Origin of the sequence: Embleya sp. NPDC020630, assembly GCF_044334985.1 — a bacterium.
Classification (GTDB): domain Bacteria; phylum Actinomycetota; class Actinomycetes; order Streptomycetales; family Streptomycetaceae; genus Embleya.
The window spans coordinates 1-43018 of record NZ_JBIRUB010000039.1 but is presented as its reverse complement, the minus strand read 5'-3'; the positions used below and the strand labels follow the sequence as shown (position 1 = coordinate 43018).

The 43018-nt window shown below is 72.0% G+C and carries 41 protein-coding genes and 1 tRNA gene; 22 read left to right on the top strand and 20 right to left on the bottom strand.

Going from position 1 to position 43018, the window contains the following annotated elements; all coding sequences use genetic code 11:
• Positions 1 to 709: 709 nt before the first annotated feature.
• The 4 genes from ACH4XV_RS46755 to ACH4XV_RS46740 all read left to right on the top strand — a co-directional run bounded on the left by ACH4XV_RS46755 (position 710) and on the right by ACH4XV_RS46740 (position 3624).
• Positions 710 to 967, top strand: a complete 258-nt coding sequence (locus ACH4XV_RS46755) for a hypothetical protein (RefSeq protein WP_380003164.1) — start codon at positions 710 to 712, stop codon at positions 965 to 967.
• Positions 968 to 1068: 101 nt separating this feature from the next.
• Positions 1069 to 1521 (top strand): hypothetical protein, encoded by a 453-nt coding sequence (locus ACH4XV_RS46750; RefSeq protein ID WP_126640126.1) that lies wholly within the window; start codon positions 1069 to 1071, stop codon positions 1519 to 1521.
• A gap of 130 nt (positions 1522 to 1651) precedes the next feature.
• Complete coding sequence (locus ACH4XV_RS46745; protein WP_395800438.1) at positions 1652 to 2701, top strand: 5'/3'-nucleotidase SurE; 1050 nt, start codon at positions 1652 to 1654, stop codon at positions 2699 to 2701.
• 53 nt (positions 2702 to 2754) lie between these two features.
• Complete coding sequence (locus ACH4XV_RS46740; RefSeq protein WP_395800436.1) at positions 2755 to 3624, top strand: spermidine synthase; 870 nt, start codon at positions 2755 to 2757, stop codon at positions 3622 to 3624.
• Between the two features lie 22 nt (positions 3625 to 3646).
• Here ACH4XV_RS46740 and ACH4XV_RS46735 read toward each other — a convergent pair whose 3' ends face one another.
• From ACH4XV_RS46735 to ACH4XV_RS46700, 8 genes are all read right to left on the bottom strand, one after another.
• Positions 3647 to 4456, bottom strand: a complete 810-nt coding sequence (locus ACH4XV_RS46735; protein ID WP_126640128.1) for an ABC transporter permease — start codon at positions 4454 to 4456, stop codon at positions 3647 to 3649.
• Positions 4437 to 5351 (bottom strand): 2-aminoethylphosphonate ABC transporter permease subunit, encoded by a 915-nt coding sequence (locus ACH4XV_RS46730; protein ID WP_395800433.1) that lies wholly within the window; start codon positions 5349 to 5351, stop codon positions 4437 to 4439. Before ACH4XV_RS46730 ends, ACH4XV_RS46735 begins: the two co-directional genes overlap by 20 nt.
• A complete protein-coding gene (locus ACH4XV_RS46725; RefSeq protein WP_395800431.1) occupies positions 5348 to 6493 on the bottom strand; it encodes an ABC transporter ATP-binding protein in 1146 nt (381 codons plus the stop codon). Before ACH4XV_RS46725 ends, ACH4XV_RS46730 begins: the two co-directional genes overlap by 4 nt.
• Before the next feature lie 50 nt (positions 6494 to 6543).
• A complete protein-coding gene (locus ACH4XV_RS46720; RefSeq protein WP_395800429.1) occupies positions 6544 to 7632 on the bottom strand; it encodes a 2-aminoethylphosphonate ABC transporter substrate-binding protein in 1089 nt (362 codons plus the stop codon).
• A gap of 27 nt (positions 7633 to 7659) precedes the next feature.
• Positions 7660 to 8337, bottom strand: a complete 678-nt coding sequence (locus ACH4XV_RS46715; protein WP_395800427.1) for a phosphonatase-like hydrolase — start codon at positions 8335 to 8337, stop codon at positions 7660 to 7662.
• A 55-nt stretch (positions 8338 to 8392) separates the two neighbouring features.
• Positions 8393 to 9517, bottom strand: a complete 1125-nt coding sequence (locus ACH4XV_RS46710) for a TIGR03364 family FAD-dependent oxidoreductase (protein ID WP_395800425.1) — start codon at positions 9515 to 9517, stop codon at positions 8393 to 8395.
• A gap of 140 nt (positions 9518 to 9657) precedes the next feature.
• Positions 9658 to 10335 carry a GntR family transcriptional regulator gene (locus ACH4XV_RS46705; RefSeq protein WP_380003526.1) on the bottom strand — a complete coding sequence of 226 codons (678 nt, stop codon included), beginning with the start codon at positions 10333 to 10335 and terminating at the stop codon, positions 9658 to 9660.
• 87 nt (positions 10336 to 10422) lie between these two features.
• A complete protein-coding gene (locus tag ACH4XV_RS46700; RefSeq protein ID WP_395800440.1) occupies positions 10423 to 11589 on the bottom strand; it encodes a glycosyltransferase in 1167 nt (388 codons plus the stop codon).
• A 168-nt stretch (positions 11590 to 11757) separates the two neighbouring features.
• On the opposite strand from ACH4XV_RS46700, the gene ACH4XV_RS46695 reads away from it, so the two are divergent.
• The 4 genes from ACH4XV_RS46695 to ACH4XV_RS46680 all read left to right on the top strand — a co-directional run bounded on the left by ACH4XV_RS46695 (position 11758) and on the right by ACH4XV_RS46680 (position 14047).
• Positions 11758 to 12006 (top strand): hypothetical protein, encoded by a 249-nt coding sequence (locus tag ACH4XV_RS46695; RefSeq protein WP_395800423.1) that lies wholly within the window; start codon positions 11758 to 11760, stop codon positions 12004 to 12006.
• Between the two features lie 213 nt (positions 12007 to 12219).
• Positions 12220 to 13128: a TIGR03619 family F420-dependent LLM class oxidoreductase gene (locus ACH4XV_RS46690; protein ID WP_395800421.1), complete on the top strand. Its 909-nt coding sequence runs from the start codon at positions 12220 to 12222 to the stop codon at positions 13126 to 13128.
• Positions 13129 to 13175: 47 nt separating this feature from the next.
• Complete coding sequence (locus tag ACH4XV_RS46685) at positions 13176 to 13478, top strand: NIPSNAP family protein (protein ID WP_395800419.1); 303 nt, start codon at positions 13176 to 13178, stop codon at positions 13476 to 13478.
• Positions 13475 to 14047: a Dabb family protein gene (locus ACH4XV_RS46680; RefSeq protein ID WP_395800417.1), complete on the top strand. Its 573-nt coding sequence runs from the start codon at positions 13475 to 13477 to the stop codon at positions 14045 to 14047. The genes ACH4XV_RS46685 and ACH4XV_RS46680 overlap by 4 nt, the downstream gene beginning before the upstream one ends.
• A gap of 12 nt (positions 14048 to 14059) precedes the next feature.
• Here the strand turns inward: ACH4XV_RS46680 and ACH4XV_RS46675 are convergent, their stop codons facing one another.
• Positions 14060 to 14266 carry a DUF397 domain-containing protein gene (locus ACH4XV_RS46675; protein WP_395800415.1) on the bottom strand — a complete coding sequence of 69 codons (207 nt, stop codon included), beginning with the start codon at positions 14264 to 14266 and terminating at the stop codon, positions 14060 to 14062.
• A gap of 281 nt (positions 14267 to 14547) precedes the next feature.
• On the opposite strand from ACH4XV_RS46675, the gene ACH4XV_RS46670 reads away from it, so the two are divergent.
• Positions 14548 to 14985 (top strand): ATP-binding protein, encoded by a 438-nt coding sequence (locus tag ACH4XV_RS46670; RefSeq protein WP_395800413.1) that lies wholly within the window; start codon positions 14548 to 14550, stop codon positions 14983 to 14985.
• Between the two features lie 12 nt (positions 14986 to 14997).
• Here the strand turns inward: ACH4XV_RS46670 and ACH4XV_RS46665 are convergent, their stop codons facing one another.
• Both ACH4XV_RS46665 and ACH4XV_RS46660 read right to left on the bottom strand, forming a co-directional pair.
• Entirely contained in the window at positions 14998 to 18495 is a 3498-nt protein-coding gene (locus ACH4XV_RS46665) for an AAA family ATPase (RefSeq protein WP_395800411.1), read from the bottom strand.
• A complete protein-coding gene (locus ACH4XV_RS46660; protein ID WP_395800409.1) occupies positions 18492 to 19745 on the bottom strand; it encodes an exonuclease SbcCD subunit D in 1254 nt (417 codons plus the stop codon). Before ACH4XV_RS46660 ends, ACH4XV_RS46665 begins: the two co-directional genes overlap by 4 nt.
• 203 nt (positions 19746 to 19948) lie before the next feature.
• Here ACH4XV_RS46660 and ACH4XV_RS46655 point away from each other — a divergent pair, with 203 nt between their 5' ends.
• Together ACH4XV_RS46655 and ACH4XV_RS46650 are read left to right on the top strand one after the other, a co-directional pair.
• On the top strand, positions 19949 to 20296 hold the full coding sequence (locus ACH4XV_RS46655) for a hypothetical protein (RefSeq protein WP_395800407.1): 348 nt from the start codon (positions 19949 to 19951) through the stop codon (positions 20294 to 20296).
• A gap of 43 nt (positions 20297 to 20339) precedes the next feature.
• A tRNA-Val gene (locus ACH4XV_RS46650) sits at positions 20340 to 20411 on the top strand.
• A gap of 4 nt (positions 20412 to 20415) precedes the next feature.
• On the opposite strand, the gene ACH4XV_RS46645 is transcribed toward ACH4XV_RS46650, so the two are convergent.
• From ACH4XV_RS46645 to ACH4XV_RS46635, 3 genes are all read right to left on the bottom strand, one after another.
• Positions 20416 to 20964: a transglycosylase family protein gene (locus ACH4XV_RS46645; RefSeq protein WP_395800405.1), complete on the bottom strand. Its 549-nt coding sequence runs from the start codon at positions 20962 to 20964 to the stop codon at positions 20416 to 20418.
• 181 nt (positions 20965 to 21145) lie between these two features.
• Entirely contained in the window at positions 21146 to 21433 is a 288-nt protein-coding gene (locus ACH4XV_RS46640) for a hypothetical protein (RefSeq protein ID WP_395800403.1), read from the bottom strand.
• A gap of 208 nt (positions 21434 to 21641) precedes the next feature.
• The gene (locus tag ACH4XV_RS46635; protein ID WP_395800401.1) at positions 21642 to 22217 is read right to left on the bottom strand and encodes a GNAT family N-acetyltransferase; all 576 of its coding nucleotides are present in this window, start codon (positions 22215 to 22217) and stop codon (positions 21642 to 21644) included.
• 227 nt (positions 22218 to 22444) lie between these two features.
• On the opposite strand from ACH4XV_RS46635, the gene ACH4XV_RS46630 reads away from it, so the two are divergent.
• The 3 genes from ACH4XV_RS46630 to ACH4XV_RS46620 all read left to right on the top strand — a co-directional run bounded on the left by ACH4XV_RS46630 (position 22445) and on the right by ACH4XV_RS46620 (position 27403).
• A complete protein-coding gene (locus ACH4XV_RS46630) occupies positions 22445 to 24595 on the top strand; it encodes a bifunctional glycosyltransferase 87/phosphatase PAP2 family protein (protein WP_395800399.1) in 2151 nt (716 codons plus the stop codon).
• Positions 24596 to 24722: 127 nt separating this feature from the next.
• Positions 24723 to 25154, top strand: coding sequence for an ATP-binding protein (locus ACH4XV_RS46625; protein WP_395800397.1), 432 nt, complete (start codon positions 24723 to 24725; stop codon positions 25152 to 25154).
• A gap of 284 nt (positions 25155 to 25438) precedes the next feature.
• Complete coding sequence (locus ACH4XV_RS46620; protein ID WP_395800395.1) at positions 25439 to 27403, top strand: phosphatidylglycerol lysyltransferase domain-containing protein; 1965 nt, start codon at positions 25439 to 25441, stop codon at positions 27401 to 27403.
• Positions 27404 to 27500: 97 nt separating this feature from the next.
• On the opposite strand, the gene ACH4XV_RS46615 is transcribed toward ACH4XV_RS46620, so the two are convergent.
• The gene (locus tag ACH4XV_RS46615) at positions 27501 to 28931 is read right to left on the bottom strand and encodes a PQQ-binding-like beta-propeller repeat protein (protein ID WP_395800393.1); all 1431 of its coding nucleotides are present in this window, start codon (positions 28929 to 28931) and stop codon (positions 27501 to 27503) included.
• Positions 28932 to 29358: 427 nt separating this feature from the next.
• Between ACH4XV_RS46615 and ACH4XV_RS46610 the strand changes: the two genes are divergently transcribed.
• Positions 29359 to 30537: an MBL fold metallo-hydrolase gene (locus ACH4XV_RS46610; RefSeq protein ID WP_395800391.1), complete on the top strand. Its 1179-nt coding sequence runs from the start codon at positions 29359 to 29361 to the stop codon at positions 30535 to 30537.
• Positions 30538 to 30591: 54 nt separating this feature from the next.
• Here ACH4XV_RS46610 and ACH4XV_RS46605 read toward each other — a convergent pair whose 3' ends face one another.
• From ACH4XV_RS46605 to ACH4XV_RS46590, 4 genes are all read right to left on the bottom strand, one after another.
• Entirely contained in the window at positions 30592 to 31521 is a 930-nt protein-coding gene (locus tag ACH4XV_RS46605; protein ID WP_395800389.1) for a universal stress protein, read from the bottom strand.
• The gene (locus ACH4XV_RS46600) at positions 31518 to 32969 is read right to left on the bottom strand and encodes an amino acid permease (RefSeq protein ID WP_395800387.1); all 1452 of its coding nucleotides are present in this window, start codon (positions 32967 to 32969) and stop codon (positions 31518 to 31520) included. The genes ACH4XV_RS46605 and ACH4XV_RS46600 overlap by 4 nt, the downstream gene beginning before the upstream one ends.
• A gap of 133 nt (positions 32970 to 33102) precedes the next feature.
• Positions 33103 to 34089: a GlxA family transcriptional regulator gene (locus ACH4XV_RS46595; protein WP_395800385.1), complete on the bottom strand. Its 987-nt coding sequence runs from the start codon at positions 34087 to 34089 to the stop codon at positions 33103 to 33105.
• A 570-nt stretch (positions 34090 to 34659) separates the two neighbouring features.
• Positions 34660 to 35205: a nuclear transport factor 2 family protein gene (locus ACH4XV_RS46590; RefSeq protein ID WP_395800383.1), complete on the bottom strand. Its 546-nt coding sequence runs from the start codon at positions 35203 to 35205 to the stop codon at positions 34660 to 34662.
• Positions 35206 to 35348: 143 nt separating this feature from the next.
• Here ACH4XV_RS46590 and ACH4XV_RS46585 point away from each other — a divergent pair, with 143 nt between their 5' ends.
• A complete protein-coding gene (locus ACH4XV_RS46585) occupies positions 35349 to 36134 on the top strand; it encodes an SDR family NAD(P)-dependent oxidoreductase (RefSeq protein WP_395800381.1) in 786 nt (261 codons plus the stop codon).
• 39 nt (positions 36135 to 36173) lie between these two features.
• Here the strand turns inward: ACH4XV_RS46585 and ACH4XV_RS46580 are convergent, their stop codons facing one another.
• Positions 36174 to 36779 (bottom strand): DUF4291 domain-containing protein, encoded by a 606-nt coding sequence (locus tag ACH4XV_RS46580; RefSeq protein ID WP_395800379.1) that lies wholly within the window; start codon positions 36777 to 36779, stop codon positions 36174 to 36176.
• Positions 36780 to 37025: 246 nt separating this feature from the next.
• Between ACH4XV_RS46580 and ACH4XV_RS46575 the strand changes: the two genes are divergently transcribed.
• From ACH4XV_RS46575 to ACH4XV_RS46550, 6 genes are all read left to right on the top strand, one after another.
• The gene (locus ACH4XV_RS46575; RefSeq protein ID WP_380003204.1) at positions 37026 to 38207 is read left to right on the top strand and encodes an acyl-CoA dehydrogenase family protein; all 1182 of its coding nucleotides are present in this window, start codon (positions 37026 to 37028) and stop codon (positions 38205 to 38207) included.
• Between the two features lie 8 nt (positions 38208 to 38215).
• Positions 38216 to 39187, top strand: a complete 972-nt coding sequence (locus tag ACH4XV_RS46570; protein WP_395800377.1) for a bifunctional MaoC family dehydratase N-terminal/OB-fold nucleic acid binding domain-containing protein — start codon at positions 38216 to 38218, stop codon at positions 39185 to 39187.
• Positions 39187 to 40314 (top strand): acyl-CoA dehydrogenase family protein, encoded by a 1128-nt coding sequence (locus ACH4XV_RS46565; protein WP_395800375.1) that lies wholly within the window; start codon positions 39187 to 39189, stop codon positions 40312 to 40314. Before ACH4XV_RS46570 ends, ACH4XV_RS46565 begins: the two co-directional genes overlap by 1 nt.
• The gene (locus ACH4XV_RS46560) at positions 40311 to 40760 is read left to right on the top strand and encodes a MaoC family dehydratase (RefSeq protein WP_395800373.1); all 450 of its coding nucleotides are present in this window, start codon (positions 40311 to 40313) and stop codon (positions 40758 to 40760) included. Before ACH4XV_RS46565 ends, ACH4XV_RS46560 begins: the two co-directional genes overlap by 4 nt.
• Positions 40757 to 41938, top strand: coding sequence for a lipid-transfer protein (locus ACH4XV_RS46555; RefSeq protein WP_395800371.1), 1182 nt, complete (start codon positions 40757 to 40759; stop codon positions 41936 to 41938). Before ACH4XV_RS46560 ends, ACH4XV_RS46555 begins: the two co-directional genes overlap by 4 nt.
• Before the next feature lie 126 nt (positions 41939 to 42064).
• Positions 42065 to 42871 (top strand): DUF1906 domain-containing protein, encoded by an 807-nt coding sequence (locus ACH4XV_RS46550; protein ID WP_395800369.1) that lies wholly within the window; start codon positions 42065 to 42067, stop codon positions 42869 to 42871.
• Positions 42872 to 43018: the final 147 nt, after the last annotated feature.

The following is a 43018-nucleotide window of genomic DNA, read 5'->3' as shown; positions in this document are numbered from 1 at the left end:
CTTTGGCGTTGACTTTTGGCACGCTGTTGAGTTCTCAAGGAACGGACGCTTCCTTCGGTGCGGAATCAACCGCGCCCTCCGGGCGTTTGACGTTCGGTTTGTGCTGCTTTGTGTTTCTCTTGTTTCGCTTTCGCGTCTCCAGCTTAGCACACCGTTTCGGCCGCTTCGCTTTCCTCGCTTTCGGCGTCCGGCGCGTTCCCGCGCTTTCCGCCTTTCAGACTCTAGCAGATCTTCCGACCCGCTTTTCGTCCGTTTGCTTTCCGCCTCGAAACTCTCGTTCCTTCGGCTTCCGGCCCTTCGAGCCTAGCAGGTCTTCCGACCCGCTTCGCTCATTGCTTCGGCTTCGGAAATTTGTTCTTCCCGCTGCTTTCCGCGACCCCCGAACATTAGCGGATCGCATTTCCCACCGTCTAATCGGTGGCAATTCGCGTTCCGGCAATCTGCGGGGACACCCGAGCACGGAACTACGCGTGCGATGCGCAGGGCGCAGCACACTTCGTTCGAATGATCGGATTCGCCGCCCCGGGACCAGCCAGCACAAGCACCTAGGCTCGTGTCTGTCTCAGGTCTCCCTGTCGGGCAACTTGGAGGACCTTACCGGTGCCCGGTCCCGACCGCAAACCGGCGCGGACAGGCTCCGTTTCGGCTGTTCGAACGCGAGCAGACTCCCGGCATGGTGACCTCCCGAGCACGACGAGCGAACCCGATCGTGACCGTCATACGCGCCGTGGTCACAGTGATCGTGGTCATCATCGTCCTGCACATCGTTCTGTTCGTCTTCGAGGCCAATCCCGCCAACGACGCGGTGGACACGATCGCCGACTGGTCGGACTGGCTCACCCGCTGGGCGAAGGACTTCTTCACCCCCGACAACCCCAAGGTCCGGGTCACGGTGAACTGCGGCCTGGCCGTTCTCGTGTACCTCGGGGCCGCCGCACTGCTGGAGCGCCTGGCCCGCCGGGTCTGAGCGCGATCACGATCGGCTCGATACTTCCGTACGGTGGCGGCGCACCAGTCGCGATGATGGGTGCAAGGACCGCATCGCACCGCCACCGACCGGAGGGCCCCATGTCGCTGCTCACCCCGGACAGCCTGGGCGACCTCCTGGGCTTGTTCGACTTCGGGAACGGGTGTGTCACCCGCGTCCACATCGAGGATCCGTTCAGTCCGAACGGCGCCACCGCCCGCGTCCTGGTCGATGCCAGGGATCGGGAACACGGCTGGCCGTGGATTCCCGTGGAGTTCACTCTTACGGGGCTTCGGGACTATCGGGTCGAACACGGCAAGGGTTTCTCCGGAATGCTCTATTTCGACCCGGTGCTCTCGCGATTCACCGACGAGACCTACGGCGATCTGTTCTATCTGGACTTCGATCCGGTCGACGGGCCCGGAGCCTACGAGCCGGTCGACGCAGGCGATGTCGTCGGTCGGTCGCAGTGCTTCTTCGCCGCGGAGAGCTGTTCGTGGCAGGCCCTGCCGCCCGCGGAGAGCCCTCGACTGAAGCTCATCGGTAACGTTTAGATCTCAAACCTTTCACTCACTAGGTTCAGCTTCTACGTTCACTCGCACCCGAATCGGTGGCGAGTGTTCGAGTCGTGAACACTCGCCGACCGATTCCTCCGCATTCGGTACGAAGTCGAGTCGAGGACCCATGAAGCTCCAGCGGAAGCGCATCGCCGCCCTGCCCGCCGCCCTCGGCGCGGGCGCCCTCCTCCTGGCCCTGACCGGGAGCGCCGACGCCGCCCCGAAGCACGGTGACCACCGCCCCTCCGTGGCCGGCATGCGGATCCTGCTGAGCAACGACGACTCGATGCAGAACGCCAAGCCGGACGGCGCCGACGGCCGTGGGATCTACGAGGTACGCCGGGCGCTGTGTACCGCCGGGGCCGACGTCGTGGTGATGGCACCGTGGCAGTACATGAGCGGTTTCGGTACCGCGGCCACCGGCGGCGGCGCGCTCACCGTGTCCAGGCGCACCGCGCTGCCGGCCGGCTTCGAGGGCGACTGTGCCGGGGCGCCGAGCAAGGGAGCCGTCTTCGGCGTGTGCAAGGGCAGCGCCCCGTGCGGCCCGACGACCCCGAGCGCGACACCGGTGGACACCGTACGACTGGCCCTGCGCGGCGGCCTCGCCGCCAAGGTCGGCTGGCACGACGGTCCCGACCTGGTGCTCACCGGCATCAACTCCGGGCCCAACGTCGCCTCGGTCACCAACGATTCGGGCACGCTGGGCGCCGCCATCGCCGCGAACGACAACGGCAAACCGGCCATCGCGCTCAGCGGCGGCTTCGACATGGAGACGTTCAAGGTGACCCCGGCCACCTACCGGGCGTTCGCCGACTTCCTGCCCTCGTACGTGGCACAGCTGAAGGACCGCAACGTGCTGTCGGACCGGTACGTGGTCAACATCAACCACCCGAACGTGGTGCCGGGCGAGCGGATCGGCCGACCGGTCTGGACCGAGATCGGCACCGAGACCGTGGTCGCGATCCGCTACACGGCCGCGGTCGACGGCGACACGTTCGCGATCGGCCAGGGCGACTGCGCGTCGCCCGGCACCTTCTGCCGTCCGGAGACCAAGCGGCGGGCCGACTGGACCGAACTGAACAAGGGGAACATCACCGTCTCCGCCGTGACCGGCGACCGGACGCTGCGCGGCGGCGAGGACGATCGCCTGGAGCGGTTCGTCACCACCGGCCGCTGACGCCGGCCGACCTGCCGCGGGGGTGGGGCACACGGCGGCTCGATACTGGAGCGATGGCAGACAAGCAGCGTCGACGCGGTCGCGCCCCCGAGCCGGTCCGGGCCGAGGTGGCGTCCGGCAGTGTCGAGCTCGAACCCGATCCGGATCGGGCCGGGGCCTGGACGCTGCGGCTGCACGGTTCGCCGCAGTCGCACGTGGATCTGGACGACCCGACCTGGCTGGAGTTCGAATACGTCCGCCGGCTCGGCCACCTGGTCGACCTGATCGCGGACGCCGGCAAGCCGCTGCGGGTCCTGCACCTCGGCGGCGGCGGGCTGACCCTGCCCCGCTACGTGGCCGCCACCCGGCCGCGTTCGCGGCAGCAGGTAGTGGAGTTGGACGGGGAACTCGTCGAGTTCGTCCGGCGCGCGTTGCCGTGGGATCGCACCTGGCAGATCCGGGTGCGCACCGGTGACGCCCGCGAGGTGGCCGCCCGGGCGCCGGACGCCGCGTTCGACCTGGCCGTGGTGGACGTGTTCGCCGACTCGCGGGTGCCCGCGCATCTGACCTCGGCCGAGTTCGTCGGCGAGGTGGCCCGGACGTTGGCCCCCGGCGGGGTGTACGCGGTGAATCTGGCCGACGGCGGGCCGCTCTCCTTCGTTCGCACGCAGGTGGCCACGATGCGGTCGGTCTTCCCGAACCTGCTGCTCGTCGCCGATCCGGCGGTGTTGCGCGGGCGGCGGTTCGGCAATGTCGTGCTGGTCGCCTCGCACGGCGAACTGCCGATCGCCGAGTTGGCCCGGCGCACCGCCGCCGATCCGTTTCCCGGCCGGGTCGAGCACGGTCCGGCGCTGGGCGACTTCACCGGGGGCGCCGCCGTGGTCCACGACGCCACGGCGGTCGCGTCGCCGGCCCCGCCCGCGCGTACGTTCGGCAAGAACTGAGCGGTGGGCCGGCCGGGACCCGCTACCGTCGCCGCCGGCGCTCCTCCACCCGGCCCTTCAACAGGCCGACGACCATGAGCACGACCAGGGTCGCGACCAGCAGCACGACGGTGACCGCGGAGCCGAGGAGCACCTTGCCCCGGTCGGTGAGGGTGAAGATCGACACCGGCAGGGTGCGCCACTCGGCCGGGTAGACCATGATCGTCGCGCCCACCTCGCCCATGGACAGGGCGATCGCCAGGCTCGCTGCCGCGGTGATCGAGGGCAGCAACATCGGCAGTCGCACCCGCAGCAGCACCCGCGCCGGGCTCGCCCCGAGCGAGGCGGCGACCTCGGCGAAGGCCGCGTCGGTGCGGTCCAGGCCCGCCGACACCGTCGAGTAGGCGAAGGTCACCACGAGCACCGCGTGCGCCGCGATGACGATCCACTTCGTGCCGTTGAGCAGGATCGGACCGTCGCTGAAGGCCACCAGCATGCCGAGGCCCACCACCACCGAGGGCACCGCGACCGGCAGGTGGAACACCGCGTCGGTGAGCCGGCGTACGAAGCGCGGCGCACCGCGCGCGGCGATCGCCGCCCACGTGCCAACCACGATCGCGATCAGCGAGGCGCCGAGCGCGGTCTCGATGCTCACCACGAGGCTGTCGTAGTTGGTGCCCGCGGTGGCCTCGCGGATGTTCTCGCTCGTCCAGGACGCCGGCAGCACGCTGTTCCAGTCGCCGGCGAAGGCGGCGATGCCCAGGATCGCCAGCGGGGCGAGCACGAGGGGGGCGAAGACGAGTGCGAACAGCGCCCAGACGAGGGCGCGTCCGCTACGCGACCAGACCAGCACGGCCGGCTCCTGTCCGGGAGAAGACGAATCGGTACACGGTGTAGAGCGTCAGCGACAGCGCGACCTCGACCACCGCGACCACACACGCGCCCGGGTAGTCGAAGGTGACCGCGCCCTTGGCGTGCACCAGCATCGGGAGCGTGGTGACGTCCTTGGCGCCGATGAACAGCACGATCCCGAACTCGTTGAGGGTGAGCAGCAGGGTCAGGCTGCCGCCGGCCGCGAGCGCAGGCCAGGCCTCGGGCAGCAGCACCTGCCGGATCACCCGCAGCGGGCCCGCGCCGAGCGAGGCCGCGACGTCGAGGCGCTCCCGGGGCACCAGCGCGAAGGCCGCGAGCAGCGGGCGCATCACGAACGGGGTGTAGAAGGTGATCTCGGCCAGCACCACGCACCACGGCGAGTACAGGAAGCCGACCAGCGGCTCGCCCAGGCCGAGCTTGTCCGCCGCCGCGTTGACCACGCCCGCCGTGCCGTACAGGAAGGTGAAGGCGAGCGCGATCAGGAAGGACGGGAAGGCCAGCACGGTGTCCACGATCCTGCTCACCGCGCGCGAGCCGGGGAAGGGCACGAAGGACAACACCAGGGCCAGGAAGAAGCCCACCGCCAGGCAGCCGAGCGTGGACAACACGGCGATCTTGACCGTGTTCCACAGCGCGTCGCCGAACGAGGGCGAGTTCAGTACGTCGCGCCACACGTCGAGGCCGACGTTCTCGTTCTTGTCGACGAAGGACTGCTTGACCACGAGCGCGAGCGGATAGAGGAAGAATCCGGCGGCGAGCACGAGCGGCGGGAGCACCCACAACGCGCGGGTCGCACCACCGCGGCCCCGCCGCTCGCGGACCGGGGCCGGGGCCGGCTTCGTCGCGATCGGCGGCTCGGTCAGCGTCGCGGTCATCCGCCCGCTCCCGCCGGGACCAGCACGCACGGCTCGGCGGGCAGCGCGACGCCCAACCGCTCGCCGAGCGCGGGCACCGCGGCCAGGTCGGTGACGTCGATCCGGATCTCCCGCTCGGCGTCGCCTTCCAACACGCAGGTCAGCCGGTAGTCGGCGCCGCGCCACTGGGTCGCGATCAGTCGCGCGGGCAGCGTGTCCGCCCGGTCGGCCTCGGTCACCCCCAGGGTGTGCGGGCGGGCCACGAGCAGCGCCCGCGCGCCCTCGGCGAACGCCCCGGTCGGGTCGGCCGCGACGGTCAGCCCGCCCACCGCCACCCGCACCGCGTCGTCCCCGGCCGTGCAATCCGCCAGCACCCGCGCGTCGAGCAGGTTGGCCGCGCCCAGGAAGGACGCGGTGAACTCGCTCGGCGGCCGGCGGTACAGCCGATCCGTCGCGTCGAGGTCGACCAGGCGCGCGTCCCGCATCACCGCGATCCGGTCGGCGAGCGCCAGCGCCTCGGTCTGGTCGTGCGTCACGTACATGATCGCCACGTCGGGCAACTCGCCTCGCAGCCGCTGCAGTTCGCCGAGCAGGTCGGCGCGCAGCGTGGCGTCGAGCGCGGACAGCGGCTCGTCGAGCAGCAGTACGGGCGGCCGGATGGCCAACGCCCGTGCGATCGCCACCCGTTGCTGCTGACCGCCGGACAACTCGCGGGGATAGCGCCGGGCGTAGCCGGCCATCCCCACCATGTCCAGCGCCTCGGTGACCCGGCGGCCCACCTCGGCGCGCGAGACCCGGCGGGCCCTGAGCCCGAACGCCACGTTGTCGGCGACGCGCATGTGCGGGAACAGCGCGTAGTTCTGCACCACGACGCCGATGCCGCGCTTGTTCGGCGGCTCGTACGTGACGTCGCGGCCGACCAGGGTGATCCGGCCCGAGGCGGGCCGGAGAAAACCCGCGACCGCCTTGAGCGCGGTGGACTTGCCCGAGCCTGAGGGCCCGAGCAGGGCCACCGTCTCGCCTCGGGCGACCTCCAGGCTCAGCCCCTCCAGGGCCGTGACGGATCCGTAACGGACCGTCAGATCCTGGATGCCGATCGCCGATTCGGTCGGCGCGGCACTCGCGACGGCGGACGCGGTGCGCTCGATGGCTGGTGCGGTCATGCGGGTTCCCTCCCTGTCCGCGGTTGATTCCGGACGTGTGCGCCGGCGGTTCAGCGACCGACGGCCTTGTTGTAGGCGGCCAGGTCGGCGTCCAGGTCCTTGAGGACGGTGTCCCACTCCGGCGCCCAGATCTCCACGCCCTCCAGGGCCTTGGTGATCTCGGCGGCGTTCGCGTCGGTCGGCTTGACGTCCTCGCGGACCGGCAGGCCGAGCGCGTCGGCGGAGACCGAGGCCTGCGCCTCGGTGGAGAGCAGGTAGTCCATCAGCTTGCGGCCGTTGTCGGCGTGCGGGGCACCCGAGGACAGGCCCATGAAGTAGGGCAGCGCGAACGTCGAGGGCTTGCCCGCGTCGTCGGCCGGGAACCAGACCTTGAAGTTGGACTTGTCGTTGTGGATCGACGCCAGGTTCATCTGCAAGTCGCCGTTGGCCACGCTGAGTTCGCCCTTGCCGACCTTGGGCTGGAGCTTGCCGGTGGACGAGGACGGGCCGACGTTGTTGGATTCGAGCCGCTTGAGGTAGTCGAGCGCACCCTGCTTGCCGTACAGGTGCTGGAGCTGGATCAGTACCGCGGTGCCGTCGCCCGCCTGGCCGGGCGTGGAGTACTGGAGCTTGGACTTGAACCGGCCGTCGGTCAGCTCCGCCCACTTCGTCGGCGCGGGCTTGGCGGTGTCCGGGTTGTAGATCCAGGAGGCGTAGTTGTTCACCACGGCGGTGAACCGGCCCTGGGCGTCCTTGCCGGTGGCGGGCACCTTGTCGGAGCCGGCCGGGGTGTAGGCGGTGAGCAGGTTGGCCTGGGCGGCGCGCTGGATGAACGGCGGCAGCGTGATCGCCACGTCGGCCTGCGGGTTGCCCTTCTCCTTCTCCATGCGCGTGACCACCTCGCCGGAGCCGGACTCGACCAGGTTGACCTTGACCCCGGTCTTCTTCTCGAAGTCCGCGAAACGCTTGGTGTACCAGTCGGCGAGGCCGTCCACCGAGTAGACGGTGACGCTGCCGGAGCCCTTCGCGGGCGCGCCGCCGGGGGCGGCGTTGGCGGCCGGCTTGGTGTCGTCCGAGCCGCTCCCGCCGGTCCCGCCGCAGGCGCTCGCGCCGAGCACGACCACGGTGGCGGCGGCGGTGAGGCCGAGGATGCGTCGCATGGGGAATCGCCCTTTCGAGACGTCGAATCAGCCCTGGAGCAGGGCGGGAAGATCGCGGATGGAGCCGAGTACGTGGGTGGCGCCGGCCGCTTCGAGCGCGGCGCGGTCGTGTGCGCCGGTGAGCACACCGGCGGCGATGGAGGCACCGGAGCGCAGTCCGGTGAGTACGTCGAACGCGGTGTCGCCGACCACGGCGACCGCGCGCAGGTCGTCCACGCCCAGGCGCAGCACCGCGGTGAGCACCATGTCGGGGTGGGGTCGCCCGCGGCCGGCCTCGGCCGGGCACAGGGTGAGGTCGGCGAGGTCGGCCCAGCCGAGCGCGGCCAGGATCGCGTCCTGGGTGGGGCGGCCGAAGCCGGTGGTCAGCGCGACCTTGACGCCGGCCGCGCGCAGGGCGCGGATGGTGTCCTCGGCGCCCTCGATCGGCGCGCAGCGGCCCTGGGCGACCAGGTCGGCGTAGGCGCCCTCGAATGCGAGGTTGGCCGCCCGGGCGCGCTCCTCGTCGCCGTCGAGCAGGGCCCGGAAGACGGTGATCTTGCTTTCGCCCATGGTGTCGTGGACGTAGCCGAGCTTGCGCTCGAAGTCGGCCGTGCCGGGCTCGACGCCGACCGCGCCGATCGCTCGGGTGAACGCCTCGACCACGAGGCCGTCGTCCGCGACGGTGGTGCCGGCCATGTCCAGGACGGCGAGCTGATAGTTCGTCATGAGTGGTGCTCCGGGGGGCTTTGGGCAACGAGTGGGGCGGGAAGGGGCGGCCGGGTCACAGGCCGACGGTGTCGGCGGTGCGTTCCGCGATCGCGGGCGAGCAGGTCATCCCGCGCCCGCCTGGGCCGGTCACCAGCCAGGTCCCGGGGGCGACCTGTTCGCGGTGCACGACGCGGGTGGTGTCGACGGTCTGCGCGTACACCCCGGCCCAGCGGCGGCGCACGGCCGGCAGCGGTCGGCCGAGCAGGGCCTCGGCCACCTCGACCAGGTGCGTGTAGGGCGCGGAGTCGACGTCGAAGGTGAACGGCTCGTCGTACTCGTGGGTGTCGCCGATGGTCAGCCCGCCGTCGAGGCGCTGGACCATCAGCAGCTGCATGCGGTGCTCGGTGGGCACCGGCGCCTGCGGGCGGGCGGCGCGCAGCGCCTCGAGGGCGGTGCCGGCGTAGGCCGGGTAGTAGCGGAAGCTGTCGCCGTCGGCGACCGAGGTGGTCAGCGCCTCGTCGAGCGGGTCGGTCTGCATCATCTGCAGGCGCACCCGGCGCACCGGCAGTTCCGGGGCCAGCTCGCGGACCAGGCCGCTCAGCCACGCGCCGGTGCACAGCACCACCAGGTCGCCCTCGTGTGTGTGCCCGTGGTCGTCGCGGACCCCGGTGCCGGCGGGGAGCAGGTCGCGCACCTCACGGCCGGGCAGCCAGGTGTACCGGCCGGATTCGGCCATCCGCCCGCGCAGCGCGGGCAGCGCGACGCGGGACTCGACCGCGCCGTCGCGCTCGCACCACAGCGCGGCGTCGAAGGCACCGCGCAGGGCCGGGTTGTGGCCGCGCGCCTCCTCCGGGGTGAGCAGCTTCAGCCCGCGTTCGGCGGCGTCCGGCAGGGCGAGTGCCGCCTCGGCGACCGCGACCTCCTCGGCGCCGCGGCACACGGTGAGCGAGCCGTTGGGGCGAAAGCCGATGCCGGGCACGTCGGCGCCGATGCGCTCCCACATCTCGCGGGCCCGCAGCGCGGTGTCGAGTTCGTCGCCGCCGGCGCGGCCACCGATCCACACCAGGCCGAAGTTGCGCACCGACGCACCGCGCGCCTCGCGCTCGCGCTCGATGTGCACGACCTCGTGACCTCGCTCGATGGCCTGCCAGGCGTGCATGGTGCCCAGCACGCCACCTCCGACGACAATGACTCGCACCGGCTTCCTCCGTGTTCTCGGGGGCGAATGCGACCAGCTTGGGAGTGGCCGATGCCGAGCACACGGAGGCGGTATGTCGTCCGGGTGAACAGTCCGTTAAGGTCCGAACCTGTTACCTCTTCGTTATCAAAGTCGCCCGGTCAGGCCCGCATGCGTGTCGCGAATCCCATCCGATCACCACGAAACAGCGCCCGCACCCGCTCGATGGGCACTCCCTGCGGGTCGTAGGAGGTGCGCATGACCAGCAACATCGGCAGCGCCGGGTTGGTCTCCAGAAGCAGCGCCTCGCGCGGCGCGGCCAGGACGGTCTCCACCGTCTCGTGCATCTCCGCGAAGACCACGCCCAAGTCGTCCTGCAGGCACTTGTACAACGACCCCTCCGGGCGCAGCACGTCCAGGATCGTGGGGAACCGGTCCAGCGGCAGGTAGGTGCTCTCCAGGCCGATCGGCTCGTCGTCGGCGAGCAGCACCCGCTCCACGTGCACGGTCAGGTCGCCGGCCCGAATCCGCAGCCGTTCGGCCAGGTCGGGCTTGGCGACGTGGTGTTCGAGGGTGACCACACGTCGGCTGGGGGTCAGCCCCATCGCGCGCACCGCCTCGGTGTAGCTGCCCATGCTCACCGGCTGCATCAGCTTCGGCGGCGCGACGTAGGTGCCGCGCCCGCGCGCCGAGCGCAGTCGGCCCTCCATCACCAACTCGCCGATCGCCGCGCGCAGCGTGGAGCGGGCGACGCCGTAGTCGGCGGCGAGTTCGCGTTCGGAGGGCAGCAGGGCGTCCTCGCCCAACTCGTCCATGAGTTGGAGCAGGCGCATCTTCACCGTGTGCGACTTGGGCACGCGGCCGTGTTCGGGAACGCCGTCGCGATAGGGACGGGCTGTGGAGTCCGGTCTGGGCACGAAGGGAGCCTATTCGGCCGGCGCCGGGTACGTTCGACCCTTCCACGCCGCACCGCGCCCACGCGCGTGCCGCACCGCCGAGTGCACGGTCATCCCCAGGTAGAGCGTGGCCGCCGCCGGCAACAACACCGCCTCCGCCGCGGGTCGTCCGTAATAGCGCACCATCGGCACATAGGTCGCGGTCATCAGCGCCCACACCGCGAGCCCGAGCAGCGCGAGCGGCACATCGCCGCCGACGAGCCCGGCGACCAGCGCGACCGGCGCGGCCAGATAGACCAGCGCCAGACCCACCACGGTGCCGGCGAGCAGCAGCCACGAGTGCCGGAGCTGGGCGAACGCGCTGCGCGCGACCATGTTCCACAGGTCGGCCAGCCCCGGATAGGGCCGCACGCTGTCCACATGCCGCGCCGGACCGTCCGCGAGCACCAGCCGGATCCGGCCGCCGGAGCGCTTGAGCGCCGTGCCGAGCGACACGTCGTCGATCACCGCGTCCCGGATCGCCGCCACCCCGCCGGCACGCTCCAGCGAGGTGCGCCGCACCAGCACACATCCCCCGGCGGCGGCGGCCACCCGGGATGTCGGCCGGTTCACCCGGCGGAACGGGAAGAGCTTGCCGAAGAAGTACACGAAGGCCGGCACGATCAACTTCTCCCACCGAGTGTGGGTACGCAGCCGGGCCATCACCGACAGCAGGTCGAGCCGGTCCCGCTCGGCCTCGCCGACCAGCCGGGCCAGCGAATCGGGCGCGTGCGCGATGTCCGCGTCGGTGAACAGGATCCAGTCCACCTCGCCGACCGACTCCACGCCGTGCCGCAGCGCCCACAACTTGCCGGTCCAGCCCGAGGGCGGCTCCCCGGGCGAGGTCACCGTCAGCGGCACCCGGGCATCGGCCCCCAGCCGGCGGGCCACCTCGGCGGTCGTGTCGGTACTGCCGTCGTCGACCAGCACCACCCGCGCCCGGCCGGGGAAGTCCTGCGCGAGCAGCGTGGGCAGGCTCTCCCCGAGCACCGCGGCCTCGTCGCGCGCGGGCACGATCACCGCCACCGAGGCACTGCCCGAGGGTGGCACGGCGGGCCGCGCCAGGCGCACGTCGGTGCGCCAGAACCAGCCGTGAAACAGCGTCAGATAGACCCAGGCGAGACCGGAGACCGCGGTGATCCACAACAAGACGTCCACATCGGAAGCCTGCCGGCTCCGTCGCGCCACCCGGACGCTCCTTCCGGGTGAAGTCCGCGCGCGAACGGAGTGCTCCGGTCAAGCGGGCGAGCGCCGGGGCCGATATCGGGTAGGGGGGCTGTCTCGACAGTCGAGGAACTACCCATCGGCAGAAGGGCGGTGCCCGTCATGGGCGACGCGACGACGAAAGATCGGGAGCAGATTCACAAAGGCGGGGCGACCCGTTGGCAGGGATTCGAGGTCGGCACCCGGGTACGGGTGCAGGTGGGCCTGAGCACCGGGCACATCGGCGAGGTCTGCGAGGTGTTCGCGGACGCGCACCGGCCGCCACTGTCCCCATATCAGTGGTATTCGGTGCGTTTCGCGGACGGCCTGCGCCCGCTGTACCGCCACGACGAGCTGGTCGAGCTTTCGTAGGTCGCCTCCCGCCCGTCCCCCGGCTCCGGCCGGCCCGCCCGCGGTCACCGCGTGCGCCCGCACCCCGACGGCGGGCGCGCGCGGTGCGGCGGGCCGCGCACATACCGCCCGGACGACCCCTCGGCCGCGTGTCCAACGACACCGTCGGTCGGGTCTTGCGCTCGCACGCCCGCCGGGGCAGGGTGCGGGCACGGGATCTGAAAGGGCGTCAGAATGACGATCAAGCTGGGCGTGATGGCGCCCTTCGCGGACGGTCTGATCACCTCCGGCGGCTTCCTGCGCGACTTCGCGGGCACGCTGGAGGAGTGCGGCGTGGAGTCCGTGTGGACCGTCGAACACGTCGTGGTCGCCGAGGACTACGAGCCCCTGTACCCGTACTCGGATTCCGGTCGCACCCCCAGCGCGGCGGGTGTGGTGCCGATGCCCGACCCGCTGGAGACCATCGCCTTCCTCGCGGGCGCCACGCGCACCCTGCGCTTCGGCACCGCGATGGTGGTCGCGCCGCTGCACAGCCCGGTGGTGCTGGCCAAGCGGGCCGCCACCATCGACCGGCACTCGGACGGCCGGTTGTTGCTCGGCCTGGGCATCGGCTGGCAGAAGGAGGAGTACGCCGCGGTCGGCGCGGCGTACTCCGAGCGCGGCGCCCGGCTCGAGGAGTGTGTGGGCGCGATGCGCGCACTGTGGGCCGACGCGCCCGCCACGTTCCGCGGCAGGTTCACCACGTTCGAGCGGGTGCACTGTCTGCCGCGCCCCGAACGCGGCGCGGTACCGGTGGTGCTGGGCGGTAACAGCGAGCCGGCGGTGCGCCGGGCGGGCCGGATCGGCGACGGCTGGTTCCCGTACACGATCGCCCCCGACGAGTTCGAGGCGCGCGCCGAGTTGCTGCGCGCGAGCATGGCCGCGGCCGGTCGGGCCTCGGACGCGGTGGAGGTCACCGCGTGGCCCGGCTCGTGCGATCGCGACCTCCAGTACGACCCGAACTGGGTGCGCCGGTTCACCGACGCGGGCGCGAGCCGCCTGGTGTTCGCCCCCAACCCGGCCGAACTGGCCGGGCCGCGGGGGCTGCGGGTGTTGCGCGAGCGGATCGCGCACTACCGCGAGACCGTCGCGGACAAGCTGTGAACACCCCCACGACGCCCATCCCACAGACCGTGAGCATCCTCGACCACGTGACCCTGACGAACGATCAGGTCGCCTGGTGGCTGGGCCAGTTCCATGATCGTTATCTGCCGGGCGCGCAACGGCGCGGGATGCGCCTGGAGCGGGTCTGGCGCTCGCCCGCCGGTCGGGACGCGACCACCGTGCACATCCTGTGGATCCTGCCGGGGATCCGCGCGTTCTACGCGATGCGCGGGGCCGCGGCGGCCGATCCGGAAGTGGCGGCGTTCTGGGCGGCCACCGACGGTTACGCGCTGGAGCGGCAGCGGCGGGCGCTGCAACCGACCGAGGGCGGCTCGGGGGTGTCCGCGTGAGGCGGTGGGTGGTCCGCGCGGACGGGCCGCCCGCTCCCGGGTCTTCGGTACTCGCGGCCGAGGGTCTGTCGGCGGGGCCGGACCTGCCCGGCAGCGTGGGCGGGCTCGGCTGGTCGTGGGATCTGCGCGCCGACGCCCGGCCCGAACTGCCCGCGTCCGCCGACGCGATCGCCCTGCGGCCGGTGCGCGCCGCTTTCGTGCCGCTGACCGGTCCGCGGATCAAGCGCACCCTGCTGCTGACCGTGCGCGCGGGCACTCCCGCCGACGTGCTCGCGGAGTTCGAGTCGGATCTGATCGCGATGCCGGAGCACATCGGGACCATCCGCTCCTGGGCGCTGTCCCGGGTGGACCCGGTCGGGGGCGACGCCGCGTGGACCCACGCGTGGGAACAGGAGTACGCCACGATCGAGGGGTTGACCGGCGAATATCTGCTGAACCCGTATCACTGGGCGCATGTGGATCGCTGGTTCGACGGCGAGATACCCGGGGCGATCGTGGAACCCGTACTGGCTCACATCTTCCGCTGGAGCCAATCCCCGGTGCTCACCGACGATCTGCCCGGGGAGTGACCTGACTGGTCGTCAAATCCGGTGCGCGACAAGGGCAACCAACAGGTGGGTCCATTCACGATCGGTGAACCGCAGGACCGCGCAGGCCCGTTGCTTGGAGTCGCGCACCGCCACCTCGCTGGGCCGCCGATTCACCACTTCGACGCAGTTTCCCTGCACGCTGCTGTAGGAGCTCCGTCGCCACGTCGGTGCGTAGGTTTCCTGCGACCAGGTCGCCATCGGCCCGTCACCCCTGACTTGTCGAGGTCCCGCCGCCGGGCGACACGAACCCCTCCCCCAGGTGGGAGCCGACCTCCATGTGAGGGTCAGGGACATCGCCCGATCGGGTGAACCGTGTACACGCGGACACCGAAGTGGCGGCGAGAGTTGCACCGCCGGGTTTCGTGGAGCATCCTACCGAGCACCCTCACTTTACGCGCTTACAAGATCACTTAAAGCGACGGGACGGGGCGGGGCCGCTTGCGGGGGCAAACGCAGCCCACGCAACAGGAGGTAGCTGCATGACCACCCTGGCCGATCCGGAAGTGGCGGACGAAGCGGACGAGGTCAGCCCGACCATCACGCTGCCGGCGATGCCCGCGTGCGTGTCCGCCGTGCGGGAGCATGTCCGCGTGGCGTTGCGGGTCTGGGATCTCGACTCCTTGTCCGACACCGCCGTACTTCTCGCCTCCGAACTGGCGACCAACGCCGTGCGTCACGCGGGTCTCGGACGCCCGTTCAGCGTCGTGGTCCGCCGAGACCGCGCGCCCGACGGCGCCGCCTGCGTGTGGATCGAGGTGCACGACACCGACGCCCGCACACCCCAGGTGATCGAGGCGGCCGACGACGACACCACGGGCCGCGGCCTGATGCTGGTCGAATCGTTGTCCGACGGCTGGGAATCGGTGCCCGAGCCCGGCGGCAAGTGTGTGCGTTTCCGGCTCGCGATGACCGCCTGACCCGCCGCCGGGTCACTCCCCCGGTACGCCCGCCCGGGACGGCGGGACGTGGACCGGCAGTTCGTGCACGTGCGCCCGGCCCGGCGCGAGCGTGTCCACGGCCAGCCGGCCCAGGTGCGGGTGGTGGGTGAAGACCACCACCTGGAACCGGTCGGCCATCGCGTCCAGCACCGCGAGCATCGCCCGGGTGCGGCCGTCGTCGAAGGTCATCGCCACGTCGTCGAGCACGATCGGCATCGCCCGCCCGGCGTCGGCGTAGGCGTCGAGCGAGGCCAGCCGCAGCGCCAGGTAGAGCTGATCGCGGGTGCCCTCGCTCATCTCGTCCACCCCGAGCACGCCGGCCCCCGACCCGGCGCCCGCGCGCCGCGCACGCAACACCGGCGCGCCCTTGCGCCCCTCGGTCTCCACCAGGAGCCGGTCGAAGCGACCCCCGGTGAGCGCGGTGAAGACCTCCTCCGCCCGGGCCAGGACCGGGGCCTGGTTCTCCTTGCGGTAGTCCTCCATGCACCGCAGCAGCACCTCGCGGGCCAACCGCAGGCGGACGAACTCCTCGGTGTCCTCGGCGATCGCGGCGACCGTACCGGCCACCTCCTCCTGCGCCCGTGCGGCGGCCACCGACTCGCGCTCCAGGTCGAGCATGCGCTGCCGGCGGCGGCCCAGCGTCTCGCCGGCTTCCGCGTAGGCGGCGTCGGCCTCCTCGACGCGGCGTGCGGCGTCCTCGATCTCCACGTCGAGTTCGTCGGGGGTGTAGCGCGCGGCCTCCTGTTCGACCTCGGGCGACAGCAGCGCGCGGTGCTCGGCCAGCGCGGCTTCGAGGTCGCGCACCCGGGCCGAACGCTCCACCGCGGCGCGCAGGTCGGCGAGGTCGGCGGCACCGGACGCGGCGACCAGCGCGGCGAGTTCGGCCTCGATGTGGGCTGCGGCGTCGTGGCCGGCGCGCAACGCCCGGTCCAGATCCGCGATGCGCTCGGCGAGGCCGGTGCGGGCCGCCTCCACGCCGCGCGCCTCGGTCAGCTCGCGGTGCAGGTCGAGGACCGCCGCGAAGGGGGGTCGGCCGGTGGGCTCGCTCGGCGCCGGGCGCCCGCACGCGAGGAACGCCTCGGCCACGCGGGCGCCGAATCCGGCCACCCGATCGGCCGCGCGGATCCGCCGTCGGTCCGCCTCGTCGGCCCGCCCGACCGCCGCCGCCACCTCGGCCAGCGTGGCCACCGCGGCGGCGATCGTGTCCGGGCCGCCCTCGGGCAGGTCCAGCTCGCTCGCCAGTTCGTGCCGGCGCCGCTCCCAGGCCGCCCGCTCGCCCTCGGCCCGCTCCGACTCGGCGACCGCCTCGGCGAGTTCGGCCTCGGCCTCGCGCACCGCCGCGACCGCCGCCTCCCGCTGACGCACCGCGTCGGCCAGCGCGTCGCGGCGCGCGTCGGCCTGCGCGATCAACGCGGGCAGCGTGCTCGTCCCGGTAGGCGCGCCGGACTCGGCCAGCGCGGTGCGGAAATCGGCCACCAGCGCGGCGACCCGGGCCCGGCCGGCGGCCAGCCGATCGCGCACGCCCCGCGCCTCGACCTCGACCCGGGCCAGTTCGCCGATCGCGTCCAGGACGGCGACGGCGTCGTGCGGGTCGGGGGCGGGCAGGCCGCTGGGCGCCCATGCGCGGGCCCAGTCCGCGTCGAGCTCGGCCGCTCGTTCGGTCGCCGCCGCCCGTTGCTCGGCCAGCCGGGCCAGCGTGCGCTCGTCGTGGGCGAGGTCGGCCTCCAGGCGGCCGCGCCGCACCGCCTCCTCCGCCCGTCGCGCGATGTGTTCGGCGATCTCGTCCGCCGCGGCCACGGCCCGCTCGTAGGCGTCGATCCGGTCGTCGGTCAGCGGCGGGCTCGCGCAGATCAGCGTCCACAGCCGGTCGCGCTCGACCCGGGCCGCCGTCCAGTCGTCGGGGGTGGGCGGCGGGTCGGCCAGGGACGACTCGGCCAGTTCGCGAAGGCGCCGGTCGTGCTCGCCCAGCAGCGCCCGCTCGGCCGCCGCCGTCTCCTCCAGCTCGGCCCGGACCCGCAGCAGCCGGCCCAGCCGGTCGGCGACCCACTCGCGCCCCGGCAGCCGCAGCCGCGCCGGGTGCTCGTCGGCGCGCCCGTCCGGGTCGACGAGGCCGTGTCGGCCCCGCAGATCGGCCGCCTCGTGGTCGAGTTCGGCCAGGCGACGCTCGTCGCGCGCGACGTCCTCGACCGGATCGCCCGGCACCGACCGCAACAGCGCGCGCAGCACGGCCGGGTCGGCGGGCTCGGGGATCGCCGCACAGGCCGCGCGCGCCGCGTCGAGCCGGGCCCGGCGGTGCGCGACCTGCTCGACGGCGCCGGCGAGTCGGGCCTCGCACACCGTCAGGTCGTCGCGCAGCGCGGTGACCCGCGCGGCCACGCCGGCGGGCAGCTCGTAGGCGGTCGGGTCGTCGAGGGCGCGGTCCGGGCGCACCCGGGCCAGCAGTTCGGCGGCCATGCCCCGAGCCTCGGTGGCCTCGGCGTCGGCGTAGTCGGCCTGTTCGACCGCGTCGCGGATCGCCGCGACGTCGGCGTGCAGCGCGTCCACGGCGGCGCCGGCCGCCAACAGGTCGCGGTCCGCCCCCGGTTCGGCCCACTCCGCCCGGGCCCGGGCCGACTCCCGCTCGACCCGCGCCACTTCCGCCGCCGCCTCCGCGGCCCGCGCGTCGAGCGCGGCCAGTGTCGCCGCCACGTCGGCGCCCACCGGCGGCCCGCCCGCGCTCGTCTCGGCCAGCGCGGCGTCCAGTTCGGCCCGCTTGGCCAGCAGCGGCAGCGCCTGGCGGACCCGGTCGAGGCGTTCGAACCGGACCCGCGCGTCGCTGCGGTCGCGGCCCAGCCGGTCGCGTTCCTCCTCGGCGCGCCGGCTCTCCTTGACCGCCTCGCCGAAGACCGCGGGGGCCAGGCCGTCGTCCTGCACCCGCTTGCGCAGCCGGCCGAGTTCGACCAGTCCCGCGTTGATCCGCTGGTTCTTGCCGCGGATCTTGTACAACTGCGCGGCACGTTCCTCGAGGCGGGTCAGCACCTCGCCGAGCCGGGCCGAGGAGCGCGATTCGAACAGGGCCCGGCCCACGTCGCCCTCGCCGCGCAGCAGTTCGGCCCCGCCCGCGCGCAGCCCGGCGTGGTCGAGCGCGAACACCCGGCGGAAGTCGTCGCGGCCCACGCCCGCCAGCATCCGGGTCAGCTCGGCCTCGGCCAGGACCGAGCCGTCGGCGCGGGTGAGCGGGTCCCGGTCGCGCTTGTGCCGCACCACGTCGAGCACCCGCCCGTGCTCGTCCCGCACCAGCGCGCCGAGCTTGAGGTCGCGCATCGCGTGGACGAAGTCGTACGAGGTCTGTCGGTCCATCCCGTAGAGCAGTTGGTCCAGGGCGTGCCGCACGGTGGACTTGCCGGCCTCGTTCGGACCGCTGATCACGTGCACGCCCGGGGCGCCGAGTTCGATGTGGCGGTCGGTGAAGCAGCCGAACGCGATCAGGTCGAGCCGGTCGATCCTCACGCGTGCTCCCCGTCGGTCCCGGTGACCAGCGCCGTGAGCAGTTCCACGGCCTGATCGAAGATGTCGGCGCGCCAGGCCGCGTCGGCGGGGGCTATGCCCTCCTCGGCGACCTTCGGGTCGAGCGTGCGCATCCCGGGCACGGTCCGGACCAGCTGCTCCAGCGCGGTCGGGTCGGCGCGCAGCGCCCTGGCCGTCCGGGCCAGGTCCTCCACCAGCGTCGGCACCTCGAACCCGGCGTCGGCCAGATCGGCGTGCCGGGTCTCCAGGCGGATCTTCTCCAGCCACACCCCGGAGAACTCGGCGGCCAGCGCCCGGGTCTCGAACACGAATCGGCGCTCGTCGCGCCACAGCGCCTCGTGCGCGTCGGTGGCGCCGGTGATCCGCACCCGGCCGGCGAGGAGGCGGTCGCCGGCCGCGCCGCGCTGCTCGGCCAGGGCGCGCCGGACCAGGTCGAGTACGTCGTCGACACCGCCGGCGGTCGAGGCGTCGACGTCGAGGCGGGCCCAGCGCACCACATCCAGGTCGCGGTGCTCGACGGCGGCCCGGCCGTGGTCGTCGACGGTGATCAGCGTCGCGCCCTTGGGCCCGGTCTCGCGCGCGTGCCGGCCCTGGATGTTGCCCGGGAAGACGATCCACGGCTCGCGCTCGTGCACCACCTCGCGCGCGTGCACGTGGCCGAGCGCCCAGTAGTCGTAGCCGCGCGAGACCAGGTCGCCGACGCTGCACGGCGCGTAGGTGGCGTGCCCCTCGGCGCCGGTCAGCGCGGTGTGCAGCAGGCCGACGTTGAACATCCCCCCGCGCGGCGCGGGATAGGCGAGCGCGAGGTTGTCGGTCACGTCCCGCACCGCGAAGCCCTGACCGTGCACGGCCAGGCCCAGGTCCTCGAAGGCGACCGTCTCGGGTCGCGCGGTGGAGAAGCGGTGCACGTTGGCCGGCAGCCGCAACTCCCGGGTGATCCGGCTGTCGGCGTCGTGGTTGCCCGCGACCAGCAGGACGCGGATGCCCGCCTCCTCCAGGCGGCGCATCTGCACGGCGAAGAACAACCCCGTGTGGTAGTCCTTCCAGTCGCCGTCGTAGATGTCGCCGGCGAGCAGCACCGCGTCGACCGCCTCGGCGAGCGCCAGGTCGACGAGGTTGACCACGGCCCGCCGCGCCGCGCCGCGGATCTGTGCCGCGGGCGCGCCCTCGTAGCCGGAGAGGCCGCGGAGCGGGCTGTCGATGTGCAGGTCGGCGGCGTGCAACAGCTTCATGAAGCGGGGCGCCTCCGGTCGGCGATCACGGGCAGCCAGGATAGGCACACGGCACCGACACGGTGGCGGTTTCGTCGGGACCCGACGGGTGGACACAGGGGTGGGGCTGGCCCCACCCCCGATCGGCCAGGCACCTACCTGGTCGCGCGGCGGCCGTCCGGCCAGGCTGGAGGAAACGCGCCAAGCCCGTCCGGGAGTTCACCGTGACAGCTCGACAGACCGACCGCAGGCACTCGATTTCGACCCCGCTCGTCACCTGCGCGCTCTGTGCTGTGGCCGGCGCCGTGTTGTGCCTGGCGGCGGTCCATCGGTCCGGGCTCCCGGCGAGTCCGAACCTGATCGGGCTGCTGCGGCAACCGGCGCCGCTGACCACCCTGGTGTTCGGCCTGTCCGGTCTGCTGGTGGCGCTGCGCGGCCGGACCGGGCGGGGAAAACCGGTTGAACCGCCCCCGCCGAAGGTCGCACCCTGGAGTCTGCGCCACTCGGCGGTGAGTACGAGTGGGCCGCCCCGTCACGGGGAGGGGGCGACCCACTCACCCGGGGCCGGTTAACCCCGGCGCCACTACTGGTTAAGATGGGCACGCAACTACGCACGCTCGCGTAGCTCAGCGGGAGAGCGCCTCGTTCACACCGAGGAAGTCACTGGTTCGATCCCAGTCGTGAGCACCGATCACTTCGTGATCCTGATCAATCGAGGGCCGCTCCTGCGAGCGGCCTTCGGCACGTTCAGGACCGTGCCCGGCACCAGGTGGTCCGGATCCGGGCCGATCACGTCCAGGTTCGCCGCGTAGAGCGCCTGCCAGCCGCCGATCACGCCGAGGTCGCGCGCGATCGAGGAGAGCGTGTCGCCCGCCTTGACCGTGTACCGCGAGCCGAGCATGCCGATCTGCCGGGCGCACTGCGGCCAGGCCTCCCAGCCCTGCATGCTCAGGATCTGCTCGGCGACGGCGATCTGTTCCTCTCGGGTGGCCCGGTCCGGCCGGTCGGCGTACTCCTGTCCGCCCGCCTCGTCCCACGTGCTCGGCAGGATCTGGAGTCCGCCGTAGTAGCCGTTGCCGGAGTCGAGACTCCAGCGCCCACTGCTCTCGCACTCGGCGAGCCGGTCCCAGACGTCGTCCGAGACCGCCTCGGCGGGCGCGGCCGGCCCCACGACGAGTCCGGCGCCCAGGACACCGGCGAACAGGACAACCACGGACGATCGGATGATCAGCTTGGCCATGTCAGCCGACTGTAGGCAGCCCGCGCGCCGATCCTGGGACCCGACCGGGGGCGGGCCGCGCAATCACCCGGCTGTCGCAACGCCCGCAGCCCACCGGGCGGTCGGGCGGTCCCGACCGAGGCCGTGCGGAAACGGCCCGCCGATCCGCGCCGAGACGGCCCGTCGATCCGCCCGACCGGGCCTACGGCAGGTCCGGCAGCAGGCTGTCGATGTCCGAGGGCAACAACCCGCTCGGCAACACCCCCGAGGGCAGGCCCGGCTGCTTGGGTCCCTGGGTCGAGGGGGTCTTCTTCGGGCTGTCGTCGCCGCTGTCCCCGCGGCTGATCAGGATGACCGCGGTCACCACGCCCGCCACCAGCACGAGCGCGATCACCAGCATGATCAGCGGGTTGCCGCGGCGACCGCCGCCCTGCGTCGGCGGCGGTCGGTGCGGCTGCTGCGGATACGGCGGCGGTTCGTGGTGCGACACGGGCTTCGACCCCCAAGGCGACCGGTGCCGGGGGCGAACTGTCCCCGAACATCCATGCTGTCACGATCCGGACGTGCCGGAGCCGGACCGTCGAAGTCCGGGCAAAGTGAGCACCGATTCGAGGGAATCCCCGCCCCGACCGCCGCCGATGCACGGGCCGCCGGACGAACGCGCCGCGCCGACCGCCCGGTCGCGTCCCGCGCGCGGCTCACAGGTCCTTGGTCAGCTCCTCGAACTCCAGGTCGTCGCGCAGCGGCCTGCCGAACCGCTCGTTGCCGTAGGGGAACGGGATGCGCACTCCGGTGCGGGCGAAGCCGCGCCGCTCGTACCAGGCGATCAGCTCCTCGCGCTGGCGGATGACCGTCATCCGCATGCGCTTGGCGTCCCACCGCCGTACCGCGACCCGCTCCGCCTCGGCGAGCAGCGCTCGGCCCAGGCCGCCGCCCTGGCGACCGGGTCGCACGGCGAACATGCCGAAGTACACGACCGAGTCCGGATGCCGCTCCAACTGGCAGCAGCCGAGCAATACGCCGTCCCGCTCGGCGATCCACATCACACTGTCCGAACCCTCGACCACCGCCGCGACGCCGTCCGCGTCGGTGCGCTGCCCCTCCAGGAGTTCGGCCTCGGTGGTCCAGCCCGCACGGCTCGCCTCGCCGCGGTAGGCGGATTCGACCAGTTCGAGCAGGGCAGGGATATCCGCCGGTCCGGCCTGCCGGAAGCCGACGGCGACGACCGCGTCGGGGGACTCCTGCGTTCGGGTCGACGCGTCCTGCGGCACCATGGTTGTCTCTCGCCCCTCGTCGATTCGGCAATGTGTTCCATGCCGTCCCCGAGCGTACGGCGTGGGTCCCGAGAGGGGCCCGCGGCTTTCGGTCGCGGTCGGGCGGTGACAAGGTGTCCGGAAGCCGGCAACCGGATGGCCCCGCCATGAATCGGGGGGCACCGGGCAACGAATCCGGACCAAACCCGGGAAACGCAGAAATTCCAGGAAAACGGGAGAAGCCGTACATGGTGAGGGCAGGCGTTCGCCGGCTGCTGGACATACGGAGGACCAGGCTCTCCCTGGCCCTGGTGGGTCTGTGGCTGCTCGCCGCATGCGTCGCCGTCCGGCAGGCCAACGAAGTACTCGACCGACCCGAGGACCGCAGGCTGCCGGACCTGGACGCGTGGCTCGGCCCCGACGGCGTACTGCACCTGCCGGGCTCGCTCTACGACACCGACGCGCGCGGCACCACCTTCGGCGGCACCCCCTTCGCCGGCTGGGTGCTGCGCCCGCTCACCCGGGCGGCGGAGCACACCCTGGGCGTCGCCTGGACGGTGGCCACCCTGCTCATCGTGGCCGCGATCGCGGTGGTGGTCGCTCGGGCCGTGCCCGGCCTGCGCACCCGCCGCGCCCGGCTGCTCGCGACGCCGCTGATCATCACCCTGCTCGTGGTGTCCCTGCCGGTGCGCGGCAACCTGTCACTCGGCCAGCTCAGCCTGCTCCCGGTCCTGCTCGCGCTGCCCGCGATGCTCAAAGCCGCCCCGGGCCGGGTCGCCTCGATAGCGATGGGCGTCGCCGCCGCGCTGCATCCGGCGATGTTGCTGTTCGCCGTCTACCTGTGGCTGACCGGCAAGCAGCGCGCGGCCGCGAACGCGACGGCCACCTTCCTCGGCTGCACCGCGCTGGCCTGGGTCACCATGCCGCACGACTCCTTCACGTACTGGGTGCACCACGTCGCCGGCGCGGGCCTGGGCGGCGACGCCGACGCGCTGTCCAACCAGTCGCTGCACGGTCTGCTGCTGCGGGTCGGCCTGTCCGGGCCGCTGGAGATCGTGCTCGTGGTGCTGCTGTCCGCCGCCGTGTTGTGGTTCGGCGTGCCGCGCGCGGTGGCCTACGCCAAGGACGGACAGGCGCTGCTCGGCGCCGCGCTGGCCGGCTGTGTGATGGTCGCGATCTCCCCCGTGTCCTGGCAGCACCAGCAGTTGTGGATCCTGCTCGTCGCGGTCGCCCGGCTCGGCGCCAGGCAGACGGACCGCATGGTGTGGCCGGTCGCGGTCTTCATGATCATGACCCTCGACAGCAAGACGCTGGTCTGGGGCAAGCTGGCCGCCGTCCGCACGATCGCCGACAACGGGCCGCTGCTGCTCGCGATCGCCTCGGCGTGCGCGGTGCCGTTCATCACCAAGGCGTCGGCCAAGTGGAGCCCCCAAGCGGTGCCGCAGGGGGTCGCGGACAAGGGCCGGTTCGCTTGGATCCCGGCGCTGCCGTTCGGCTGGCGTCCGCTGTCGCGGCCGAACCTGCTGCTCGAACTGCTGATGATCCGGGTCGGCTACCAGGCCTACTCGTTCATCCGGGCGTCGGTGCCCGACCAGCGCCAGGTGGCCGAGGAGCACGGGCAGCAGATCATCGACCTGGAGAAGTTCCTGCACATCGACGTCGAGCGCGGCCTGAACCACTTCGTGGCCAGGATCGGCTGGCTGCAGAGCAGCATGAACTTCTTCTACGAGACGTTCCACTTCATCGTGCCGCTGACCATCCTGGCCATCCTGTACGTGCGCAAGCCCGCCGCCTATCGCTCGGCGCGCACCGTGCTGAGCGTGGCCACCCTCACCGGCCTGGTCGGGTTCTGGCTCTACCCGCTCGCGCCGCCGCGGCTGATGCCGGGCTACGACTACATCGACACCGTGCACGGCGTGCAGGACCTGAACAACCCGGACTTCGGCGCGCTGACCAAGATCTCCAACCAGTACGCGGCGATGCCCTCGCTGCACGTGGGCTGGTCGTTGTGGTGCGGGTTGATGATCCTGGCCATCGCGCCGAAGGGCTGGCGCTGGCTGGGTCTGCTCTACCCGCTGTCCACCACGATCGTGGTGATGGGCACCGCCAACCACTGGATCATGGACGCGGTCGGCGGCGCCGCGGTGGTCACCCTGGGCTTCGTGGTCCAGTACCTGCTGACCGGCCGCTCGGCCTTCTCGGTCGACCCGGTCGCCGCGCCCGTCGCCGAGCCGGTCGCCGTCGCGGCGGGGGCCGGACCCGGGGTCGCCGACGCGATTAGCACACCGGTGACGGTCGGGGCGGGTGAGTCGGATGTGATCACTCGTTCGCGGGAGCCAAAGCAGGATGATCCCGATTCGAGGGATGATCCCGACAAACAGCCGGTCAGCCGCAAATAGTGACGACACGCGTGCTCATTGCCAACACTTTGCCAAGAGCGCCCGCAACCCGATCGTGCTTCGAGCGGTAGTCAGTGTGGTCGGTGCCGGAGGGGCCCGACCTCACCGTGACACCACGAGGAGCACCATGACGCACATCTCGCGCCGCGTAGCCCAGGCCGCCCTGCTGATCGCCGCCGGCGCCGCGCCGATCCTGGGCGCGTCCGCCGCGCACGCGGCGGAACTGCCCACGGGTGGCCTCGGCGCGCTGACCCAGCCGGACGTCGGCGGCCTCGCCGACAAGGTCCCCGCGGCCTCCGAGGGCGCGGGCAACGCGGCCGGTGGAACGGCGTCGAAGACTGTCCCCGCGGCCTCGAAGACCGCAGGTCAGACGGCCGGTACCACCGCGTCGAACGCGAACAAGACGGTCGGCGACGGCGCCGCGGCGGTCGCTCCCGCCGCCGGCCAGACGGTCGGCCAGGCCGCCCCCGCGGCCGGTCAGCTCGCCGGTGGCGGCGCCCCCGCCGCACCGTCCCTGCCCGCCGTGCCCTCCCTCGGCGGACTCCCGATCGGGGGTTGATCGAACCGGTTCTCATTCGGTTGAGAGCCCGGTGAAACCGGCGGGGCCGGTGTGGCGTGTCCATTGATGCCGCACCGGCCCCGCCGTATGTCCGAACCGCGCTTGTCCACCATTGGGATTAGCAAACGATCGGGTATCCCTCCGTGGGATGACGTACCAAAGGGCCGTCGTGCGCATCCAAATTACTTCGTGGGTGTCTACGCTGTTCTGCGAGCGTTACGAAGAGTCGCAATTCTGGACATAGGCCACGAGACTCTTCCACCACCCCACAATCGAGGAGCACGGTGTCTGCCACGACGCGGGCCGCCGCGAACGGCCACAACAAGAACGGCACCGGCACCCCGGCCGCCGAGCGCGTGCGCGGGATCTCGGCCGGGGTGCTGATCTGGTATCTGCGGATCGTGGCGGCACTCGACTTCGTGTCGGCCGTCTCGGTGCCGCTGCGCGACCGGGTGCGACACCACGACACGGGCGAGTACTACACGCCGTTCCTGGTCACGTCCGGTTTCACGTCGGCCGCGCTGGCCGCGTTCCTCGCCATCATGCTCAGCCGCCGCAAGCGGGCCGCCTGGGCGTTCACGGCGATCCTGCTCGTCCCGTCCACCGCGGTCTACATCTGGGCGCTGTGGTTCGACGACCTGCGGCAACACCCGTTCAACTGGTTCTCCACGATCCTCACGTTCTTGATCTGCGTCGCGCTGCTGCTGAGCTTCGCCGAGTTCGGCGCCAAGGGCGACCGGGGCAACGTGCTCAAGGCCGGCCTGGTGCTGGCCGGCGGCGCGGTGGTCGGTGTGGTCCTGGGCTCGACCCTGGTCAACGCCACCGACGACATCGCCGACTCCAGCATGAGCGACCGGATCCTGTACGCGGTGTTGCGCATCTTCACCCTCGCCCCGGACAGCGACCTGGGCAGCGTGGCGGTGCCGCGCTGGGTCGACATCGTGATCAACGTGGCCGGCGTGACGTTGTTCCTGCTGGTGCTCTACGTACTCTTCCGCGCGCCCAAGGGCCGCGAACTGCTCACCCCCGACGACGAGGTGCTGCTGCGCGAGCTGCTCGACAAGCAGGGCGAGCGGGACTCGCTCGGCTACTTCGCGCTGCGTCGGGACAAGGCGGTGATGTGGTCGCCGAGCGGCAAGGCGGCGGTCGCCTACCGGGTCGTGGGCGGCGTCTCGCTCGCCTCCGGCGACCCGATCGGCGACCCCGAGGCGTGGCCCGGCGCGATCGACCGCTGGCTCGCCGAGGCCGAGGACCGTGCCTGGGTGCCGGCCGTGATGGGAGCCAGCGAGGAGGCCGGAACGATCTTCGCCCGGCACGGTCTGGACGCGTTGGAGCTGGGCGACGAGGCGATCGTCGAGGTGTCCGAGTTCAGCCTGGAGGGCCGCGCGATGCGCGGTGTCCGGCAGGCGTACAACCGGGTCAAGCGCGCCGGGTACACCACCCGGGTGCGCCGCCACGAGGACATCCCCGAGGGGGAGATGCGCGAACTGCTCGACCTCGCCGACCACTGGCGCGACGGGCAGACCGAACGCGGCTTCTCGATGGCCCTCGGCCGCCTCGGCGACCCCGACGACGGGCGCTGCCTGATGGTCGAGTGCATGGACGGCGAGGGGCGGCTGCGCGCGGTGCTCAGCTTCGTGCCGTGGGGTGCCAAGGGCGTCTCGCTCGACCTGATGCGCCGCGACCGCGAGTCGGACAACGGGCTGATCGAGTTCATGGTGCTCGACGTCATAGAAGGCGCCAAGGCGTACGCCGCGGCGAACGCGAAGCCCGCCAAGGGCGGCAAGGGGAAGGGCAAGCCGGCCGAGCCGGAGGCCGAGGCCCCCGCCGAGGCGTCCTCGCCGATCGACATCGAGCGCATCTCGCTGAACTTCGCGATGTTCCGCTCGGTGTTCGAGCGCGGCAACAAGCTCGGCGCCGGGCCGGTACTGCGGCTGTGGCGCGCGGTCCTGGTGTTCTTCTCCCGCTGGTGGCAGATCGAGTCGCTGTACCGGGCCAACGAGAAGTACCGCCCGATCTGGGAGCCGCGCTACATCTGCTTCCGCAAGGCGAGCGAGCTGCCGCGGATCGGCATCGCGAGCGCCCGGGCCGAGGGCTTTTTGACCACGCCGACGCTGCCGCAGCTGTTCGGCGCCCGGCACGAGCAGCGGGTGGCCTCGATGACCAAGCGCAAGGCCGCCGAGGCGACGCCGCCGCTGGACGGCTGGACCGCGGAGCAGCGCGAGCCCGCCGAGCACAAGCAGCCCTGATCACCGGGTTCGGCCACGCCGACCACGCCGAAGGGCGGCACCCTCGCGGGGGTGCCGCCCTTCGGTCGTTCGCCTCTTCGGGGTCCTGCGGGTCGGCTCAGACCAGGCGGCGGATCTCGCCGCGCACCCGGTAGAACCCGCCGCGCTCGGCCGGGCTGACCGCGTCCACCACGTAGCGCGCGCCCGCGACCCGTACGTTCTTCGGGAACTGCACGTTCCAGCCGCTCTCGTAGCCCGCGGTGACCACGTGCACCCGCAGCCGGCCGTTGCCCTGGTCGACGCACTCGACCACGACGCCGGTGCCGGCCTCGGTGGTGGTGGCCACCTCGGTGGTCGGCACCACGGCCTCCATCGCGGCCACCTTGACGTCGCGCACCTGCGGCACGGTGCCGTCCTGGGCCGCCGCGATCGCCGCCTCGCTCACGTCGATGCAGGCCAGCGAGCCGTCGGTGGTGACGATGTACAACTTCTCGTCGTGGTACTGCATGGAGAAGGCCGAGCCGCACGTGGTGCCCAGCTTCCACAGCCGCTTGCCGTCCTCGGTGAAGCAGTACACCGTCGAGGAGCTGTCCCCGGCGAAGACGTACTTCCCGTTCTCGGCGGTGGCGCAGGAGAACACCGACGCGTCGCAGTCGTAGGTGGTGCGGATGCTGCCGTCGGACTTGGCGATCCGGTGCACCTTGTTGCCGGTGGTGCCCGCGTACACGTCGTCGCGCTCCTGCCAGCCGAAGAGCACCCCGCCCCTGGTCTTGGTGGTCCACAACTCCTTGCCGTCGCCAGCGGCGAACGCCTGCACCCCGGCGCTGTGTCCGTGGTAGATCGCGTTCTCGTCGCAGCGCACCATCCACGCGCCGGTGCCGTTGGTGGCCGCGGCCCAGAGCGACTCGTCCTCGTGGTCGATCGTGGTGCAGCCGCCGTTGGAGTCGGACACGCCGAGCACGCCGTCGTGGATGTCCAGCCAGTAGATGTCGATGTTGTCGGTGATCTCGTAGGCCACGCGCGGGGCCTTGCCGCCGACGTCGTACACGTTGCCGTTGTCGCACCCGGCGTAGATCCACGAGTCGTCCGCGACGATGCACTTGACGCCGTCGGGCAGTTGGTAGCGGCCGGTGACCTCGCCGGCGTGGTCGAGGAACCAGACGTCGCCGCGCTGGTTGCCGACCAGGACCCGCTCGGAGTCGACGAAGATGCCGAACGCGGAGGAGCCGGTGCGGTAGCGCCACAACACCGGCGCCGAGTTGCGGGCCGTGCTGGGCCGGGAGACGATCTCGCGGCGGGTGATCGCCCTGGGCTTGCGCACCCCTTGGACGGCCGGCTCGTAGCCCTTGCGCAGCTTCGCGGCGACCTTCTTCTTGCCGTCCGCCTCGGCCTTTTGCGGCGTCGCGTGGGTGGTCGTCCCGGTCTGGCCCTTGGCCCCGATCCGCCCGTACGTGACCGTGACGTCGCAGCCGTCGACGACCACTTCGTAGTACTTGTGCGCGCCGTCGCCTTCCTCGGACAGCTCAAGGTAGGTACGGGTCTCGGGCATGACGACTCCTGGCTCCGCTGAGTGGGTTGGGGATGCCGAACCTCCACGACGGGGCGGGAGAACCGTGTTGTTGCAAGGGGGCTGATGCCCCGTCATCCCCGGTGGCGACGACTCGAACACTACTCACGTCGGCCGACAGCGTGGGGGCGGGCGAACGGTTGCCCGGGGGCGGTGCCCATTCCCCCGGCCGGGTGGGCCCGTTCACCCGGCCGGCGCATCTGGGGACCGACGGGTTCGTTGTCGGGCAAAGTGCTCCGACATACTCCCGACCCCTACTCCGCCGGGAGGATCATCGGGGTCGGGACCCCTCCCCGTGGACGACGTTTCAGCGTCGGGCGCGGGGTTAATCTCCACTCGTCCCGATCACCGGTCGCCGGTTCGACCCCAGTACGGTCGGCCGAAGACCCCGCTTGCCCGAGGAGTCCATGTGGCCGGGCACGTGTTCACGTCATTGGCTCCCGCGGCGTTCGGCGCCAGACCCGCCGGCAAGCGCTTGGAGCGTGTCCGCAGATCGCCGCACTTTCGCGACGGCGCGTTCCGAAATCCCGTGCCGACGCGCCGTGCCAGTCCGGGCGCGCTCGGCAAGATGATGCGCGCGCAGCGGGCCGCGTCCGGACTGCGTCGACCGGCCGGGGCGATTCCCCTGGTCACCGCGTCGGCGGCGGACTTCGCACCGGCACCGACGACTGGGCTGCGGGCGTCCTGGCTGGGGCACGCGACGGTGTTCGTGGAGATCGACGGGGTGCGGGTGCTGTTCGACCCGGTGTGGAGCACCCGATGTTCGCCGTCGGCGGCGTTCGGCCCGGCCCGGCTGCACGCGGTGCCGGTGCGCTTCGCCGATCTGCCCGGGCCCGACGTCGTGGTCGTCTCGCACGACCACTACGACCATCTGGATCTGGCCACCATCGTGGCGCTGGCCCGGCGTGAGCGGGTGTTGTTCGTGGTGCCGTTGGGCATCGGCGCGCATCTGGAGCGGTGGGGCGTCGCCGAGGACCGGATCACCGAGTTGGACTGGCACGAGTCGGCCGAGGTCGCCGGGCTCGCCTTCACCGCGACGCCCGCGCGGCACTACTGCAATCGCGGCGCGCGGGTGCTCGGCACCGTGTTGTGGGCGTCGTGGGTGGTCGCCGGGCCCCGACACCGGGTCTTCCACAGCGGGGACAGCGGCTACTTCCCGGGCTTCGCCGACATCGGCCGCGAGCACGGGCCGTTCGACCTGACCATGATTCAGGCCGGGGCGTACGCGGAGGCGTGGCCCGAGGTGCATCTGCACCCGGAGGGCGCGGTACAGGCGCACGCGGATCTGGGCGGCGGGCTGATGTTGCCCATCCACTGGGGCACGTTCGATCTGGCACCGCACGCGTGGGAGGAGCCGGCCGAGCGGTCGGTGGCGGCGGCGCGGGCGCAGGGCACCGGCCTTGTGGTCCCTCGGCCCGGCGCGCTGTTCGAACCGGCCCTGGTGGACGGGGCCGAGGTGGAGCCGTGGTGGCGCGAGGTGGCGGCGGCGCCGGAGCGCTGGGTACCGGCGGCGCCGGCCGGGCAGGCGGCGGTGGAGCCGGTGGTGATTCCGGCGGTGTCGAGCGGATCCGCGGTGCCGGCGGGCTGAGGCGCGGAGCGCGGCTGGGCCCTGTCCGGCGGCCGGGACGGTGGGCGTGGTGGGTCAGGGCGTGGACGGGGCGGATGTCTTCCAGGCGTCGGCGCGGACGCCGCGCGGGAGGACCATGACCGGGGTGCGGGCGTTGCGGACGATCTTGTGCGAGACGTCGCCGACGAACACCCGCTTGACCGGGCCGACCGTGCCCGACGCGCAGATCAGCAGGTCGTCGGCCCAGGTGACGGCGTCGAGCGCGGCACGCACGTCGTCGCCCTCGACCGTTTCGCCGTCGACCGCCCCGTCGAGGTCGGAGATCGCCGCCGCGAGGTCCTGTCGGGCCTGCTCGCGCACGGCGCGCAACACCTGCTGCTCGGCCGCCTGGTGCTGCTTGCCCGAGTAGAGCCGGACCGGTCGCAACACCAGCGTGAGCAGCCGCGCGTCGGCGTCCAGGAGCCGGGCGAACGCGACGCCGCAGGCCGCCACTTGGGCCGACTGCACGGCGCGCTGGTAGGCGATCGTGCAGCGGGCGACGCGCGGCGGCGGATGTTCGGCGAAGCCGCGCGGCGCCAGCACCACCGGCACCGGCGAGCCGTGCAGGAGTTGGTCCGCGGTGCTGCCGAGCGCGACCCGCCCGGTCCGGCCGCCCGGCGCGGGGCCGATCACCACGAGCGCGGCGCCGTGCTCCTCGGCGACCCGGGCCAGTCCCCGGCCGCTGCCCCGGTTGTCGCCGATCGCGCGCTCGACCGGCAGGTCCGGGTCCCGCTCCCGCAGTTGCCGCTCCGCGTCGTCGAGCAGCCGATCGGTCTCCTCGCGCAGGAACGCGCGCCACTCCGCGTCCACCGCGCCGACCCCGGCGCCGGGCTGGGCGGGTGGACGGATGTGCGCGAGCACGACGCGGGCACCCGCCTGGCGGGCGAGCAGCGCGCCCAGCGCGAGCGCGTCCTGCCCGCGTGGCTCGGGCCGGCAGCCCACCACGATCCGCATGTCCGCGCTCACCGGTCCGCCTCGGCCGCGGCCTCGGCGCGCCAGCGCGAGTGGCGGTAGCCGTACAGGAAGTAGATCGCCACGCCGGCCGCCATCCAGACCAGGAAGACCTGCCAGGTGGTTCCGGAGAGCCGGGCCATCAGGTAGATGCAAAAGCCCACGCCGAGCAGCGGGGTGATCGGGAAGAACGGCGAGGTGAAGCCGCGCGGCAGGTCGGGGCGGGTGCGGCGGAGCACGATCACCCCGATGTTGACCAGGGTGAAGGCGAACAGGGTGCCGATGCTGGTGGCCTCGGTGAGTCGGCCGAGCGGGACCAGGGCGGCCAGCAGGGCCACCCACGCGCCGGTGATCAGCGTGTTGGCCACCGGGCTCTGCGTGCGGCTGTCGACCTTGGCGAAGATCGGCGGGATCAGGCCGTCACGCGCCATCGCGAACAGGATCCGGGTCTGCCCGTACAGCACGGTGAGCACGACGCTGGCGATCGAGATGATCGCCCCGGCGGACAGGATCGTCGACGCCCACGAGCCGCCGGTGACGTCGGTGACGATCTGCGCCAGCGTCGCCTCGCTGCCCTCGAACTGGTCCCACGGCATGGCGCCGAGCGCGGCGAGGGCGACCGCGACGTAGACGATGGTGACGATGCCGAGCGAGATCAAGATCGCGAGCGGCAGGTCGCGGCGCGGGTTCTTGGCCTCCTCGCCGGCGGTGGAGGCGGCGTCGAAGCCGATGTAGGAGAAGAACACCTGGGACGCGCCGGCGCTGATCCCGGCCGCCCCCAGCGGCGCGAACGGAGTCAGGTTGTCGTGCTCGAACGCGGTGAACGCGATGGCGCAGAAGAACGCGAGGGTGATCAGCTTGATGAAGACCATGATCGTGTTGGCCACGGCGCTCTCCGACACCCCGCGCACCAGCAACACGACCGCGAGCAGCACGACGACGACCGCGGGCACGTTGAACGTGCCGCCATCGCCCGGGGGTTGGCTGATCACGTCGGGCAGGCTCACCCCGAAGGCGGAGTCGAGCAGTTCGTTGACGTACTGCCCCCAGCCGACGGCGACGGCGGAGATGGACACGCCGTACTCCAGGAGCAGGCACCACCCGCACACCCACGCGATGCCCTCGCCGAGCGTGGCGTACGCGTAGGAGTAGGACGAGCCGGACACCGGGATGGTCCCGGCCAGTTCGGCGTAGGACAGCGCCGAGAACAGCGCGGTGACCGCGGCGAGCACGAACGAGATCACCACCGCCGGGCCGGCCTTGGGCACCGCCTCGGCCAGGATCACGAAGATCCCGGTGCCCAGCGTCGCGCCGACGCTGAAGAAGGTCAGTTCGAGCAGCCCCATGGAGCGCCGCAGGCCGGCATCCCCCTCGCCGCCGCCGCTCTCCGCGAGGATCGCGTCCACGGGCTTCGTCCGCAGCACGCCATAGCGCGTCCGGGGTGCGACATGACTGGCGGGCAAATCCGGCCTCCCTGGAAACACACGGTCCGAGAAGGAAGGGGTGCCCCGAGACGGGGCGCTCGAACGGCCTTTCAGCCATTCGGCCCGGGTGCGCCGGCGCCGATCGACGGACCGGTCGCCGCGGTTCGCCCGGCTACCCGTGCCGGGCGGGCCCGACGCCGCGGAAGCCGGCGCGGTAGTCCCTGGGGGCCACGCCGAGTCGGCGGGTGAAGTGTTGGCGCAGGGTCAGGGGCGAGCCGAAGCCGCAGTGGCGGGCGATGGCGGCGATCGAGAGATCGCCGATCTCCAGGAGGCGCTGGGCGGCCAGGACGCGCTGGGTGCACAACCATTGCAGGGGCGAGGTGCCGGTGCCGCGGACGAAGTGGCGGGCGAAACTGCGTTCGGACATCCCGGCCAGCGCGGCGAGTTCGGTCACCGTCCAGGGGTGGCCCAGGTCGTCGAGCACCCGCCCGCGCAGCCGGTCGAGCGCGTCGCCCGGGTCGGTGGGGGCGGCCGGCACCGGGTTGTCGATGAACTGGGCCTGGCCGCCGGAGCGAAACGGCGCGGTCACCATCGTGCGGGCGATCTCGGCGGCGGCGGCGGCGCCGTGGTCGAGGCGGACCAGGTGCAGGCACAGGTCGATGCCGGCCGCGGAGCCGGCCGAGGTCCAGATCGAACCGTCGCCGACGAACAGCACGTTGGCGTCCACCGCGACGTCCGGGTGGCGTCGGGCCAGTTCCTCGGTGTCCATCCAGTGCGCCGTGGCCCGTCGCCCGTCGAGGAGGCCGGCGGCGGCCAGGACGAAGGCGCCCGAGCACAGGGAGGCGATGGTGGCGCCGCGGGCGTGCGCGGCGCGCAGGGCGGCCAGGACCTCCTCGGGGAATTCCTCGCGGCGTGGCGCCGTCCGGTGTTCGTTGCCCGGGACGACGACGAGGTCGCAGTCGGCCAGTCCGTCGAGGTCGTGATCGGGGACGCAGACCACTCCCGCGCCCAGTTCCACCCCTGCCCGCCCCGGGCCGCACACGCGCACCTCGAACGGCGGCACGCCCCGGTCGGTGCGGTCGATGCCCCAGACCTCGAAGGCCACCGCGTACTCGAACACTCGAACCGGGTCGAACAGCACGATCCCCACGCGACGCATGGCGGCAACCTATCCCTCACGAAGGTGCGGTGGGTGTGCGCGCCGGCCCGGTGCGACCCGTGAGCCGGGAGAGGCTCACGGTCGCGACCTCGGCCGGCGCGGAGATGCGGGGAACGGCCGCACCTCGATCCGCGACGGCGTGTGTGCGCGGACCCATCCCCTGTGGAGCACTCCCCTCCAACGGCCCCGTGCCCGATGGAGGGAGCGAGCCGATCGGCGTCCTCACCCCGGAACGCGCCTGCGGTCGGGTGGTGAGCGGGGGGCCTCCGGCTCGCCTCCGATCCTGACCGGTGCGGCGGAGCCGGGGTGAGTGGCAGAAACGCCAACCATGAATGCATTCCCGCCAGGCCCTGTGGACACGAGCGATCACCGATCCGCCGGCCCATCGACAGATCGGGATTCCATCTGTGCATAAGTTATCCACAGGCTGTGGAAATATGTGGGGGATGCCGCGCAACGCCTGTGGACAACCACAGGGACCGCGACAAGACCGCGCCCCACCCGCGCCGGCCCCCGCGCGGGAGTCCCATGGTGGGCCGGGGCACCGCCGCCGGCCCCGGTGACACGCCGTCAGACGCCCATCCGCGCGGGCACCTCGTCCGGCCCGAGTCGGCGCATGTCGGCGAACCCGTCGCCGGTGGAGTAGCTGTCCTCGCACACCACGAGCGCCTGCTCGTCGAAGGCCCACACGATCGCCATTCGGGTCTCGTACAGGTAGAACGCGTCGACGTCCGGCACCGACCGACCCATACCGACCAGGACTCGGCCCGGGTAGGCGATCCGCAGGATCCCCTCGGTGACCACGGTGTCCCGATCCACCGTCAACCGGTCGATGTGGTGGGCGAGTCGGCCGCAGTCGTTCTCGACCACGGCACGATAGAACTCGCGCACCTCGGCGTGACTCTTGGGGGCCCTGTCCACAACCGACGCGCCCCACTGGTGATAACACGCGTTCGGCGCGACGGTCGCCATCAGCGCGTCGAGATCGCCCTCGTGCTCGGCGTGCATGTGCGCGACCAGCGTGGTCAGGATCGCGCGGCGGCGCGGATCACGCTCCTCGGCCAGTCGTTTCTCGGCGAGTTCCCACGTGCGTCGCGCGTCGATCAGCCCCGTCATGTACGCGCCTTCCGCCGGTCGTCGATTCGCCCGACACCTTGCCCCGAAGTAGTTGACTGTGCAATACAAATCTCCACACGTGTCGCATCGACGGGCACGCACGCACGACGAGCCACCGAGGTGGCGGACGGGACGGGTGGCCGATGAGCGGCGACACGAGCGAAGTACGGGACGCGAACGCGATGTTCGACCTGAGCGGTCGCGTGGCGATCGTCACGGGGGGCAGTCGGGGCATCGGGCGGGCCATCGCGCACGCCTATGCCGCGGCGGGCGCCTCGGTGGTGATCGCCAGCCGCAAGGCGGACGCCTGCGAGGCGGTGGCGAAGGAGATCACCGACGCGGGCGGCCGGGCGCTCGCGGTGGCCACGCACTGCGGGGAACTGGAGCAGTTGGCCGCCCTGGTGGACACGACCGTCGCGCACTTCGGCGGCGTCGACATCGTGGTCAACAACGCGGCGAACGAACTCGCCCAGCCGCTCGGCGCGATCACCCCGCAGGCGTGGGACAAGTCGTTCTCGGTCAACCTGCGCGGACCGGTGTTCCTGGTCCAGTACGCGCTGCCGCACCTGATCGCCTCCGGGCGCGGGTCGGTGGTCAACGTGGTCAGCGCGGCCGTGTTCACCCGCGCCGAGGGCAAGGGACTGTACGCCGCGGGCAAGGCCGGCCTCGTCGCGTTCACCCGCACCATGGCGGGCGAATTGGCCGAGCACGGCATCCGCGTCAACGCGATGGCCCCGGGCGCGGTGGAAACCGACATGGTCCGCAAGACGGGCCCGGAGGCGATGGCCCGGATGCGGGGCGCGGCGCCGCTGAACCGGATCGCCGCGCCGGAGGAGATGACCGGTCTGGCCCTGCTGCTCGCGTCCGACGCGGGCAGCTTCATGACCGGCCAGATCGTCAGCATCGACGGCGGACTGACCGTGCACTGAGCGGGCCGTCCCTCGCGAACAGCTCCCGGCAAAGGCCCCTCAGCCCACCGGCGAGGCCCCGATCACCGGCACCAGCTCCGCCGGCAGTGGATACACCGTCTCGACCGGCAACAACGCGCGGGCGCCGTCGTGATCACCGGCGCGGACCAGGTCGTGCACCCGATGCGCGAGCGCGGTCACGTCGGTGATCCGGCGCGTCCACTCGTCGGCGTAGGCGCGCGTCGCCCATCCGGCCAGCCCGAGTTGCAGCGAACGATGCGCCAACGGCCGCAGATCCAGGTCGCGTTCGGGATCCCACTGGATCCGCACCGCGGTCGCGTGCAGCCGCCGGCCCCACGCGTCGCGGTCGGGGTAGGTGCCGGGCTCGTAGTGGCTCAGGCACGCCCCCGCGAGCGCCGCCTCGAATCCCGCGCGGTCGATCTCCAGGGCGAGCACCCGCTCCTGGCGCGGCTTGGTCGCCCAGCCGCAGCGGTACATCATCCAGGTGAAGCTGGGCTTGACCCAGGTCATCCGCTCCCGGCTCCAGGTGTCCGGAAATCGCCCGTCCCGCACGGCCGCGTCGGCGATCTGCGGCTTGTACGCCTGGTACACGGTGATCGTGTCCTCGCTCCACAGCGCACGGATCTGCCGGGCGGGTATGTCCATGCCCGCCAGTGTGGCGGCCCCACCCGGGCCCGAACCACCCGTTTTCCGCGGGCCCGCCGGCATCGAAAAAATGCTTGATATTGACAAGCGATCCCGAGTCGGAGAGATTCGACGTGCCGGGTGACACGCGTTCCCGGTCCGTATCGATGTGCAGCGCGGGGCAGACCCGACCGCGACCCTTCCGTGCCCGGCGGGCGTCGACCCGCGTCGCGACCACGCGATCCACGCACGTGAAGGAGCAGTGACGTGCATCTCGCCCCGACCCCGGCGCAGGACGCTCTGCGGGCAGAGCTGCGGGACTATTTCACCCGGCTGATCACCCCCGACGTCCGCGCGGACCTCGACCGCGAGGGCGAGGCAGGCGGTCCGACCACCCGGCGGGTACGCCGACAGTTGGGCTCCGACGGCTGGCTCGGCATCGGGTGGCCGACCGAGTACGGCGGGCAGGGCAAGGGCCCGGAGATGCAGTTCATCTTCTTCGACGAGGCGTATCGCGCCGGCGCGCCCGTGTCGATGGTCACCCTCAACACCGTCGGCCCGACCCTGATGAAGTTCGGCACCGAGGCGCAGAAGAGCTACTACCTGCCGCGCATCCTGGCCGGCGAGATCATCTTCGCGATCGGCTACAGCGAACCCTCGGCCGGCACCGACCTGGCCTCGCTGCGCACCCGCGCGGTGCGCGACGGCGACGAGTGGGTGATCAACGGGCAGAAGATCTTCACCTCCACCGCCCAGGGCGCGGACTGGATCTGGCTCGCCTGCCGCACCGACGTGGACGCCCCCAAGCACAAGGGCATCACGATGATCCTGGTGCCGACCACCGACCCGGGCTTCTCCTGGACCCCGATCGTCACCGTCGGCGGGATGACCACCACGGCGACGTACTACGACGACATCCGGGTGCCCTACGACAACCTGGTGTTCGAGGAGAACTCGGGCTGGAAGCTGCTCACCAACCAGCTCAACCACGAGCGGGTCGCGCTCGCCGCGCTCGGCATGCAGGCCGAGGACTTCTTCGCCGAGGTGCTGGCGTGGGCGCGCGAGACCGAGGTCGAGCCCGGCGTCAAGGTGATCGACCAGCCGTGGGTGCGGCTCAAGTTGGCCGAGACCTACGCGCGCCTGTCCGCCGTACGCATGTTCAGCTGGCGCCTGGTGCACGACGTCGGCAACAACACGCTCAACCCGGGTGACGCGTCGGGCGTGAAGTTCTTCGGCACCGAAGGTGCCATCGAGGTGTATCGCAACCTGATGGAGATCGTCGGCCCCGACGCGACGCTGCGACCGAGGTCGCCCGGCGCGTTCGGCGACGGACTCCTGGAGGCGATGAACCGCCGCGCCCAGATCAACACCTTCGGCGGCGGCGTCAGCGAGGTCCAGCGGGAGATCGTCGCCATGGTCCGCCTTGGCATGACGCGAGTGAAGCGGTGAAGGACGACATGACGGACACCACCAGCCGGGACAAGGCCGCCTTCCTCGCGGTCGTCAAAAAGTACGAGGGTGTGCACGACCAGTCGGGCGTGCTCGCGCTCGATCCGGTCAACGGGCCGATGATCCGGCACTGGGCCGAGGCCATGGGCGACAAGAACCCGGTCTACACCGATCCCGAGGCCGCCGCGGCGACCCACTTCGGCGAGGTGGTCGCGCCCGCGACCATGCTCCAGGTGTGGATCATGCGCGGGATGGACGCGGGCCTGACGGTCAACACGGTCACCGGCGAGTTGTACAAACACTTCACCGACAACGGCTTCGGCTCGGTCGTGGCCACCAACTGCGAGCAGGAGTACATCCGGCCGCTGCGGCTGGGCGAGGTGGTGCAGTACGACCAGCTGATCGAGACGGTGTCCGAGGAGAAGACCACGGGTCTCGGCGTCGGCCACTTCATCACCACGCTGGTCAACATCTACGTCGAGGGCGAGGCCGGCCGCGAGCTGGTCGGCACGCACCGCTTCCGGATCCTGCGCTACACCCCGCACCGGAAGAAGCCGAAGGCCGCGCCGGCGGAGCGCGCGCTGCGCCCGCGCAAGGTGGTCAACAAGGACAACCGGGCCTACTGGGACGGCGTGGCCGAGGGCAGACTGCTGTTCCAGAAGTGCACGGCCTGCGCCACCCCGCGCTTCCCGTTCGCGCCCGGCTGCAACCACTGCGCGTCGCTGGAGTGGGAGAGCGTCGAGTCGGCCGGCGCGGGCGTCGTCTACTCGCACGTCACCATGCACTACCCGAAGTTCCCGGCGTTCGACATGCCCTACGCCGTCGGCCTGATCGAACTCGACGAGGGTGTCCGAATGCTCGGCAACGTGCTGGGCGTGGCGCACGACGAGGTGCGGATCGGACAGCGCGTGCAGGTCGAATTCGTGACCCACGACGCCGACTTGACCGTGCCCGCGTTCCGAGTGGTCGGGGAGAACTGATGGACTTCAACCTCACCGAGGACCAGCGGGACCTGGTCTCGCTGGCCGAGCGCATCTTCGCCGACCAGTCCACCGACGAGCGGCTGAAGAAGCTCGCCCAGTCCGGCGCGGACCTGGACGCCGAGTTGTGGGGCCGGGTCGCCGAGGCGGGCCTGGTCGGCGCGCTGATCCCGGAGGAGCACGGCGGCGGCGACCTGGGCCTGGTCGGACTCGCGCTGCTCGTGGAGCAGCAGGGCCGGTTCACCGCGCAGATCCCGCTGTTGGACACGGTCGTCTACGGTCTGCTGCCGCTGCTGCGGTTCGGTACGCCGGCGGCGGTCGAGAGCGAACTGCCCGGCCTGCTGGACGGTTCGCGGATCGTGGCCGGCGCGCTCGCCGAGGTCGGCGCGGCGCTGCCGGCGGTGCCGAGGACCACCGCCCGGCGCGACGGCGGGGGTTTTCGGCTCGACGGGGCGAAGCGAGCGGTGCCGTGGCTGACCGTGGCCCACCGGATCCTGGTCACCGCGTCGCTGGACGGCGCGCTCGCGGTGTTCACGGTGGACGCCGACGCGGCGGGTGTGGCGATCGAGGCCGCGCCGACCACCGCGCCGTGGGCGTCGGGCAACCTGACGATGGCCGACGCGCCGGCCACGCTGCTCGGTAGCGCCGAGGCGGGCGCGGAGATCGCCGCCTGGATCGTCGACCGCGCGCGGGTCGCGCTGGCCGCGCAGCAGGTGGGCGTGTGCGAGCGCGGCCTGGCCCGCACGGTCGAACACGTGAACACCCGCGAGCAGTTCGGCAAGCCGCTGGCCACCAAGCAGGGCGTGATGTTGCGCGCCGCCGAGGCGTACATGGACACCGAGGCCATCCGGGTCACCACGCTGGAGGCCGCGTGGCGCATGGACCGCGGCGAAGCGGCCACGGAGCAGGCGCTGGTGGCCCGCTGGTACGCCTCGGAGGCGGGCAAACGCGTGGTGCACGCGTGCCAGCACCTGCACGGCGGCACCGGCTCCGACATCGACCATCCGATCCACCGCCACTTCCTGTGGGGCCGTCAGATCGACGTGACCCTGGGCAGCGGCATCCAGCACCTCGCCGCGCTCGGCGACCTGCTCGCCCACGTGCCCGCCCAGGGAGGCAACCGATGACCACCGCGAAGCCGGCGAGCCTGACCCACGCGGAGGTGTCCGTCGGCGACGAACTGCCGCCGCTGGTCATCCCGTTGACCCGCACACTGATCGTCGCCACGGCCCTGGCCACCCGCGACTTCCAGGACGTGCACCACGATCCGCAGCTGGCCGCGGAAAAGGGCTCGCCGGACATCTTCATGAACATCCTGACCAGCAACGGCCTGGTCGGGCGCTACATCACCGACTGGGGAGGCCCCGAGACCGAGTTGCGCAAGGTCGCGATCCGGCTCGGCGCCCCGAACTACCCCGGCGACACCATGACCCTGACCGGCACGGTGACCGCCAAGCCCACCGCCGAGGACGGCACCCCGCTCGTGGAGATCGCGGTCGTCGGCGCCAACAAGCTCGGCAACCACGTCACCGGCACGGTCACGGTGAAGCTGCCGGAAGGAGCCGACGCGTGAGCCTCAAGCACGCCGACAACCTGCGCGGCAAGGCCGCCATCGCCGGGATCGGCGCGACCGAGTTCTCCAAGGAGTCCGGTCGCAGCGAACTGCGCCTGGCCGTCGAGGCGGTGGGCGCCGCGCTCGCCGACGCCGGGATCGCCCCGTCCGAGGTGGACGGCCTGGTCAGCTTCACCATGGACACCAACCCCGAGATCGCGGTCGCCGCCGCGGCCGGGATCGGCGACCTGACCTTCTTCAGCCGCATCCACTACGGCGGCGGCGCGGCCTGCGCCACCGTCGCCCAGGCCGCGATGGCGGTCGCCACGGGCGTCGCCGACGTGGTGGTCTGCTACCGCGCGTTCAACGAGCGCTCCGGCCGCCGTTTCGGCTCCGGCGTGCTCCAGCGCGACCCCACCGTCGAGGGGGTGGGCCTGGGCTGGAACATGCCGCACGGCCTGCTCACCCCGGCCTCGTGGGTGGCCATGTTCGCGCAGCGCTACCTGCACGTCTACGGCGCGACCACCGAGGCGTTCGGCCACGTCGCGGTGGCCGACCGCAAGCACGCGGCGAACAACCCGAAGGCGTACTTCCACGGCAAGCCGATCACCCTGGAGGACCACCAGAACTCGCGGTGGATCGTCGAGCCGATGCGCCTGCTCGACTGCTGCCAGGAGACCGACGGCGCGCAGGCGATCGTGGTCGTCAGTGCCGAGCGGGCGAAGGACCTGAAGCAAAAGCCCGCGATCATCAACGCGGCGGCGCAGGGCGCGGGTCGCCTCCAGGACCAGATGACCAGCTTCTACCGGGACGAGATGACCGGCCTGGCCGAGATGGGCGTGGTCGCCAAGCAGTTGTGGCAGACGTCCGGTCTCACCCCCGACGACATCCAGACCGCGGTGCTCTACGACCACTTCACCCCGTTCGTGCTGATGCAGCTGGAGGAGTTCGGCTTCTGCGGGCGCGGCGAGGCGCCGGCGTTCGTCGCGAACGGCGGCCTGGAGCTGGGCGGCAAGCTGCCGACGAACACGCACGGCGGGCAGCTGGGCGAGGCGTACCTGCACGGGATGAACGGCATCGCGGAGGGCGTGCGGCAGATCCGGGGCAGCTCGGTCAACCAGGTCGAGAACGTGCACAACGTACTGGTGACCGCGGGCACCGGGGTGCCGACGTCGGGGCTGGTGCTGGGCGTGGAGTAGCGGCCGGCCCGCCCGCACTGGGCCGCCCGGGTGACGCTTCGGCGTGTCGCCCGGGTGGTCCGTCGATGTCGCCGCCGGCCGTGACCAGCGTGGTGGAAGCCCCTTCCCGCCATGCCAGGAGGTCTCGTGCGTCCTCTGCTCACTCGTCGAATCGCCTCGACCGTGTTGCTCATCGCCGTGCTCGGCCTGCTGCCCGCCGGGCTCGCCGAGGGCGCCGCCGCACGGTCGGGGCGGTCGTTCTTCGTCTCGGGTCCGGGCTTCGACACCTGCGAGACCCCCACCGTGGAGACCATGCAGGCCTGGCGCGAGTCGCCGTACAAGGTGGTCGGCATCTATGTCGCGGGCGACAACCGGGCCTGCAAGAGCACCCGGCTGACCCGCGACTGGGTCACCACCGTGCACGACCAGGGCTGGGACTTCCTGCCCATCCAGGTCGGCCTACAGGCGCCGTGCTCGCAGTCGCGCAAGCCGGGCCGGATCGATCCGGCGCAGGCCGCGGGCCAGGGGGTCGCGGAGGCGGACGACATGGTGGACCGCAGCACCGCGCTCGGGTTCCGGCGGGGCAGCGCGGTCTGGTTCGACATGGAGGCGTACGACAACACCGACGCCGCGTGCCGCACCGCCGTGCTCGACTTCGTCTCGGCGTGGTCCGACCGGGTCCGCGAGCGCGGCTTCGTGGCCGGCTACTACAGCAGCCTGGACTCCGGCGTCGCCGACGTGGTCCAGGCGGTCGGCAGCCGCTCGATCCCGGACGCGATCTGGTACGCCCGCTGGGACGACAAGGCGGTGACCAGCGGCGACGGCGCGCTGCCCGACGGGCACTGGCACGGCAACCGGGTGCACCAGTACAGCGGCAACGTCACCGAGACGTACGGCGGCCGGACCATGTCCATCGACCGCAACGCGGTGGACGGGCCGGTCGGGGTGTTCTGAGCGCCCTCGGGCCGTGGGGGGGGCCCCCCCCCGGGGGGGGGGGGCCGCCCCCCCCCCCCGGGGGGGGCCCGGGGGGGGCCCCCCCCCCCCCCGCCCCCCCCCCCCCCCCCGCCGGGGCACAACATTTTGTAAAAAGAGGGGCGCGGG

Bases quoted from the DNA above. Each gene is read 5' to 3' on its own strand.
- ACH4XV_RS46580 (WP_395800379.1), bottom strand. From the start codon at position 36,779: ATGGACATACCCGCCCGGCAGATCCGTGCGCTGTGGAGCGAGGACACG.
- ACH4XV_RS46730 (WP_395800433.1), bottom strand. From the start codon at position 5,351: ATGACCGCGACGCTGACCGAGCCGCCGATCGCGACGAAGCCGGCCCCG.
- ACH4XV_RS46750 (WP_126640126.1), top strand. From the start codon at position 1,069: ATGTCGCTGCTCACCCCGGACAGCCTGGGCGACCTCCTGGGCTTGTTC.
- ACH4XV_RS46570 (WP_395800377.1), top strand. From the start codon at position 38,216: ATGACGGACACCACCAGCCGGGACAAGGCCGCCTTCCTCGCGGTCGTC.
- ACH4XV_RS46695 (WP_395800423.1), top strand. From the start codon at position 11,758: ATGGGCGACGCGACGACGAAAGATCGGGAGCAGATTCACAAAGGCGGG.
- ACH4XV_RS46660 (WP_395800409.1), bottom strand. From the start codon at position 19,745: ATGAAGCTGTTGCACGCCGCCGACCTGCACATCGACAGCCCGCTCCGC.
- ACH4XV_RS46625 (WP_395800397.1), top strand. From the start codon at position 24,723: ATGACGCACATCTCGCGCCGCGTAGCCCAGGCCGCCCTGCTGATCGCC.
- ACH4XV_RS46615 (WP_395800393.1), bottom strand. From the start codon at position 28,931: ATGCCCGAGACCCGTACCTACCTTGAGCTGTCCGAGGAAGGCGACGGC.
- ACH4XV_RS46675 (WP_395800415.1), bottom strand. From the start codon at position 14,266: ATGGCGACCTGGTCGCAGGAAACCTACGCACCGACGTGGCGACGGAGC.
- ACH4XV_RS46690 (WP_395800421.1), top strand. From the start codon at position 12,220: ATGACGATCAAGCTGGGCGTGATGGCGCCCTTCGCGGACGGTCTGATC.
- ACH4XV_RS46740 (WP_395800436.1), top strand. From the start codon at position 2,755: ATGGCAGACAAGCAGCGTCGACGCGGTCGCGCCCCCGAGCCGGTCCGG.
- ACH4XV_RS46585 (WP_395800381.1), top strand. From the start codon at position 35,349: ATGAGCGGCGACACGAGCGAAGTACGGGACGCGAACGCGATGTTCGAC.
- ACH4XV_RS46560 (WP_395800373.1), top strand. From the start codon at position 40,311: ATGACCACCGCGAAGCCGGCGAGCCTGACCCACGCGGAGGTGTCCGTC.
- ACH4XV_RS46630 (WP_395800399.1), top strand. From the start codon at position 22,445: ATGGTGAGGGCAGGCGTTCGCCGGCTGCTGGACATACGGAGGACCAGG.
- ACH4XV_RS46595 (WP_395800385.1), bottom strand. From the start codon at position 34,089: ATGCGTCGCGTGGGGATCGTGCTGTTCGACCCGGTTCGAGTGTTCGAG.
- ACH4XV_RS46715 (WP_395800427.1), bottom strand. From the start codon at position 8,337: ATGACGAACTATCAGCTCGCCGTCCTGGACATGGCCGGCACCACCGTC.
- ACH4XV_RS46565 (WP_395800375.1), top strand. From the start codon at position 39,187: ATGGACTTCAACCTCACCGAGGACCAGCGGGACCTGGTCTCGCTGGCC.
- ACH4XV_RS46670 (WP_395800413.1), top strand. From the start codon at position 14,548: ATGACCACCCTGGCCGATCCGGAAGTGGCGGACGAAGCGGACGAGGTC.
- ACH4XV_RS46725 (WP_395800431.1), bottom strand. From the start codon at position 6,493: ATGACCGCACCAGCCATCGAGCGCACCGCGTCCGCCGTCGCGAGTGCC.
- ACH4XV_RS46635 (WP_395800401.1), bottom strand. From the start codon at position 22,217: ATGGTGCCGCAGGACGCGTCGACCCGAACGCAGGAGTCCCCCGACGCG.
- ACH4XV_RS46590 (WP_395800383.1), bottom strand. From the start codon at position 35,205: ATGACGGGGCTGATCGACGCGCGACGCACGTGGGAACTCGCCGAGAAA.
- ACH4XV_RS46745 (WP_395800438.1), top strand. From the start codon at position 1,652: ATGAAGCTCCAGCGGAAGCGCATCGCCGCCCTGCCCGCCGCCCTCGGC.
- ACH4XV_RS46720 (WP_395800429.1), bottom strand. From the start codon at position 7,632: ATGCGACGCATCCTCGGCCTCACCGCCGCCGCCACCGTGGTCGTGCTC.
- ACH4XV_RS46645 (WP_395800405.1), bottom strand. From the start codon at position 20,964: ATGGCCAAGCTGATCATCCGATCGTCCGTGGTTGTCCTGTTCGCCGGT.